Below are 57,671 nucleotides of genomic sequence, written 5' to 3' on the forward strand. Positions count from 1 at the left end.
ACGGCAAATGCTTCGCCCCTATACTGCGATTATTGGAATTTTTCAGAAAACTAAAGTGTTACTACTTTTTATGAGTCGTACAAAAATATATTTTACGAAAGGCAAAAAACAACATTGAGCAAGAAAAACATCCTATTTATTGTGAGCATTATAGTAAGCCTTGGTTGTTCATGGCTATTCATACGAAGCATAGAATGGGCGTCTTTGAAGAATGCGTTAATTGAGGCAAATTATTGGTTTATAATCCCCGCTACGATATTGGCGCTTCTCCTCTATGTGGTGCGGGCATTTCGATGGCAGGGTCTGCTGTCGCACATAAAACCAATTTCCCCATGGAGCTTGCTATCGATTACTTCCATTGGTTTCATGGCAAACAATATACTTCCTGCCAGGGTTGGAGAAGTATTGCGGCCGTTTCTCCTTTATAAAAAAGAGAACATTAAATTCTCTACCTCATTTGCAACGGTTGTTGTTGAAAGAATTTTCGACATGCTGGGACTCATTCTCTTTGCCGTTGCAACGTTGTTCCTGCTTCCCAACCCTGATACCTCCCATCATATCCCGTCTTTCGAATTAATAACCACTGATGTGGTAAAAACGGGAGGGTCGATAATTCCTTCATTAAAAAAATGGACAGAAGTCTTTGCCGCTTTTGGTAGCATGACCATTATCCTGCTTTTTCTTATCGTGGCAAAACCACTTTTTTTTAAAAACATACTCACCACATGGTGTTCATTTCTTCCCCACAAACTTAAAGATAAAATTTTCAACCTGTATGATTCATTCGTATTTGGCCTGAAAATACTGGAAAATAAATCAAAGACGATATGGATACTTATCTTATCACTGATTGTATGGCTCATGGGTGGAATAGAAATCTATATACTGGGGTTTGCCTTCGATTTGCAGCTTCCTTTTGCCGGGGCATGTCTTGTTGCTGTTTGCCTTGCCCTGGCAGTAGCACTGCCGCAAGCCCCTGGCTATATCGGCGTTTTTCACATTGCCGTTTTAAAATCGCTGCATATCTTTGGCATAGAAACAACGTTAGCTCAGAGTTATGCTATTATTTTGTGGGCAATATCTATCTTCCCTGCCACAACTATGGGTTTTTTCTTTCTCTGGAAGGAAGGAATTGCTTTTCGTGAAGTGGTAAAACTGGAAGAAGAAATTTCCGAAGGAAAGCTTGAAGAAGCAGAAGGTGTTTCAAAAACTCCTCCGCAATTATAATAGGGATAATCTGCGGAATTTTACCCGCCAAAAACGGTATAACTCATGAAATCTTAGGTTTCATATCCTGCAAGGAGGACTTTATTAAAAAATGAATGTAATTGAAAATACCTGCATGTTATGACATAATCGTAAAACTTTACGTATGACAACACGTACCGTTTTATTCTTTTTTATCAAACATCCTGCTGGCAGAAAATAGCGGGATATCCCCATTAATTTACTGAAATAGCATTTACATAGTTAAGAACGGCTTATTGTATGCAACAATTACTAACAAAAAAAAATACATTAAACATTTCGAACGTATCTGAACAGGAAGCAAGGTATCTTACATTTGAAATATGCGGGGAAGAATATGGCATAGAAGTTTTAAGGGTAAAAGAGATTATTAGGATGGTAAAAATTACGCCTGTGCCAAAAACCCCTGAATATGTAAAAGGCATAATAAATCTCCGCGGCAAGATTATTCCTGTCATTGATTTGCGGTTAAAATTAGGAATGCGGGAATCAATGGCCGGAGACGGCAGATGTATCATTATCGTTGAGACATGCAATGGTCTGAAAGGGATAATCGTTGATATGGTATCGGAGGTGCTCGTTGTGAACGCCGATGATATGGAGCCTTTTCCCCAATCGAAAAGCAACATTGACGCCGATTTTTTTCTGGGAATTGCAAAAATAAAGGAAAAACTAAAACTATTACTTAATATTGATAATATATTTTGTGAAGACGGACGGCAGACTCATGGTGAAAAAAATAACCGGATAAATGAAAACAAAAAAGACCTTAGCGGAGGAAACAGTGATAACGAGGATTTCAGAAAGGAGGTTTCCCTGATACTGGAAACAGAAAACACAGAAGGCATTTTTGCTGAAAAACCAAAAGAAGATATTTTGCCGGAAGATAGTGTCATAAAGGAAAATGCAGAGAATGAAACCGCCGCAATCTATGAAAAACAAACGGATATACTCTTAGGCGATAACGCCTGTACTCTGCAAACAATTGGAACAGACGTAACAAACAAGGCGGATGAGCCTATAGATCTCAATGCCGTTGCAGAAAACATATCCGTTGATATCAGGGAAGCAACAACATCATTATTTGAAACAATGATTATGATGGATATGAAATTCAAAGAGTATGCACTGGTTGACGAGACTAAAATAAAAAGCGATGTGGTATGCATGATAAGCTTCACCGGCAGATACCATGGCATTGTAAGTTTATTTTGTACAAAGGAGCTTGCATTACAAGTTGCTTCAAATATGCTGATGGAAGAGCAAACAACATTGTCCACTGAAGTAAAAGATGCAGTGGGTGAAGTACTCAATATGATTGCTGGAGGAGTAAAGACCAAAATTGCTGAAAAATACGGTGAGATGTACCTTTCCATACCACTGGTAATTGTGGGAGAAGATATTTCTGTTTCCGTTACAGAAACTCAGGAAAAGCGCTACAAAACAACGGTTGTGTGTTTTACGAAAGACCCATGGATTACGACACGTTTTGGCTATAATGATGAAATTATGACTGTAGGATTATTGCTTAAAAAAACAGCCCAGTAAAGAGTCTAAGCAGGCATAGCAAGAAACCAGGCAGGCAGGAAAGAAATAAAAAATACGAAAATGGAACCACAGATCACCTAGCGCGGCCTTTGGCCGCAACCAAAAAGGTGATTTTTAGTTTATTATAAAGTATAGTAGTATCCTCGTAAATAGTAATCAGACAATTTGGAGGACACTACTTATGAATAAGTTGATGGAATTATATCGAGACAGGATCGTGGGTGCAATAAGCGGTCTGGACAGGATTCGTTTTCGCGGGACATTGCGGTGGTTGGCCAGTGAGCGTGGGATGGGAACATTCATGAACCAAGCGAGAATTCTGCTTAAGGATTTTTCCGGTTGGGTCAATGGGCTTACGGCACAGGTGCGAGACAGTTGTGAATCGCGGGCGAAAGATTTGGGTATCGAGGTGCGGTATTTGATGAGCAGCGGTGTTGATAAGGAGAAGTTGGCTCGCCAGATCGCGGCGGATAAGAGGATTACGGAAGGTTCCATCTGCCTGTTGAGTGTGGTAGAGCCTTGTATTGCGCCGATGGTCAAGGGCAACAAGGCCAGCAAGAAGCTCGAGTTGGTAATGGCGCCCCGCAAGTGTGTCTTTGTGTATCATTATTTTAATGATCCAGTGTTTGGTTTTGGTCATGTTCGTATCCAGAGTTGGGCGCCGTTTAATATTTTCATTTGTCTCAATGGTCGTCATTGGCTGGAGCGGCAACTTCAGAAGCAAGGTATTGATTATGTTAAGGACGGCAACTGTTTTGTGCGTATAGAGGATATTGCGGCTGCGCAGGTTCTGCTCCATGAGCAGCTTAAGACTGACTGGGCGAAGCTGCTGAACGGGCTTGCGTTAGGCAGTTGCCCGGCATTGTCGCAGATTCTTCGTCCGTTGGAACCGGAGTATTACTGGTCTGCGGATGAGACGGAGTGGGCGACGGACATCATGTTTAAATCGGTTGAGGCATTGGAGGAGTTGTTTCCATCGTTTGTTCATCATGCGATGCGGGTTTGCGACAGTTCTTCGGTGATGAAGTATTTGGGTAGGCGTAACCTTGCAGGCGCTGCCCCTGATGAGGTTATCAGCGACTATCGAAGACGCTATGAAGGTATACGGGTCAAGCACAGTGTGAATTATAATTCAGTGAAGATGTATAACAAGAGCGGTAGTCTCTTGCGTATTGAGACAACGATCAATAATACGCGGGACTTTAAGGTCTTTCGGAGTCCCAATGATGATGAAGGCAAACCGGCGTCATGGCAGAAGATGCGTAAGGGCGTAAGCGATCTTCATCGACGGTGTGAGGTGAGCCAACAATGCAATGATCGTTATGGGGATGCTTTGGCGGCGGCTCAGGTAGAGGAGAAACTGAAAGAAGTGGTGAGCAGCGCTTGTAACAAGGTTGTCAAAGAGGGCAAGAGGTATCGAGGTTTGAATCCCTGGCAGCAGGATGATTACCAGATGCTGATGTTCCTGTCCAAAGGCGAAAACGCGATAAATGGATTCCGCAACCATGATTTGCGTAAGTGGCTTTACCGGGAATCCGAACAATCCGGCAAGGATCAGCAAAAGAAATATTCCGGACGAACGACCCGACGGATAAAGATGCTGCGGGCACACGGTCTAATCCGCAAAGTTCCGAGGGCCAACCGCTATGTTTTGACGGAGAAAGGCCAGAAGTTCTCTTGTTCACTGATGACCGCTTCAGCCCTTGATATTAAAGCACTTACGGAAATGGCGGCATGAAAAACACGCATAAAAAACAAGAAATTGATGGATAGTAGTACAGATTAAAAGATCCCGGCGGGTTCAGGTTTGCAACCAGAACCAAACGTTTTATACTTTCAATCCAGCCTTCTATTCGCAGAACAAATGGCAAATAAATTCCAGATTCCAAACAGGGATTTGGGCATTGGATTTTACCTACGTTCCCAAACAGATACTTCACTATGTTTAGTACAAGGTTTGAGAACGAGTTGTACTTCGGTAGTTTAATAGTTTACGCTGAATAGTTACAAAAAATTACTGATAAGGTATTAATGATTAATAGAGAGATATACTAAAAATGATTACCGTATGGTTTTATACGCTGGCAAGTGTTTTTGCTATCAGTATATGTTCATTGATAGGGGTTGTAACGTTATCATTTAGAGAAACGAATCTAAAGCAAGTCCTTATTTATTTTGTTAGTTTTTCCGCAGGAAGCTTACTTGGCAACGCTTTTTTACACCTGCTTCCGGAGGCCGTTGAAAAAGCAGGTTCAACCTTTCGGTTAAGCACTTCCCTGTTTGTTTTATGCGGGGTAGTTGTCTACTTTAGCGTAGAAAAATTTGTCCGCTGGCGACATTGCCACATACCAGCAACAGAAGAACATCCCCACCCTTTTTCTTTAATGGTGTTGTTTGGAGATGCCGTGCATAATTTTATCGATGGATTGATCATCGGAGCAAGTTACATGGTGAGCATTCAGCTAGGTTTTGCCACGACAATGGCAGTTGTCTTCCACGAAATCCCCCAGGAGGTTGGAGATTTCGGTTCTTTATTACATGGCGGATTCAGTAAAATAAAGGCGCTTTTTTTCAATTTTCTTTCCGCATTAACCGCCATACTCGGCGCAATTATCGTCCTGGTAATGGGATCTTATGTGGAGGGATTAACCACTTTTTTAGTGCCTTTTGCCGCGGGAGGCTTCATTTATATTGCAAGTTGCGACCTTATACCGGAATTGCACAGAGAGGTGAAAATTACGAAATCAATCCTCCAGTTAGTATTTTTCATATTAGGGGTGTTGGTGATGCTGGCATTGTCTTTTGTCGGAGAATAGCACCCTTTCCGCTAAGAAAAAGAACGGGCGCAGAAGAAAAACAATGAGAAAAACGGTTGTTTGGTGAGCATTGCATTTGGTACCGCATGATATAAGATTTAATCGGAATGATTGTTAATAATGGCGGTAGTATGCTCTGGGAAACAGTTTTATGAGAATAATTCCTATCACGAAACCCCCGATGTGTGCCCACCACGCTACGCCGCCATCCCGGGTGTTTGCAATGGCCGCCGTACCATTAAAAAATTGTATGAAAAACCAGAATCCCAATACAATATACGCCGGCAATTCAAAGATAAACAAGAGCGGTAGCAAAACCAGCACACGCGCCCGCGGATAGCTTATCATGTAAGCACCCAATACACCCGCAACCGCGCCACTTGCGCCAATACAAGGCACACCTGACTGGCGGTTAAAGGAAATATACACCACCGCTGAACCAATGCCGCAAATTAAGTAAAAAACCACGAAGCCGAAACGCCCCAATATGTCTTCGATATTATCTCCAAAAATCCACAAATACCACATATTACCTAAAAGATGAATAAGCCCGCCATGGAGGAACATGTAACTCAGGAAAGGGAAATATGTATTTGCCATATTCACCTCCGGGATATCCGCCGACTGGAAAATTTTGAGGGGAACTATGCCATAGGAGAAAAGGAAATATGTTAAATTCCTTCCTAAAGAGAGTTCAAAAAGAAAGGTCAGTACGTTTATAAGGATAATAATAACCGTGATAAGCGGGAATGTTCCGGATGGATTTCGGTCTCGGATTGGTATCATTTGTTTTTTGGCCGAAATGGTAAAAATTCATCTCTTAAAAAACTATACTCTTTTGTTGTAACTATTCAGCGTAAACAATACACGTCTCGTTCCAAACCTTGTACTGAGCATAGTGAAGTATCTGTTTGGGAACGAGTTGCGCTCTGATCTCTTGTAGTTTAATAAATTACGCTGAATAGTTACCTTTTGTTACTGAAATAACTTCTCAATAAGTTTAGATTTTAGCAATAATTTCTATAGTCCACACTCTGCAATTTGCCGACGGTAGATTGCAGTGTGCTGACTATATAGAAATTCCCCATTAAAAAAGGAAGCAAAACAGTGGAGTTGTTTACATAAATTTATTTAGAAGTTACTTACTGAAAGGTATTGGCAAGCAGTTTGTAATAGGGGAAATTCCGTCCAGGGCAATCGGTTTGTTTGCAGTGCCTGTGCATAAGAACATTATCAGTAGGGATGTGACAACGTTCCTGTATGTATTCCACTAATGCGGAAAGTGATTTCATCTGTGCTTGCGTAGGATACGTTTTATTAAAATTCCCTACCAGACATATTCCTACGCCAAATTGGTTATATTCCTTTATCCCTGCGTGTGCACCATCTATCTGCCTTTTCCATCTATCACCCATTTCAATTTCACCATCGCCGGAACCCTTTCCATTTCCTATAACAAAATGGTATCCCAACCCGTTTTGCCATCCGCGCGATTGCCGGTGATATTTATCAAATTCTTCAGCGCTTCCGGTATCGGATGCGCTGTGATGGACAACAATGTACTTCCAGTCGCGAACAAAACAACGTTCCAATTGGTTTTTAATATCGCTGCTCAGGTAGAAGTCCAATTTTTTTTCAGGTAGTTTCGCGCTTGGTTTCATAATAGTCGATGTTGGTGGAATTGTTGGTGGAGAATAACATCCGCTCATGAAATAAAGAAGGGGGAAAAACATGCAAATACTCATTTTTTGCCAAAAAAGCATTATAATTCTCCTAATAAATGTTTAACACTTGCATGCAACAATGAGTAAATCTTATAATCAGCGGGGATTATAACAAATGAAAGCCTTTTGTCAAATAACAAATATGGAGGTATTTTGTTATCTCCAGTAGCCCCATGATACGGTATATTGGGGCGTGAAAGACTACCCATGAGGGGATGTAGACCAATCACTACAATATGTAGTTGGAACTGGAGCCAACAGAGTACCCCTATTTTAAGGAATGAATGGATGCAAATAATTAACCAGGTAGATTTAAAAAGAATGTTAAACATCATAGAAAAACCCCTTTTCTTTAGCAACTTATCAATGCAGGGAAAAAATAGAATGGTATGTCTGAATTCGCATTTTATCATTTTTCAAAAGTGAGAATACCTTGTTCGGAGGGAGACATGGATTCCGCATTTTTTATCTTACTCTCCGGCAAAGTGTAGGTGGTTAAAGGAACAAGTTCATATACAATTGCAGGGCGGTCTTCTGGCGTTTTTTTTGGAGAAATATCAATTCTCATCAAGACCCCAAGAACCGCTACTATTATTGCGGATGATACCGTTCTTGTGGTTAAAGTTAATAAAGAAATGTTTGATTCATTAGGGACGAGTATCCGCGATAAAATCAAAGATAGTATTATCATGAGGCTGGCATAACGCATTCAACGTTTAAATAATATATTGCTGATTACGGAGTTTGATTCCAGAGGAATTCGAAAAGAGGTCAAAATTGCCGGAAGTAAGAACGAAGAATCTTCTCAAACCCAAGCATAAAACAGTTCATAGTGTCTACATTTATATATTTTTCTTTCCTCTTAAAGCGGCATTGTTTTAGATAAAAACAGCCAACGGAAGTAGTTTTCACACATTAAATAAAACTTGACAGTATACCTTGATTAATATAGCATTTTTGCTTATGAATTTTCACCTGACTGGCGTACCTTTTTAAAACCTACTATGGAACGGAGCACATGCAACAATGAGGGTTTCACTGGCTTTAAGCCTTTCTTTGACAAAATATTTGATTAAAAACAGGTTGTTATTTAAAAAAAGATTTCCTCTCGTATTAATGCTGGAAGTAACCCATCTCTGCAATCTTGCCTGCGAAGGATGTGGCCGTATTCTGGAATACCATGATACCATGCGTGAAATGTTAAGCGTTGGGGAGTGTATGCAGGCGATTCATGAGTGCCCGACCCCGGTGGTTACCATAACAGGGGGAGAGCCGCTTATGCATCCGGAAATAGACAAAATTATCTCCGGGATAATAAAGGAGAAACGGCACGTTTATTTATGCACTAACGGAATATTATTAGTCGATGCTTTAAAAAAACTGAAACCGCACAAATATCTCAATATTAATGTTCATATAGACGGGCTTGCGGAAACGCATGACAAAATAGCAGGCAAAGGAATATTCGACCGGGCGACAAACGCCATCAGGGAAGCAAAAAAAGCAGGCTTTAAAGTCTGTACAAATACTACTATATTTAAAGATACCAGCGAAAAAGAAATTGTGGAATTATTTTCATTTTTGCAGGGACTTGGCGTTGACGGCATGCTGGTTTCTCCTGGTTATGGATTCGAACACAATGAAAATGCAATTTTTCTTTGTCAAAAGGAAATAGAAGAACGATTTGGGTTTATTTATGGTATTTCAAAAAAATACAAAATATTAAATTCGCCCCTCTATTTGAAATTTTTAAAAGGGGAAAGGACATTGAAATGTACGCCCTGGGGTAATCCTACCCGTAATTATTCAGGATGGAAAAGCCCCTGTTATCTTATCACGAACACACATTATAAAACCTTTGATGAGTATATGAAACAAACTGATTGGGAAAAATACCAGGAAGGACGAGACCCGCGCTGTGAAAATTGCATGATGCATTGTGGTTTCGAACCAACGGTCGTGCTGGAAGGGGGAAAACGCTTGTCAGACATTTATGAAATGGCAAAATGGGGGCTTAGTTAAGAAAATGGTAATAAAAAATTTTGTTAACTGGCCGCAATCTGCAATTTGCCGAGAGCACAGTCTTCCCATTAGTAAAGGGATCAATGGGATGTTTACCTCAAGTTATTGAGAAGTTGCCAATTTATGAGTAAAGTGGCGATATCTTCCCAGCGCCATTAGTGGAAAATAGTTGCGATACATGTGGTATTTCAAATAAAAGACTTTGGGAAAACCTGTTGCCGTAAATTCTCTCTCATCCCAGCTACCGTCTTCTTTTTGAGTGGACAAAAGAAAATCTATTCCTCTCTCTGTGGAAGACGATTTTATTTCGCCGGCAGTAATCAGGGTCAGTAATGCCCAGGCTGTTTGAGAAGGAGTGCTTTTGCCTATTCCTTTTAATGCACTGTCCTCATACGATTTTATTGTTTCTCCCCAGCCGCCATCCGAGTTCTGTACACTCTTCAGCCAGGCAATTGCCTTTTTAATGTATGCCTTATTAATATCTTCACCAACCGCTATCAGCCCGGAAATCACAGACCATGTACCATAAATATAATTTGAACCCCAACGCCCAAACCATGAACCGTCTTCATCCTGCTCTTTTTTCAGAAATTCAACAGCTTTTTTGATATTTAAATATGTCTTATTAAATCCGATACGGCCAAAAAATTCTATACATCTGCCTGTTACATCGCTGGTGCTTGGGTCAAGAAGCGCATTAAAATCGGCAAAGGGTATATTATTCAAAATCGTTTTATTATTGTTGCGGTCAAACGCCCCCCATCCTCCGTCATCGCATTGCATAGCCTGCAGCCATCGTAAGGCGCGTAAAAGAGTTTTTTCTTTATGCATGTCTTCTGGAAGAGAGACCCTCTGCAATGCCATGAGCACCGCGCCGGTATCATCAGTATCGGGATAAAATTCATTCGCATATTGAAAATACCACCCGCTCGGTTCCTCAACCTTACACTTTAATTTCCAATCACCAAAATCCCTGACTTCCTTGCTCAATAACCATTTACCTGCTTTTTGCAGAACAGGGTGAGACCCTGGAATACCAGAATCATTCATTGCAATAATGGACCATGCAGTGTCCCATACCGGAGATACGCACGGTTGCAAATAAAGCATATCGCCTTCATAGATAACCAGCGCTTCCACCTCTTTCATCTGTGCGGTCAAAGCGGGGTGATCATCCGGATAATCAAGGCACTTCATGGCAAAAATCGAATTAATCATTGCCGGCCAGATAGCCCCTAATCCGCCCGATTTTTCCATATGTTCAAGCAACCATTTTTCAGCCATCTTCTTCGCAATTCTCCGGATGAATTTAATGGGATGCTGCTCATACCGGCGGAAGATACTATCCGCATCAATAAAAAAGTTGTACCAGCAAAACCCATCCTGATCCCTTTCTATACGATATACGACGTCTTCACGCGGGACAAGATACAACTCCTTCAGCAAATCATCGCCTACGGTAACATGTGGTTTCCTGGCGATGGCAATAGAAAGGGGAACGACAATACATCTTGACCAGTAGGATATTTCATAAATACTAAAATAAAATCCTGCGGGGAACAAAATCATTTCTACCGGAACGGCAGGCACCGCCTGCCAATCAACCTGGCCAAACATGGCAAGATAAATTTTGGTAAAGCAATTGGCGTTCATGATTCCACCCATGCCAAGGATGCATTCTTTCGCTTTTTTCATGAATGATTCATTTTCCGAATATCCCGCTAATTTTAATGCAAAATATGCTTTTACCGATGCGCTGATCTCACTTGCTCCGCCATAATAAATATTCCAACCCCCGTCGGTCAGTTGCTGTTTCAGGAGAAATGCGACAGCCTTACCCTGTTTTTCATAATCTACCCTATTAAGAAAATGCATCAGCATAATGTATTCGGACGTCAATGTGGTATCTGCCTCCAAAATCCCTACCCAGTGACCATCCGTTATATTTTGCTGATTGATGAGATATCTCTGCGCCCTGTCTATCGAATCATCCAAAGGGTTCTCTGTTTTCTGCGTTGTAGATGCAGTTGTTCTGAAGTAAGTATTTTCCAAACTCAATTCATGCTTAATCAACTCTGGAATAGGATGTTTTCCATTGCCGTTTCCATTTCCATTTCCATTTCCATTAAATTTGTGTACAGTTGTCTCGAACCGTTCTAATAGATTTAATAGAAAATTTCTCATTCTTTTTGAAAACCTCCAATGTACTATTTCATTACGATTAAATTTTCAAGTAAACTATACACTGTCACACAAATAAACAGGTGATAAGTTATATAGTATAAATGAAACATTCCTTTTTTTCTGTTAGTCGGGCAATTATACCGCACGTTAAAAAACATTAAGCGCGGATTAGGCAGTGGCTATAAATAACAAATTTAAATCGTAATTTCAAGTAAAACTTGCTTTAGATATGTGCTTTTTATAAGATGGTTTACCAACTTTTTTCATGCCATATTTTATTATTACTTTGCATTAAAGCCTGAAGAGATATTTTTTCCCATTTACAAAACTGAAAATGTATGACACTGCTGATATATGACAATATATACCTGGAACATGATACCGGTATTGGACACCCTGAAAATGCCAGGCGGATAGAAAATACCATTAAATATCTGGAGTCCGATAATTTTTTGGCGCACGTAACGATAGAAAAGCCCCGTGCGGCGTTACCTGAAGAAATAGGCTTTATCCATCCAAAAACGTATATCAGTACCATTCAACAAATTGCTGATTCCGGCGGCGGCTGGTTAGATGGTGATACTGCCGTGTCCGGCCATTCATACAATGTCGCATTATATTCCGCAGGAGCAGCCCTCACCGCGATAGATTTAATTATGAAAGGAGAGGCAAAAAATGCTTTTTGCCTTGTTCGCCCACCCGGACACCATGCGACCCCTGACAGGGGTATGGGATTCTGCCTTTTTAACAATGTTGCCATTGCGGCAAGATACCTGCAGAAAAATTACCAACAGAAAAGGATTCTTATAATCGACTGGGATGTTCATCATGGAAATGGCACGCAGGATGCATTTTATGTTGACCCTACGGTAATGTACTTTTCAATGCACCGCTATCCATTCTATCCCGGGACTGGGGCAGAAGATGAAACAGGCGAGGGAAATGGAAAAGGGTTCAATATCAATATACCATTGTCTATGGATACTCACCCCCAAAAGTACATTGAATTGTTTTCCGGGGTAATAGAAGGCAGCGTAAACAGATTTGCGCCGGAATTCATCATTTTATCTTCAGGTTTCGATGCATACAAAAAAGACCCCATTGGCGGTTTAAACCTTGAGACAGAGCATTTTTATACATTAACTGAAATCGTTGTGGAAGCGGCGGAAAAACATTGCGGCGGTAAGCTTTTATCCTGTTTGGAGGGAGGATATCATTTATCCGGTTTACCCTTATGTATCGAAGCCCACCTCAAAGGATTGCTGAAGATTAACTCATGATGAAAAATACTTCTTCCCACGCGAATATTGTCAGTCTTCCAAACGGGCCGTTTGTGTTAACCCATTTGCGTGTGTTACTGGGATTTAAAAGATGCATCCTCTTATATTAACGGAGACGTTCCTACCCGGAAATTTTAAAAAACCGGACTTATCCCTTTAACCCCGGATATTAACTCATATATCTACGAAGAACTCAAAAAACTCCGGATAACCCTTTTGTTCGGGCATAAGAGTTGTGCCGTACCATGTCCATGTCTGCAGTTGATGAAATATCTCTTAAAGATATGGGAAGCATACAGCAAGCAGGCGCAAATACTCATATTGGTAATTAAGGAAAATATTTGCGTTTTAAAAACTGTTACGCTATCATTGCCAACGCTATTTGTGCAAGGGGTCTGAGAGAGACCATTCTATACAGTCTGTTTTTTTACTAACACACTTACAAAGAAAGCGAGGCATACCATGGATACAACTGTCTTTAAAAAAGGCGAACCAATAGCACAAGAGGGCCATTTTACCTACTATGTGTACAGAATCCTGGAGGGAGAAGCACAGTTACTAAAAAATATAAACGGCAGGGAAGTTCCTATATTGAAACTGGGAAAAGGAGCGGTTATCGGGAAACTCTCTTGTTTAGAGGAAAAAAGAAGGCTGGCGTCTACAATAGCCATTACCGATGTAAAGGCGGAGGTCATATCAAAAGAAGAGTTCATAAAAACACTTAATGAACTCCCCACGGAGATACATTCATCTATGCGTGAACTCGCCTTTTTGCTTTCTGGTCTATCAAGTGTGGTAGGTCAGCTTATTTATTACCGTAACAGCATGGAGGGCAAGGATTTGAGCACATTGAGCCTGAAAAGTGTTTCGGGGCAACTTGATAAAGCGCCTGAAAGTATAAAGATGGTGTATAAGTCATTAATAGATGATATAATTAATAATTATGCCAAATGCGGGGAGACATTAAATGAAATACTTCGGAAGCTTGACGGCCTTAAAGAAGGTATTTAGCTTTATTACATGTGGAACTAACGTTCCCGGTTACTAAGTCAAGGCATAGATTCTTAATATCAACACCATTCCTTTCTTTTTATAAAATTCACAAAAACTTCATGGTTTCATCCTGTTTTTGGCTTTGGTTTTCCAAATCCGGAAGCCCGTTTATCGATGAAAACAGGGACAGCGACTATTTATCATTAACAAGTCTGGGTAAAATGGTTATGTGTTTATTTTATACCACGAATTGCAAGCACTGTAGCCTCCGGATATCCACATCATGTAACTCAAAGAGGGAACTATCAACAGCCGGTTTTTGAAGATGAATCAGATTTCAGGCAATATCTTCAATGGCTACAGGAATACAGTACAAAATACCCCTTAAAAATTTGGGCATATTGTCTTATGACTAATCATGTTCATTTTGTTTGTGTACCTGAGAAAGAGGATTTACTTGCACGCACATTTAATACACTGCATATGAGATACTCACAGTATTTCAATCAGAAAAGAAAATTGAAAGTACACCTCTGGCAGGGTAGATTTTACTCTTGTATCCTTGATGAAAGACATTTGCGGGCAGTTATGTGAATAAGAGGCAAATCCTATTTTGTCTCAAGATTGTTATCTGGGAAAAGAGATAGACGATTGGTCATAATATTTAAAGGAAAAAGAGGAAGAACAAGCCATAGAGAACCTAGCGCGGCCTTTGGCCGCAACCAAAAAGGTGATTTTTAGTTTATTATAAAGTATAGTAGTATCCTCGTAAATAGTAATCAGACAATTTGGAGGACACTACTTATGAATAAGTTGATGGAATTATATCGAGACAGGATCGTGGGTGCAATAAGCGGTCTGGACAGGATTCGTTTTCGCGGGACATTGCGGTGGTTGGCCAGTGAGCGTGGGATGGGAACATTCATGAACCAAGCGAGAATTCTGCTTAAGGATTTTTCCGGTTGGGTCAATGGGCTTACGGCACAGGTGCGAGACAGTTGTGAATCGCGGGCGAAAGATTTGGGTATCGAGGTGCGGTATTTGATGAGCAGCGGTGTTGATAAGGAGAAGTTGGCTCGCCAGATCGCGGCGGATAAGAGGATTACGGAAGGTTCCATCTGCCTGTTGAGTGTGGTAGAGCCTTGTATTGCGCCGATGGTCAAGGGCAACAAGGCCAGCAAGAAGCTCGAGTTGGTAATGGCGCCCCGCAAGTGTGTCTTTGTGTATCATTATTTTAATGATCCAGTGTTTGGTTTTGGTCATGTTCGTATCCAGAGTTGGGCGCCGTTTAATATTTTCATTTGTCTCAATGGTCGTCATTGGCTGGAGCGGCAACTTCAGAAGCAAGGTATTGATTATGTTAAGGACGGCAACTGTTTTGTGCGTATAGAGGATATTGCGGCTGCGCAGGTTCTGCTCCATGAGCAGCTTAAGACTGACTGGGCGAAGCTGCTGAACGGGCTTGCGTTGGGCAGTTGCCCGGCATTGTCGCAGATTCTTCGTCCGTTGGAACCGGAGTATTACTGGTCTGCGGATGAGACGGAGTGGGCGACGGACATCATGTTTAAATCGGTTGAGGCATTGGAGGAGTTGTTTCCATCGTTTGTTCATCATGCGATGCGGGTTTGCGACAGTTCTTCGGTGATGAAGTATTTGGGTAGGCGTAACCTTGCAGGCGCTGCCCCTGATGAGGTTATCAGCGACTATCGAAGACGCTATGAAGGTATACGGGTCAAGCACAGTGTGAATTATAATTCAGTGAAGATGTATAACAAGAGCGGTAGTCTCTTGCGTATTGAGACAACGATCAATAATACGCGGGACTTTAAGGTCTTTCGGAGTCCCAATGATGATGAAGGCAAACCGGCGTCATGGCAGAAGATGCGTAAGGGCGTAAGCGATCTTCATCGACGGTGTGAGGTGAGCCAACAATGCAATGATCGTTATGGGGATGCTTTGGCGGCGGCTCAGGTAGAGGAGAAACTGAAAGAAGTGGTGAGCAGCGCTTGTAACAAGGTTGTCAAAGAGGGCAAGAGGTATCGAGGTTTGAATCCCTGGCAGCAGGATGATTACCAGATGCTGATGTTCCTGTCCAAAGGCGAAAACGCGATAAATGGATTCCGCAACCATGATTTGCGTAAGTGGCTTTACCGGGAATCCGAACAATCCGGCAAGGATCAGCAAAAGAAATATTCCGGACGAACGACCCGACGGATAAAGATGCTGCGGGCACACGGTCTAATCCGCAAAGTTCCGAGGGCCAACCGCTATGTTTTGACGGAGAAAGGCCAGAAGTTCTCTTGTTCACTGATGACCGCTTCAGCCCTTGATATTAAAGCACTTACGGAAATGGCGGCATGAAAAACACGCATAAAAAACAAGAAATTGATGGATAGTAGTATAAAGAGATGTTAAATGACAGGAAGACCGTATGGTAATGATGGCTTTATGAAAAAACTTGAAACATTATTTGGAAGAAGGTTAAGGAATCTTCCGTGGGGAAGATCAGGCAAAACCAATAAATATTCGATGTTCCTGTTTCCTGTGGTAGTTAGGCGGAATAATATAAATGAAATACACACAATACTTTCTCTACACACGCCAAAGACCTGACAGGGCATATATAAAAGATGAATGGATTGGTTTCACTATCAAGAATCCTGTTCAAACTCAAATACAATCCGATGGGCGAATAAGAAAATGGGCAAAAATTAAAGGTGTAAGTTATGAAAATAAAATATTTTAATGATACGGACACGGCTCTGCTGGAATTTACAGAAAAGCAGGTAAAAGAAACACGAGAGATATCAGAGAATATATATATCGACATTGATGAAAATGGCAATCTTGTTAGCATGACAATTGAACATGCGAAAACAACAGCGCATCTGCCAGACATATCCTACCAACAAATAGAGAAAAAAGTTGTCGCATAAAAAGAAGGGAAAATAGGGACAGCGGCTATTTATCATTACCAAGTCAAGGCAAAATGGTTATATGTGTATTTTATACCACGAATTGCAAGAACGGTAGCCTCCGGTTATCCACATCATGTAACTCAAAGAGGAAACTATCAACAGCCAGTTTTTGAAGATGAATCAGATTTCATCCGATATCTTCAATGGCTACAGGAATACAGTACAAAATACCCCTTAAAAATCTGGGCATATTGTCTTATGACTAAGCATGTTTGTGTCCCTGAGAAAGAGGATTCATTTGCACGCACATTTAATACGCTTCATATGAGGTACTCACAGTATTTCAATCAAATATAAATATAGGGACACATCCCATATTTTTCCACAAGATTAAGCAAGAAATATGGGATGTGTTCCTGATTCTCCATAATCCATGTATCCATGGAAACATTTTTACGCATCTGCGGTGTTTTTTGCCATTTGCCCGCTACCATTTCCCCGGCGGCTGACAACCGCACCTTTTCATCAATCACATCACCAAATGTAGTTTCCAGTGCCATTACATTACCAAACAAGAGTTTGGGAATCGGCGGAGAGAATTTGTTTAGCGGCAATTCGTGAATTCCCTCTGCATAGCAGCAGCACAAAGACATTTTTAACCATTGCTGTTTTGCTAAAAATTAAACTGTTGCAGTGCGTCACATACAGAAAGTGGTTTCCCAAAATAATGGCCTTGCGCGTAATCTATGCCTATTTCCTTCAGTAATTGAAATGTTTCCTTCGTTTCAACAAATTCGGCGATGGTGAGTTTTTTTAATCCGCGTGCAGCCTCTACCATTCCCTTGACCAAATGCTGATCTACAGAGTTTTGTGAAAGGTGTTGAATAAAACTGCCGTCTATTTTGAGGTAATCCACTGGCAAATGTTTCAAATAATTAAATGATGAAAAACCGCTCCCAAAATCATCCAGGGCAAAACGACATCCTATTGACTTAAGCGTTGCGATAAAATGCTGCGCCTTTGCGATGTTCTCTATGATTGCCGTCTCTGTTATTTCAAAAATGAGCATTTCGGGACGAAGGATATTTTCCCCGATTTCCCTTTTTATTATGGACAATAGTTCATTGTCGGAAAATGCCTTGCCTGACAGGTTTATTTCAAGAAATATACCGTTTTCATGCAGTTTCAGTTCTTTTATAATGCGGATTGCGTTGACGACTACCCATCTGTCGATTTCGTGTATAATGCCAAATCGTTCGGCGGTGCCGAGGAATTTTAAAGGTGGGACAACCTCCTGATTTTTTTCAGTCAGGCGGAGCAATACCTCATAGGCAGTAATTTTGCGGGTTTTCACATTTATTATCGGCTGCAAATACAGTGCAAAGCTATTTTGTTCCAGCGCTATTTTGATTCTGCGCTTCCAGTCGTATTGCGTCTCGATGTGTATTTTATGTTCCAGCGAGAAGATACAGCCGCGGTCTCGCCCTTCATCTTTTGCCTGATACATTGCCATATCAGCGTTGGCGAGCAGTGTTTCCGCAGTATCGCCGTGTGCGGGAAACATTGCAATGCCGATGCTGACGGTTATATGCAGTGGATTCAGACTGTCAAGCGCAAGGCAGTTTCTTGTCAACTCCACAAGTTGTTTTGAGATGTGCTGTGCCTGTTCTTCCTCGGTATTAGGCAATATCACGGCAAACTCATCCCCTCCAAGCCTGGCGAGAATGTCTGTCTGCCGCAGCCTTTCTTTCAGAATACAGGACAATTTTATCAGCAATTCATCCCCGTGCTGATGGCCAAGGGTATCATTGACATATTTGAAATTGTCCAAATCCAGAAATAAAAGTGCTCCTTTGATATGGTTTCTTTGTGCTTCCAGAAGGCGTAGTTCGAGTTCTTCCTTAAAACGCCTGCGATTAAACAGGCAGGTAAGAGGGTCGTGATCTGCTAAAAATACAAGCTGCGATTGAGAGGTTTTTATCTCGGTAATGTCTCTGGCAATGCCTTCTATGGAAATGACGTTTTTACTGCTGTCGAATACGGGCGCTTCCTGCATCTGCAGTGTTCGTGTTGCACCGTTTTTGTGGTACATTTCAATTTCATAAGGCGGCTGCTTGATCCCCTTTACGCTCCGCGCCAGGCATTGGGCGGCATCGTTGTTTACCAGATGATCGGTCAGATATTCGCGGTAGCGGGTGTAAAACTCTTCAGGAGTATAGCCGAGGATGTTTTTGATGGAAGGGCTGATATATGTAAAAACACCGCTGGCATCACGTGTGAAGAAGAAATAATTATCCTGAAGGCCTTCTATCAGTCTCCGGTATCTTTCTTCAGATTTATGCAGTTCCGTTTCTGTTTGTATTCTTATTTTTGCCTGCTGGATGGTGAGCAGCATGCGGTCGATATCGAGGGGTTTTACCTCGTAAGAGATCACGTCTTTTTGCTTAATAGCTTCGATTGTGCTGTCGAGCGTTGCATGGCCGGTTATGTATATGTATTGCGTGGAAGGTGAAATACTCGCTAATTTTCCGACAAGTTCTGTGCCTTTAATATCGGGAAGTTCAATATCAACAAGTGCTAAATCAAAATGCTTGTTTTGGGCGGAGAGAAGAGCGTCGCTGCCAAGAGAAACTCTTTCGGCGGCGTAGCCGTTTATCTCCAGGATGTCCCTGATGTTTTCCCCAAGCTCTTTGTTGTCATCAACGAGGAGTATGTTAAATGGTTTTGTCATTATATCGCATTTTCCTTCTGACTCGCCCGGGTCAGGTTTTTTCCTGTATAATATCCAGCAGCCTGTCAATATCCAAAGGTTTATCCAGACAAACACAGGCGTTTCTCTGCAGCGCCCTATCAACAAGGTTTCTTAATTCGTTCCGGTATCCTGTTATTAAAATCACGACAACAGAAGGGCGGATATCTCTTATGGCAAGGTAGGCGTCCAGACCGTTCATGGTGGGTAGTTTCATATCCAGGAGTATGACGTCAAAAAGATTTTCCCGGGACATTTGCACGGCAGTGCTGCCGTCATTTGCCGTTTTTACCCTGTAGCCTTTTTCATGGAGAAGGTCTGACAGGCTTTCGCAAATATCGTTGTCATCGTCAACGACCATAATGAACGCTCCATTTTTCTGGGTGTGTTCAATGGTTGAAAAAAGCTTTCCGAAGTTGAGAGGTTTGTGGAAAATGGCAAAAGCACCTTCCCTTAGAGCATTTACAAGAAGTCCCTCAACGGCATAAGCAGATATCATAATTACAGGCAGCAGTGGATTAATCTGTTTGAGCGTTTTGTATGTATCAACGCCGTTCATAACGGGCATTTTTATATCCATTAAAACAAGATCAAATGGGTTTTCCTTCACTGCCTCTATTGCGTCAAATCCATCATGAACTGCGGTTGCCGAATAGCCTTTTGACTCAAAAATATCAATGCAATTCGTGCAAAAGTCTGCATTATCGTCCACGATAAGAATATGAAGTTTTTTTTCCACGGTATTTACCTGCAACATTTATTTCTCCCTTATTGAAAAACTGCTGAATGACCCATATAGGGAATAGCTACGCTGTCTCTTCATATGTCACGGGCAATTGCAGAATAAAAGCCGCACCTTTCCCCTTTTCTGATTCCACTGTAATTGTTCCTCCATGGCGTTCAATAATCATCTTGCAAATAGTCAAACCAAAGCCGATGCCTGTAGTTTTTGTGCTAAAAAGCGGTTCAAATATTCTTTCCCTGTCTTCCGGCATAATGCCAGGCCCTGTATCCTGAATGCGTATTTCTATAAATCTGTTTTTCTCAAGAGGCTTTTCCAGACATGATATTGATAATATTCCGCATTCTTCCATTGACTGGACGGCATTTACAATGATATTTCTGAAGACCATTTCTAATTGTCCTTTGTCTGCCTTGGCAACAAGGGTGTCTTCTATTTTCTTTTTGACGGCAATAGTTTGTGGCAGGTTCAGTGTTGTAAGCACGTTTTCAATAATAGCGTGTATCCCTGCTGTTTCCGTGTATGGTTCCTTCATTTTTGCCACATCGACTAGATTCTGTATTATCCCCGTAGCCTTTTTCACCTGCGACTTTATACGGTCGATATGCGTCTTTATTTTTTCATCAGCGTCTTTTAGTTTTAGCCCAAGATAATACGCGGAACTGTCGATTACTCCGAGTGGGTTCTTGATTTCGTGGGCAATACTGCCGGAAACTTTGCCCAATACGGCGAGCCGTTCTGAAGAAATAATTTCGTTTTCCATCTGTCTGTGCAAGGTAATATCGCGCCAGATACTTACAATGATGCCCTGCTCCTTCATATCCGGATTTTCTACAAGAGAGGCATTGACGCTGAAATACCTAATGCCGTCTGGGGTTGTTTTCTGAAAGCACACATCCTGGCTGAAGCCGTTCCGGCATACATTATCCGCCAGCGTCGCCCATTGCTCGCCGGCTTTACCGTCGAGCTGTTCGAGCCATACAAACAGATTTGTTTCTATTACATTTCTTAGTGTATTGCCGAACAAAGCGCAAAACACATCATTGGCTACAATAATATTTTTCGTTGCGTCAGTGACTATTATGCCATTGTGCGTGGAACGTAAAATTGCCTCAAAGAACCGGATTGTCCGTTTCGCCGCTTCAAGTTCATTTTTAATGAGACGGTCAGGCATTGTATTATGTGCTGTGGTCAACATGGCTGAGATTTCTTTAAGTTGACGGCGCTGAATTTATATTCGGGCTGTTTTGAGTGGATGTCACAGATATTGTTTGTTACAAGATTAGCTAATCTGGCATCTTTATTGTTTATAGCGCCGCCGTAATGTATTGGCATAAAAATATTTCCCTGAAGCACACGGCCGGAAATCTGAGCGAAGCCTTTTGTCGTGCCGCGTGAAGAGGAAACTTCAACCTCATCTCCGTTTTGTATGCGTAGTTGTGCGGCATCGTGCGGATGAATCTCGACGAAGTTATCCGGTGCGCGTTGGTGTAAATAGGGAATACGTTTTGTCCGGACACCGGTGTTAAAATGCCATTGCTGGCGCCCGGTGATAAGAACAAAGGGATATATTTCGTTAATGGTTTCTTTTGGAGGGAGGTATTCGCGAGGCAGCAGGGCGGCGCGCCCATCGGCTCTGGGGAAATATCTGTCCGTGAACAGGCGAGGCGTTCCCGGATGATTCACATCCGGGCATGGCAGTTGAATACCCGTATTCCCGCGTAATCTTTCATACGTCACTCCGTTCATATCGCAAATGCGGCCACTTGTTATTTGTTTAAACTCTCCGAAGACATCTTCCGGAGAAGAGTAGGGAAATTCCTTTTCAAAGCCCATCGCACGCGCAACAAGCCACAATATTTCGCAGTCCGGCTTCGCTTCTCCCGGCGGGTCGATTATTTTATCCGCCAGTTCGATGCGCCTCTCTGAAGAAATAAACGTGCCTGCCTTTTCGCACCACTGGGCGGCGGGCAATACTACGTCCGCGAGTTTGGTGGTTTCAGTGGGGTGAAAAATATCCTGAACAACAAGCATCTCCGCCTTTGATAACCCGTCTAAAATCCACTTTGTATTCGGCAGCGATGCGGCGGGATTTGCGGCAATGACCCAGAGGGCGCGTACGTCGCCCGAATGAAGGCCACTGACTATATCCATTATGGACCTGCCTGGAACCGGATGGAGTTTTTCTGTGGGAATGCCCCAGAAATCGGCTACTTCCTGCCGATGCTGTGGGTTTGCCACCATCCGCATGCCGGGCAAAAGATGTGATAATCCGCCAACCCAGCGGCAGCCGAGCGCATTGCATTCCCCGGTGATTGACAACGGCCCTGCGCCCGGTTTGCAAAAATTATTTGTCAGAAGCCATAAATTATGCAATGTGTTATTTTTAAATACCGCCTGCGTGGAGTGGTTATATCCCTGGAACCAGAAAATGAGCATTGCCTTAGACCGGCCAACCATTCGCGCCGCATCAATGATAAGCTGTTCGGGGCATCCGGTGATTTCTGATGCTCTTGAAGGGGGGTATTCCTCTGAAAGTTCCTTAAGGTCCTTGATTCCTGATGCGTATTCCGCCACCTTTTCTTCGTTGACATACCCTTCTTTCAATAAAACATGGGCTATGGAGTTATTCAGCGCTACGTCCGTTCCGGGCCTAATCTGAAGATGAATATCCGCTATGCCGGTAGTTTCCGACCTGCGCGGGTCAACGACAATAACCTTTGCGTCGTTCTTTCTTTTCGACCTTGCTACCCTTGCGAACAGGGCAGGCACAGAGATGGCCATATTATTGCCGGCAATGAAGAACAAATCTGCCTGTTCTATATCCGCATAGCATGCCGGAGGGGCGTCTGCGCCGATAGTCGACATAAAGCCCATTGCCGAACTTGCCATACACAGACGGGTGCTGGACTCGATATTGTTGGAGCCAATGCATCCTTTTATCAGTTTATTCATGAGATAATACTCTTCCGTCGTACATGTTGCTCCGCTGTGAATGGCAATTGCTCCGGGACCATGTGTTTCTATGATTTCTTGAAAGCGGGAGGCGACATGGGTGATTGCTTCTTCCCAGGAAACAGGGGAGAGCTTTCCGTCCCGCCTGATCATTGGTTTTGTCAGTCTGTCCTCTGCGCAGAAAACGGGTACAGAGTTGGCGGGAAGGGTGCATATCATTCCATCGTTGGCCGGATGGCCTGGCATACCTTTAATTTCAATGATTTTCCCGTTTTCCACTCCGGCCATCAAACCGCAGCCGAAGCCGCAATAGGGGCATGTTGTTTTGTGCCATTGAATTGGCATAGTAATACGGTCTCCCTTGTTTTTATTTATTTCAATGATTACGTTCTTGCTTTTTTTGCGAGGTAGATCATAAGGATTGAGATATCTGCCGGTGATACCCCCGAAATGCGTGAGGCTTGTCCTAAAGATAGTGGGCGTATCTGTGAAAGTTTTTGGCGTGCCTCTCTTCTTAATTCTGTAATGTGTGAATAGTCCAGCCAATCCGGAATCTTGTGGTTTTCCATCTTTTTGAATTTCTCTATTTGGCTGTATTGGCGCTCTATATATCCCTTATATTTTATTTCAATCTCCACCTGTTCCTGCACATCTCCGGGCACGTTTTTTTCTGCAAGTTCGGAGTCTATTCCGAGAAGTTGATCAAACGTTTGTTCCGGGCGGCTGAGTATTTTTGCTAACGCGTCTTGCCCCGCCGTTTTATAATTCAGGTATGCAAGGGTTTCTGCAATGAGGCGTTCTTTTTCCTGTAATGTACTCCATTGCTGATCTGAAATGAGTCCGTATTTGTGCCCATATTTCATCAGTCGTCTGTCTGCGTTGTCCTGACGCAAAAGCAGGCGGTATTCCGCGCGGGAAGTAAACAGCCGGTATGGCTCCTCGGTGCCTTTTGTAACAAGATCGTCAATGAGTACTCCGATATATGCTTCTGAACGGTCAAGAATAAACGGCTCCTTTTCATGTATTTTCAGGGCGGCATTAATCCCGGCCATTATTCCCTGCGCAGCAGCTTCTTCGTAACCGGATGTGCCGTTGATTTGTCCGGCAAGATAAAGATTCTCTACCGCTTTTGTTTCCAGAGATAGTTTCAACTGTGTAGGCGGCACGAAATCATATTCTATCGCATAGCCATATCGAACTATTTCCGCCGCTTCCAGCCCTTCAATGGAATGGACTATTCTTTCCTGCACGTCATGAGGCATACTTGTGGAAATGCCGTTACAGTATATTTCCAGTGTATCGAGTCCCTCCGGTTCCAGAAATATCTGATGCTGCAGTTTGTCTGGAAAACGCACGATTTTATCCTCCAGCGAGGGGCAATACCTTGGGCCGGTCGTACTAATTTGACCGGTATAAAGCGGGGCGCGATTAAGATTGGACATGACAATTTCATGTGTGGTCTGGTTTGTGTAGGTTATGTAACAGGGTACTTGTGCACCGGATAATGTTTTTGTTGAAAATGAAAATGGCCGCGGATTTTCGTCGCCATGTTGTGGTTTAAGGTTTTTGTAGTTTATAGTGCGGCTGTTAAGACGGGGAGAAGTACCGGTTTTAAGTCTTTGTACTTCAAGCCCAAGGTCACGAAGGGACCCGGATAATCTTTCGGAAGAGAGTTCTCCGATCCTGCCGCCGCTCGTTATGTAGTTTCCGATGTGGATTACGCCTTTTAGAAATGTGCCCGTGGTAAGGATCACCGCCTTTGATTTGTATTGTAAACCACTCTGGCCGACAACGCCGGCGACCTTATTGTCTATGACAATAAGGCCGTCTGCAATTTCCTGTTTCATAAAAAGATTATCCTGGTGCTCCAATCTTTTTTTCATGGTTATCTGATAGGCTTTTTTATCGGCCTGGGCGCGTGGTGAATGTACTGCGGGGCCTTTTTTTGTGTTGAGCATGCGAAACTGAATACCCGTTGCATCAATCACCTGCGCCATTTCTCCGCCCAATGCGTCGATTTCTCTCACGAGCTGCCCCTTGGCAATACCCCCGATTGCAGGATTGCAGGACATTTGTGCGACTGTATCGAGGTTTATTGAGAGAAGGGCGGTATTCAGTCCCATGCGCGCCGAGGCTAAAGCGGCTTCGCATCCGGCATGTCCCGCGCCAACAACAATAACATCAAACTCCGTATGCATATGTTATTTCGCGCGTTCTACAAAGCGTGTTTCCCGAATAACGGTAACAATAACCTCTCCCGGATATTCTAATTGTTTTTCTATTTCGTTTGCAATGTCGTAACACATCTTTGCCGCGGCCTTGTCGTTTACTTTATCCGGACAAACCATGATGCGGACTTCTCTTCCCGCCTGAATGGCATAAGCGCTTTCTACGCCGTTGAAAGAGGTTGCAATTCCCTCAAGTTTTTCAAGGCGCTTGATATATTTTTCCAACGTTTCTCTTCTTGCGCCGGGCCTTCCTGCAGAAATCGCATCTGCTGCGCTTACCAAAACAGTGTAAACAGATTCCACAGGCCTTTCCTCGTGATGTCCGCCAATTGCGTTAATCACTTCATTTCTTTCATCGTAACGCTTTGCAAGATCAGCGCCTACGAGAGCATGTGTCCCTTCGGATTCAGACCCGGTTGCCTTTCCAATATCGTGCAAAAGTCCACATCTTTTCGCAAGGGCAACATCTAGTTTCAATTCTCCAGCAAGGATGCCCATGAGATTCGCAACCTCTATTGAGTGTTTTAGTTGATTTTGCCCGTAACTGGTTCTGTATTTCAGCCTTCCGACAAGTCTTATTAATTCCGGATGGATGTGGTGTACGCCAAGGTCGAAGCATGTTTGTTTTCCTGTTTCCATGATGACTTGTTCTATTTCCTTTTCCGTTTCTTTTACGATTTCTTCAATGTGGGCGGGGTGGATTCTTCCATCAACGATCAATTTTTCCATAGATTGCCGGGCAATTTCCCTGCGTACACAATCAAAACCGGAGAGGACAATTACTCCGGGAGTATCATCTACTATAACGTCGATACCAGTTGCTTTTTCGAAGGCGCGGATGTTTCTGCCTTCTCTTCCGATAATACGTCCCTTCATTTCGTTGTTGGGCAGTTCAATTGAGCTGACAATATTTTCTGCGGTATGAGAAGAGGCGCACCGTTGAATTGATGTGGTAATTAATGATAATGCCGTTTGTTCAGCATTTTCCTTTGCCTCTTCTATCTTTTTCGAGATTAATTCGGCGCATTTGATATCAAGTTCTCTTTCCAGCCTGGTCAGCAATAGTTTTTCCGCTTCATCCCTTGACATATTGGAAATTTTAAGGAGCGTGTTATTCTCTTCTTCTATGATTTTTTCCAGTTCTACGTTCTTTTCATCAACTTTTTTTTCTTTAATACCCAAATTAGTGGATAGTGTATCAAGGTGTTTTTCCTTTTTTGTTAATAACTCGACTTTTCGTTCAAGGTTGTCTTCTCTTTTGCTTAACCTTCTTTCCTGTTGTCTCAGCTCGATTTTTGTTTCTTGCATCTCTTTTTCTATTGCTTCTTTGCGTTGAAACAATTCGGCTTTTGCCGAGAGTTCGGCTTCTTTTTTTATTTTTTCAGCCTCTCTCTTTGAATCTTCAATAAGTTGCTGTACCTTCTTTTCCTTTGCAGCCTGTTTTTTTCTAATTACTGCAATGCAGATAAAATAGCCTATGGCAATACAAACAGGAAAAAGGAGATAACAAGGAAACTGATAGATTTGCATTATATTTTTATGAGCAGATATATCGCGCCCATCCTCCGGGGAAAAAATGAAAACGTAATAGTGGTCGTACCAAACTATGGGAAAAACTACTTCTGAAGGTCGAAAAGCCTTTGCCGGAGAACGGCAAGACCTAAGGATATGCTACCGGGACCTAATGAGGAATGAAAAAGCGGGATACTATGTAATGTTATGTGCTATATTTTGATAAAATAATGCAACAGTGACAAACATATGAGAAAATACTTACCAAGATGCATTTCCGGCAAATTAACGTGAGGGATTAATTTTACCAGATTTTGTTATCTGTATATTTTTTCTTTTGGATCCATAAATATCATATTGGATGCTGACCGTTTTGTTAACAATAACATTAGAGAAATCCCAGTCAAAAATCGGATTAAACTTTCAGATTAATGAGAAGGTTGCTTTTCATATCCCCTGATTCCAACAATAATACATTGTATGACAAATAAAAATAACCCTTAGTGATTAAGCCTTTCAATCGTTCAACTATTTTTAAATAAGAAATAATAATGAAAATGCTACTAACTGGAAATGGATATTCTTTTGAGAAAAATTATAAAATTCCTTACGAAAATATAATTATAAGGGCAAGGTGTAACTCAATTTTGCATATTTCGCATCATTCATTAATAGTCCAAACTGCAATAATAATTTATCTTTTTTGCCAAGTCAAGCTAATTATATATCTAATATTAAAAGGTTTAAGTGTTATTGGGAAGGTTGTTAAAGATAATATTTTTGTGATTTTCTGATGCGGTCTTTGGCGCTTGACAAGCTTTTCGCTGTTCAGTATAATCGCCTTCCTTTTAGGGATTAAACTGATTTTTAAAAGCTTTTTTTGTCTCACGATTTTTAGGAGAATAACTATGAAAGTTGATGTGGAATTGCCGGAAATAGAGGGTAATGGGGATGAGGCAACAGTTTCTTTTTGGTATGTGGATGAAGATGAGGCGGTTGAAGAAGGTGAAGATCTTGTTGAAATGATTACGGATAAGACGACCTTCAACATAAATGCACCAACTACCGGAAGGTTAGTTGAAATTCATGTACAAGAAGGTGATGTGGTAAAAGTAGGTGATATCTTAGCAACACTTGAGACGGAAGAAGAGGTGGACGAAGACGAAGAGGAAAACGAGGATGAAGACGAAGAAGAATAGTTGCGGCGATAAATGGACAATGGATAATTTTCAATTTCTTTGCCTTCATTTAAGGGTTTTATGTCTTTTGCGAAAATAATTGGCCAGGAGCAGGTTTTATCTTTATTTAAAAATGCCCTTAAAAATGAACGTTTAGCGCATGCTTACATCTTTGCCGGGCAGGAAGGGATTGGCAAAATGTCGTTTGCAAGGGAGTTGGCAAAGAAGATATTTTGCCAATCGGGCAAAATCGACGGCGCGTGTGACAATTGCAATATATGTAAAAGGATTGATGCCGATAATTTTACGGATATCTTTTTTCTGTTACCAGAGAAAAACCATCGGGTAATTAAATTAGAACAATTAAAATATCTACAGGAAATTCTTTTTGTAAAACCTTTAGAATCAAAGCACAAAATTGTCATTGTCGAAGATGCGGACAAGATGAATGAGGAAGCCTCTAACTGCTTGCTGAAAACATTAGAAGAACCGCCATTATATGCCATTATATTATTAATAGTAACTTCTTTGGAATCTGTCAGTGAAACGATAAAGTCAAGATGCCAGGTAGTGAGGTTCTCCCCGCTATCACTAAAAGCAATGGAGAATATACTCACTGACCGGTTCCAATTAGATAAACAACTGGCCGCACAACTTGCTTTAATCTCCGGTGGCAGCCTTAAAAGAGCTGCAATGTTTATGGAGGCAAACGCTCTGGAAAAGAAACATTGGCTTGCAGAAAAACTTTTTGAGGTAAGTTTGAAGGATAATCTGACCTTTTCCAAAGAGCTATTAAATGAATGGAATATACAGGACATGGAAGTGTTGGAGGAAAAAAGATCGCATGTAAAAGAACTCTTTTTGCTGTTTTTGATGTATTACCGGGACATACTTATTTGTAAAGCAGGCGGGGAGCATTTTCTTCTCTATTACGATGACTGGAAGGATGCCTTGATAGCGAAAAGTAAATCTCTGTCAGAAAAGACCCTGTTTAAGATTTTAGAGAGAATAAAAACTTCTTTAAAGTATCTCGACTGTAATGCCAATATCAATTTATTGATTGAGAATATGATTACCGAGATACTTTACCTTCAATCTGACCCTAAGGCCTGGTTTGCGCAATAATTACGTTGCTGATAACAAGTTAGCTCACGGGAAAAGAATAATTACGCACCCCATTATCCACCCTGCCGATGTTATGCGACAACATACAGACAAGTCTTTTCAGAAGGGAAATAAGCGAACATTCCTTTCTTAAACAAAATGCAAAACGTTGGTACTCATTCACAATTACTGAACCGGGACAACATGGGATTGAGGTGAAAAGTGGTTAGCCTTCAAGAGATTATTCAACTAGCTCAAAACATCCGCCTGGACAATCAGCCGGGAGACTGGAAGACGGTCAGCAAAAAACATTTGATCAACATTTTGAACTATATTCACTTCCAGTCCGGCACCATCCTTATAAATTTCAAGCATTTGAAATACAACAATATCATATCCCTTCAAGCCAGGCCGAAACCATGCCTTGACGATAGTTTCGACTGCATTTGGCTTCGACCAAAAGGACTGAAGCTAAATGCCTATGAATTCCTCGATATTTTTCTTACTGAGGGAGAAAAACTTATTCGTATTAAAACTGATGTGATGGCTATACGCGAGGAAGGAATACGTTTCTCTCTCCCTGATACCTGCTATGAACTCGGACATCAGCGGGTAAAAAGGTATTCATGTGAAGGCGTTCAGGTTGATTTCATTCAAAACGGTACAGTTTTTTCCGGACGTCTTTTGGATTTTGGCGCTGTTTCATTCTGCGTAGAAGTATCAACAGTACCGCCTCAATCCTTCTATTGGGTAAATCCTGAATGCCCCGTCTATATAGTTTTTAAAGACGAACAGGATACTTTTTATTCAGGGTCATGCAGAATCACCAGACAAACCGATGGTCAGAAAACGAGGTCATTCATACTAGAATCCATTGACAAACAGATGCGCAGGTTTAAACCTAAAAAATACCGTAGTTCAAGGCACAAACTGATACCTTCGCCCAATATCATTTTCCTGCATCCCTTAACCAGTAAGATGATCAATCTGGAGGTTGAAGACCTGGCAGGTTCGGGTTTATCTGTGAAGGAGTATTACTACAATTCCATACTTCTGCCGGGTATAATCGTGCCTGAACTTTTTATAGAATTTGCAGATGGTTTTAAGCTCAAGTGCAAGGCACAGGTTGTTTACAGGAATACAGCCAGAACCAAAGACAGCACAATGTTTGTAAGGTGTGGTATTGCTTTTCTGGATATGGATATTCATGACCAGGGAAGGCTTTCAGGCATTCTGCATCATGTAGCGAACAAAAAAACCTACGCCTGCAACTGGGTGGACCTGGATGCCCTGTGGAAGTTCTTTTTTGAGACGGGTTTTGTATATCCAGGGAAATATGCCCTTATGCATAACAATAAGGAACGGTTTAAAGAGACGTATGAGAAGCTGTACATAAAAAATCCCGGTATAGCAAGGCATTTCATTTATCAGAGTAATGGGATAATTCATGGACATATATCTATACTCCGTTTTTATGAGAATACGTGGTTGCTTCACCACCATGCCGCGAGCAGGTCAAGTGACAGCATGGCGGGTCTTGTTGTGTTGGGCCAGGTTGAGCGGTATATAAACGATTTCCACCGCCTCTATTCAACACACATGAACTATGTTATTTGCTACTTCAGGCCAGACAACCGTTTTCCTCATAGGGTATTTGGTGGAGTTACGGAATCGATACATGACCCTAAAGGGTCTTCCATCGATCCTTTTGCCTATTTTCATCATCATAAAAATGCAAATCAAGTAGAAATGTCAGCTTTGTGGTCGCTTACGAAAGTGCAACCGGAAGACCTTACGGAGCTTGAAAGCTTTTATGAATATACGTCCGGAGGTCTTATGATACACGCCCTGGATTTGGAGCAAAGTATGCTTGATAGTGACGAACTCAGCAGAGAATATCAACGGCTTGGTTTTAAGAGGGAACGGAGACTCTTCTCTCTGAAGAAAGAGGGTATCCTTAAGGCTTTTATCATGTTAAACATCTCTGACACAGGGCTGAACATGTCAGACCTGACCAATTGCATTCATATTATAGTGCTGGAGTCTGAAGATGTTCCCCGCGATGCCCTTTATTCCTGCCTGTATAAGCTATCAAACTACTATGAGCAGGAAAAAATCCCGATACTCCTTTACCCTGTCAGCTATGCTGAAGAGCAGTCAATACCTTATGATAAGGTGTATAATTTGTGGATACTGAATATGCAGTATACGGATCAGTACTTTGAGTTCATGGAGGGTTTATTTAGTCGTGTTCAAAAGGATAGATTTAAGAATAGCGCAAATTTTGGGTAAATCCCTTTTTTGATAATTTATTTAAAAACTTTGATTATAACTCGGGATGAATGCAAATCGCTTCATTAAACAAGGTTGTAGGTAGCGCACATTTTTTCTTTTGATATTCCTGATAAACGTAAAAACGCAATTTTCACTCCACTTCTATTTACGCAAAGCATACTGTCTGCAATCTAAATATCTATGAAAACGCCAAAGATAGACAATAGGCCTTTATATAACAGCCGTATAATAGATACTTATATTAAGCTTATTAAAAGAAACTATAGTTATATAAATGTAGGTGAACTTTTAAACTATGCCGGAATGGAATCTTACCAGGTTACTGACGAAGGTCACTGGTTTACCCAGGAGCAGGTAGACCTCTTTTACGAAAGGCTGGTAAAACTAACGGGAAATAAAAATATTGCCCGTGAAGCAGGCAGGTATGCGGCATCACCGGAAGCTATAGGAATAATGAGACAGTATGTCCTTGGCCTTGTTGGTCCGGCAAAAGCCTATGAGATAGCAGGGAAGTACGCTCATAATTTCACTAAATCGGCAATCTATAAATCAACAAAAAGAGGAACCAATAAAGTAGAAATTACGGTTGTTCCGAATGAGGGTGTCAGCGAAAAACCATTCCAATGTGAAAACAGAATTGGTTTTTTTGAGGCTATTGCCATGGTATTTAATTATAGATTGCCAGGGGTAGAACATCCAGAATGCCTTTTTAAAGGGGGAAGGGTTTGCCGTTATATAGTTTCATGGAAAGAATCACCATCATCTTTTTGGAAAAAAATAAGAAATTACGCAATCATATTTTTTGCAGCAGCGTGCCTTAGTTCTTATTTCATGCATCCATGGATAACGCCGATAACGGTTTTTCCAATTTCCGTTTTTGCTGTTTTGTTATTAACCCTCTATGCTGGAATCATCGAAAAAAGGGAATTAAATGCAGCTATAAACAGCCTGAGAGATTCGTCCGATAAGCTTTTGGAACAGGTTGATGTGAATTATAACAACGCCCTTATGATAAACGAAATGGGCATGGCCGTTAGCAAGCAGATGGAGATTGATGGTATTCTGTCAAACGTCATACAAGTTTTTGAGAAAAGACTTGATTATGATCGTGGTTTGATTCTTTTGGCAAATCAGGATAAAACGAGACTGGTCTTTCGCACAGGTTTCGGATATACAGATGAATTGTTAAGCGTGCTGAAGAATACCTGTTTCCGTTTAAACAGACCCCCATCAAAAGGGGTGTTTGTCGTTTCCTTTCGTGAACAAAAACCCTTTTTGATAAATGATATTACTGAAATAGAGACTACCCTTTCCCCGCACAGTTTGGATTTGGCTAAAAAAATGGGGACCAAGTCCTTTATCTGTTGCCCCATAGTTTACGAGAAAAATTCGTTAGGGGTCCTCGTTGTAGATAATATAAAGACAAAAAAACCATTCCGCCAGAGTGATATAAGTTTGTTAATGGGTATTGCTTCAGAAATCGGGATAAGCATTCATAATGCCACTCTTATCGAGGCGAAGGAACGACAATTCAAGTCCATACTCCTGGTTCTGGCCGCCAGTATCGATGCCCGCGATTCCCTGACGGCCGGACATTCTGAAAAGGTTACAGAATATGCCCTGGGCATCTGCAATGAATTAAATATGCCAAAGGATTATTGCGAAATGATCAGAGTGGCCGCGCTACTGCATGATTATGGCAAGATAGGCATCAAAGACTCTGTCTTAAAGAAAGAGGGGAAACTGGACATCGAAGAGCGTAATGAGATAGAAACGCATACGACAAAAACCAGGAAAATATTAGAACAGATAAACTTTGAGGGCATTTATACGGAGGTTCCCTACATTGCAGAGTGCCATCATGAAAAGATCGATGGAAGCGGCTATCCAAAAGGTATTAAGGGAGAAGATATTCCCCTGGGAGCCAAAATAATCGCGGTGGCTGACTTTTTTGAAGCTATCACATCAAAACGTCATTACCGGGACCCGATGCCCATTGATATAGCGTTTCAGCTTTTAAAAGAGGAAGGTAAAATACATTTTGACAAAAATGTTATAGAGGCATTTATTAGTTATTATAACAGGGGAAATAACGACTAAAGTGAGGTGGCCGTACAGGCGTAGAAAACTATGAAAAAAAATAACACAAACAAAGAATCCAGAAACTCAGAAACCGTGCGTGATAAAGGCGTCACCTCGACTGATTTGTTATGTGTTGAGTTTCTACTTTAATACTTTTTTCATACAATACTTCTGGATCAATATCCAAATGATTTGCCCATTCTATCGTATCAAACTTGACAGTTACAGTGTTAAACATGGAAATATCTTTTAATTCTGCAAATTTACCTATGTTAAAATACGGTGAGACGTCAAAAATTCTTTCTTCCTCATTTTCAAATTTAATCAAAAGCTTACACCCATCTAATGGCTTTACGCTTATTACCGACAAATACATAGATTTCCTCCTTATTTTAAAGGTTCGATTGGGAAAGGAAGTTCGCCTTTTGATGCTAATTCCCAATCAGCTAAAAGTTCTTCCTTATGAATTTCAGCCCATGCCAAAACAAGTTTCGTTTGTTTTGGTGGCAACTTACCTTCTGATACCTCACATGCACAAATATCAATAATGGCCTTGTAGTCTTGATAATATGCGTGGACGTGCGGAGGGTTATGTTCTCTCGGAGAACAATACATCCTGATAATGATTCCGTAAAACATAGAGATAGTTGGCATCACGTCTCCATTAGTTTAGTTGTACCTACAAATTATTAATGATCTTGTTTGATTTTCCGCTATTACAGTCTGAACAAGCAGTAACTAAATTTCCAAATTTCCAAAAAACGCAGATTAACAATTCGTGTGCAATTGCATTGTTAGCTGACTTTTGGGTGCAGAATTAGACCCTTTGCTCCATTGATTACTTTGGCGATGAACCTCGTCGCACTACAAAGACAATTTCCAGTTGTCATTAGAATTTGTTTCGTATTCCGTGCTTGTTTGGTTCTGGCTATGCCATCTTAGGTTTTAAAAGAGAAACGCCCAAAGACTCTCCTCCCTTAATCCACTCCCAAGGTGGCTCTTCTCAAATTCCCCTGCTGGGAAGGCCAGGGGTAGGTTAACGGCATAATGAAAAACCTTGTAACACTTTAGTCTTTCAAAAAACATGATTGGCTATTTAACTAAGCCATAGGTTTACGTCCACGGCAACAAATTACCGGCGTGTAGGTAAATCTTCTGGGATTAGTAAAAAATTCATTAAATTCATCCAAAAACTCTCTATATCCCCCCTCATATTCTTTAAAATGGAAATTTATCTTTCCTGAGACAACTTCAAATTTTTTCATCCAGTTGAAGGCATCGGCATCCTTTAATTCCCCAAATATCAGGTGATGTGAGGCAACATCTATGTTTATATCCTGATAACCAAGATCATACAGGAAAGAATAAAGCTTTCTCCCCATGTAAGGGTCAAAATCTGCTTTTTCTTCTAAATATTTCATTATAGCGAAGAGGGTCGTTTCCAGCCTTGGAGAAAGACCAAAATGGTTTAAGCAATTATGGTCAAGATCAATCAGACATAAAATACCCCCGGGTTTTACAATTTCGGATATATTCTTAACGATATTGAAACTATTCAAACGATAGTATTCCAGAAGAAAGCGGACCCATACAAAGTCAAACACCCCCAGGTCGTTGAGGGGTTCCGGTATATCTTTACATATAAATTCTATTCTTTTGACACCGTAACGTTCTTTAGCAAATTCAATTCTTTTTTCCGCGCCATCCACACCTATTGCCACACCATCAGGTTGAACCAATTTATGAAGTATAGAGGTTGTTTTTCCTGAACCACAGCCAATATCAGCTACACGCATTCCTGTCTCTATACCTGCCCAGAGGGCCTGTTTCTCAACAACGCTTGTATCTGTTTTTATGTCCAAACGCAAAGCCTCTTCATCATTTTCCATTAAGTATTCTTTGCCCTGCATGTATTTAAACTCCTGTGTTATTAGAATTCAGAATCAGATTTAAAAACGGATGGATATTTTTGGTGATAGTGTGAATTTAGCCAGCTCTTTTTACCTGCCTTATTAGACTTGTAAATGGCGTAGAAATTTCTCATGCTCTTTAATTTAAGAAATGATTTCATAAGGCGAAACTGGAATGTAGGAAAAGAATATATTCGATTCTTGATATAATTGTTGCCTATATATACGGTATCTATCTCCACACCTTGTGGCGGATGTACCAGATAAGAGAAGCGGTATTTATCCCAATCTTGTGGGAAGTTTTGATAAAGTAATCTGCCCTCTCCTCGCAGTTGATCCATCAACTGGGTGCCGGGGAGGGGAGTAAGCAATGTGATCTGAACAATATCAATTCCCGATTGGACTAAAAAATCAGCTAATTTTTTATAATATAGAGAAGATTCATTATCATTGCCAATTATAAATGCCCCTAATACCCCTATTCCGTACTTGTGAAAACGATCAACTACTTTTTTATAATTTTCCACGCCAATCTTCAGATTAATCCCTTTTTTCATGTCCTTTAGCATTCCCTGGCTGATGGTCTCAAAACCGATAAACACATACAAGCATCCGGATTGGGCTGCCAGTTCAATTACTCTCTCATCATCTGCTGCATTAATAGAGGTCTGCATCCACCACCTCTTATGTAATTTCCGCTGGATCATGCCCTTAAACAATTCCATAGCCCGGGCTTTACTCTCCGTGGTATAACCAATCAGATTATCGTCCACAAAGGTTATATATTTTCCCTTTATCTCCTCAAGTTCATTCAGTATCTCCTGGGGCTTACGTTGGCGATATGCTTTACCAAGATGCTTAGATACCGAGCAGAAGTAACAATTAAACGGGCATCCGCGTGAAGTCTGCACAGAATGCCAGAAATAGTCAGGGTGCAGGAGATCATGACGGGGAGTGGTTTTAAACGTGGTTAAGTCCATTTGAACGCCTACATATTTTGAGGACAGACGATTATTTTCAAAATCGTTAATCACCCTTTCCCATATACCTTCCGCCTCACCAATTAATACCGCATCAGCATACTGTAGCGCCTCGTCCGGAAGCATCGAGACGTGTATTCCCCCCATAACCACCTTTGTTTTTCGTTCACGATACATACGTGCAATTTCGTAAGCACGGCTAATCGTAGTAGTAAAGGCAGTGATAGCCACCAGGTCCGCTTCTTCAAACACAAACTTATCAAAATTTTCATCTACAATTTTAACATTCCAATTTGAGGGAGTCACTGCGGCTACATAGGCCAGACCTAATGGAGGAAAGGTGGAAAATTTACTCAGGAGATAACCACTTCTGCGACCTACTGGATTTATTAATAAAAGTTTTTTCATGCGTTATTTGTACTCTAAATACCACTTAATTTGAATAATAATTTTATATAGACGCATTTAACAGGTTATTGCAGAGTATTAATACTCTGCAATAACCTTTAACAAAAGGGCAGTTTTCGTGTTAATTTTTTTTTGATTGATAATGATATTTAGATTTGATTATATAGGCACGTTATCACACTTGAACCTTTGCATTTCATTTCTTATCTCAAACAGGAGGATGTTTACTATGAGTCGAAAAGGATTATTGAAAGGAATAGCTGTTCCTCTCTGTGTATTGTTTGTCATTTGTATCATTCCAAACGCGTATGGTTCCGGCTTCGCGATCTTTACCCAAGGGGCTACCGCACTCGGACAGGCAAATGCCGTAATTGCCAACTCTGATAGCCCGTCGGCTATCTTTTTTAATCCTGCATTGATTAATAAACTCGACGGGACACAGATAGAAGCTGGGACGACCGTGCTTTTGCCTTCTAATGAATTTAGAAGTGATTTATCCGGAAAGACTTTTAAAACAGAAGAAGACGTGTTTTTCCCCTCCACGGTTTTTATCACCCATAAGTTCAATGATAAGGTTAGTGCCGGACTGGGCGTCTTTAACTCTTTTGGATTGGGAATTGACTGGGGTGATGATTGGGAAGGAAGGTATATAGCTACCAATTCAGAATTACAAACCTTTAATATAAACCCCGTGGTTTCATATCAGATAATGCCAAATATCGCATTCGCGGCAGGAGTTAACTACGTTCTGCTCGATACTACTTTAGAGAAACAGATAAATCTGTCTCCCTACGGGCTATCCGACGCCGGACAACAATTTGACGGAGATGGTGATGGCATTGGATATAATCTTGGCTTTATCTACGACATTAACGAAGATATTTCCATCGGTACATCGTACCGCAGCAAAATCGAGGTTGATATTGATGGCGACGCCGATTTTGACCTTCCCAACGGTACCCCTTCACTAATCAGCACACTATTTCAAAATACCGGAGGCAATGCAGACCTGACACTTCCGCAACAGGCTCATGTGGGAATTACCTATAGAGGCATAGACTGTCTTACGCTGGAAACTGGTTTGAGATGGGAAGGTTGGTCTTCCTTTGACGAATTAAAGATAAATCTTGATCAGCCGGTTGCCGGCAGTAAAACATCCGTTACCGAAAAAGATTGGAAAGATACCTATTCAGTAAATCTTGGCGCCAAATATCAGATAAATAAAACATTTGCATTGCTTGCAGGTTACCTGTACAGCGGAAACCCTGTACCCGACAAAACTTTTGACCCCATTGTCCCCGATGCCAATACACATCTTATTACCCTCGGAACCAATATTAAATTCAAACAATTCAGAATCGACATAGCATATGGTTATCAGCGGCTCGAAGGCAGGAGTAAAAACAATTCCATTGATGACAATCCCTCTGACTCCCTGGTAAATAGTGCCACCAGCGCGAGTGGAAAGTATGATAGTGATCTCCACTTGATTGGTATCAGCCTGGTGTATAATTTTTGATTGTAGATTATGGAAGGCATTTATTTATATAGCACCCACATTCCTAATCCGGCATAGCCAGAAACTAAACAAACACGAAAACAATCTGCAGTCCTCAATTCTCAATCTGCAATTTGACGACGACAGATTGCTGACTACAGAAGGGACAATTAAACATTTTGCCAAAAAGCACGCACTGACGAATGGAAGTGTGCAAAGAAATTACCAATAAGGTACTAATGCCATGCCCGGCAGAACCAGAAGATCAGAAGAATGCAGAGAACACTACCAACTACCCCAAAAACGAAAAATCCCCCGTTGTTGTCCTATTGCCGGAGAGAAAATGGGATACCCCCTGCCTGCAAATGCAAGAACCTCAAAACCATTCCAAAACAAAGAAGTACCGGAAAGAGTCGAAATGAAATGAAATCGTTTCACTATTTAAGCTGGTTTTTTATAATTTGTTGCAAAAAGACAAAAAATTAGTAGTATTTTGTAAGCTTCGTATTTAATCTTTTGAAAGAAACATAGTAAAATGATTACTATACCCAAATCCATATCAAACTACTGCGAGCAAGCAATAATAGGTCTATTGCTTGCTGCAGTTGTCATTATTCCCCTGTTTTTTGATATACGCCTCTACAGCGTTTTTGACCTTAGCAAGGTCGCGGTTTTATATTTTTTTTCAATAGCTACGCTCGTAATCTGGACAATCTTACTAACGGTCAAACATGATTTTTCATTTTCGCATGTCTCGATAAACACGCCTATTCTTGCCTATATAGCAATCTTTATCATTGCAACAACGGTATCGATAAATCCGGTTATGAGCCTTTTCGGTACCTACAAGCGTTTTGAAGGGCTGGCGGCCACACTCTGCTATATATTTCTTTTTTACGTCACAATACATTTCATCACTACGCGTACAAGGCTTTATATGCTTTTGATATCTATGGCCGTTTGCGCGTTAATTTCTTCAATTTATGGGATTTTTCAGCGATGCGGTGTGGATTATTTTACATGGAGCAGCAGTGGCCCCCGGGTATTTTCAACATTTGGAAATCCTGTATTCTTTGCAGCGCAGCTTGTTATGGTACTGCCCGTGGTCGTTTCTTTATTTTTCATAGGCTTTAAAGAGAAAGAGGGCAAAGATGGTATTTTCATTAACAATCGATATGCCATCTGGAGTTTTTATGTAGTATCGGTGATCATATACATCGCCTTTTGGCTTACCAATACCAGGGCATGTTTTGTAGCGCTTCTTGGCGGGATCGTACCGTTTCTCTTTTTCATTTTTATAAAACGATCTACCGAAAGGTATCCATTCTTAATACTTGTTGTTTCATTCTTTATTATAGGGATATTCTTTAATGTGAAGCCTGAAACGTCATTTATTAAACATTTTGCTGCTGATGTGCAAAATGAAAAGGATTCGTCAGATTTTTTTATTGATAAAGAGGCGGAAGAAAAAAGTATATCCCGGAAGCCAAGGCCATGGATTGCCGGAAAATTTTCTGTTACAGGATCCTCCTTTTCCAGGATTTTTCAATATCTGGCGGCTGTTGAAATCATAAAGGACTATCCGGCCCTTGGCATTGGTCCAGATACCATAGGGATTGTTTTTCAAAAAAATCTGGCAAAGGTATTTTCTGTTTTAGAAGAGGATAATGGATTTCAGTTTCCCCGTCAGGATAGAATCCATAATGATATCCTTGATACTGCCGTCACCCGGGGCATCCTGGGTTTGGGAACGTATGTGTGGCTGTTGACTGCCTTTGGGGTATATGTTGGCAGGAATTACAGGAGATTAAACAATCGGGATAAGATCCTTATATTAGGGCTTTCATCCGGAATAGTTTGCTATCTCATTCAGAATCAATTTAGCTTTGGAAACACCCCCATTGTGACGCTTTTCTGGGTGATGATGGGGCTTTGTATTTCGATAATAAAAATAAATACCGCCGAAGGAAATGGCGCGGGCGAAGAAGCGCAGTTAAAGCAAAAAAAAATCCTTCAAAAGAAAGAGAATGTCCCTTCCCCTGGCAAAATCTGTTTTAAGTGGATTTGTTGTGTATCGATACTTGCCATGTTGGGTTTTATCACCTTATTTGTTTTGCGTATATACAAGGCGGATATGAATTTTGAATATGGCAGAAGGATATTGAATTATTCTGAGAGAGAAAATTCAGCACTGATGGTTGATAAAGGACTGTTCTTTATCAACAGGGCAGTCCTTCTCAACCCTTATGAAACCACGTATCGTGACGAATTATGCAAAGTATATTTACAAAAAGCATCAAATACAAATGATGAGAAATGGATACAAAAGGCATTTGTCCATGCGGGTAATTCTTTAAAGGTTATTCCGGAACATTTTGTAGGTTTTTTTCATTTTGGCATGATTTATCAGATGTTAGCGGAAAAATTTAATCGGCCTACGATTGATCAGGCGATTGATTTTTATAGCAAAGCGATAGAAATGGACCCGTTTCAGGCGCAATTTCACGGCAATCTTGGGTTTTTATATCTCAATAAGGGGAATACGGATCGCGCACTGGAGGAATTCTATCAGGCGTATTTGATTCGGCCAGCAACCGTCACCTATTTAGAGCGATTGACCAATATTTATTTACAAAAAGGGGAGATGGAGAAGGCACTCTATTTTGCGGAAAAGGCGGTTGAAATAAATCCTGCAGAACCTGTGTATTATAATAACTTAGGTGCGATTTTTCTTAAAAAAGGCATGCCGGATAAAGCGATTGAAAGTTTCAAAAAGGCGCTGGAACTTAGTCAGAACGGACAAGTTTACCTGGAGAATTTAACAAATGCCTGTTTGTCTGCGGGAAAATATGAAGAACTTTTGGATTGTTACAAAAAACTCATTGAACGGAATCCTTCCGTTGCAGACTACTATAATAATGTTGGCGTTATTTATAAAAAAAAACAACAATATGATGAGGCCGTCCGATATTCTCAGAAGGCCGTGTCATTGGCGCCTGAGAATCCCATTTATACACACAATTTAGCGGGGGAATATGTTGATTTACAGCAGCATGACCGGGCAGAAACCCTTTTACGCGAGTTTAATATGGCCTACCCGGAGCATGGTTATGTAAATATTTATTTGCTACTTGCAGATATTTACCTGAAAAATTTCGACTGGGAAAATGCAGTGCACGAGTGCCAGAGAGTAATACAAATAGATAAAAAATCAATCGATGCACACAGGATACTTGGCGTTGTTTATTATAATAGGGAACAATATGATCTGGCGAAGGAGGCATTGGAAAACACGCTAACGCTTGCACCTGATGATAAGGTCGCCAGGGAATTACTCGAAAAGATTGAAGAAAAAACCAGGGAGTAAAAGATGTCGTTGGTGAGGTTTGTATGCGTTGTTATTTTTCTCGTGTAACTATTCAGCGTAATTTATTAAATTACCCGGAGATCAGAGCGCAACTCGTTCCCAAACCTTGTACTGAACATAGTGAAGTATCTGTTTGGGAACGAGCCGTGTATCGTTTTACGCTGAATAGTTGCTTTCTCGTTGCTTTTTTGTACTATTTTTGCTATCTATAAATCCATGTTTAAATCATATGACCTTATAAAAAAACTGGAACCAAAAATTGGCGAAGATGAAGCCCGGGATCTTATCGAGTTCATTGAGGCTTACAGGGGAGACGGTGCAACCAAAGCAGACATTGAGTTGCTAAAAATTGACGGTGAAAAAACGAGAAACGCGCTTGGTGTTAAAATTGATCGAACAAAAAGTGAACTTGAAGGCAAAATCGACCAAACAAAGAGTGAACTTGAAGGCAAAATCGATCGAACAAAAAGTGAACTTGAAGACAAAATCGATCGAACAAAAAGTGAACTTGAAGACAAAATCGATCGAACAAAAAGTGAACTTGAAGACAAAATCGACCAAACAAATAGTGAACTTGAAGGCAAAATCGACCAAACAAAAAGTGACTTTGAAGGCAAAATCGATCGAACAAAAAATGAACTTGAAGGCAAAATCGACCGAACAAAAAGTGAACTTGGAGACAAAATCGACCGAACAAAAAGTGACCTTGAAGGCAAAATCGATCGAACAAAAAGTGAACTTGAAGGCAAAATTGAAAATTCCAAGCTTGAACTATCAGGCAAAATCTATATTGCTAAAATCGACCTGCTTAAGTGGCTTTTTGGTTTCTGGATTACGCTCTTAGGCACAATTGTCTTCCTGTGGTTTTCTAAATAATCATCCCTAAACGGACATTTTAAAAACATATTCATTTCCCTACCTGCCAGTCATTATTTTTTTCAAAACGAATTTATTTAAAAGAATCCATATCCCATAGCCATACACGGGCATGGTGGAGAAAATGTGCATGGACGTTTTTTTTAATCCCTCATCGGTTGCCATTATCGGTGCTACGGAAAAAACCGGCAGTGTGCCTGGAATTATACTGAAAAATCTTCTAGATATGGGTTTTGCCGGAAGAATTTATCCCGTAAACCCAAAATATAGGGAAGTTTTTGGCTTACAATGTTTTCCTGCACTGTCTGATATTTCTGAGGAAATTGCGCTTACCGTTATTGCAATACCGGCTTCGTTTGTATTGGAAATCGTGAAGCAGCAGGCGCAGAAGGGAGTCCATTATGCCGTAATAATCAGTGCGGGATTTCGCGAAATGGGCGCAGAGGGTATTCAAATGGAAGAGGATATCCGGAAAGTTGCGCTTGAAAATAATATTCGCATTATAGGCCCCAACTGCCTGGGGGTTTTAGATAATTATGCGAACTTTACCACATCTTTCTTGTCATGGGAAAGGATTACTAAACCAAAAAGAGGCGCCCTCTCAATTCTTTCGCAAAGCGGGGCATTTGCCATCACTGTATTGGATTTAGCGGCCCAGGAGGGAATAGGTATCGCTAAAATGGTGAATTACGGAAACCGGATGGATGTGGGAGAGTCCGATCTTTTGCCGTTTTTAAAGGAAGACCATCATACAAAAGTTGTAGCCATTTATATGGAATCGGTTGATCACGGAAGACGGTTTATTGAAGCCGCAAAAGCCTGTTCCAGGGAAAAACCTATTGTAGCGTTGAAAGTAGGAAAGGGCGCTGCAGGGGTAGCGGCTGCTAAATCGCATACCGGAGCAATTGCAGGAAACTATGAAATATATAAAGCGGCATTTCTGAAGGCAGGCATTATTGAGGCAAATGGCCTTGAAGAATTTATTGACGGGATAAAGGCCCTTTCCATGCAATCCCCTCCCATGGGTAACAAAATATTAATCGTAACAAATGGAGGGGGCTTTGGCGTTATTGTGGCGGATTATTGCGCCCAAAACGGTTTGGAAGTGACGCCTCCTTCGCCTGAATTAAAGGAGAAATTAAAGGAGAAATTCGCTAAGTTTTACGTTGTGAATAATCCGGTAGACTTAACGGGAAGCGCGTGCGATGATGATTATCGCGTTGTTTTGCAAACTTGTATGGTCGAAAGCGATGAATATGACGCGGTTATTATTATACCGCTTATGTCGCCGAAAGGGATGTCTGAGAAAATTGTATCCGTTATTGATGAGACAATGAAGGCATCGGGGAAACCCGCTGTTGTGTGTACCGTTGGCGGAGTTTTCGCCACGAAGATAAAACGGTTATTGGAAGAACGGCATTATCCCGTATACCCCTCTCCGGAAAGAAGCGCAAAGGCCATGGGCATGTTGTTGGAGAGAAAGATGTTGCAGGCGCATTAAAGGAAAGGCAGATAAATTAAAAATTTTCATTCACAATTAAACTGATTTTTGGTAAAAATAATAGGGCGTTGGTGCCGGGGAAAAGCCTTGGTAGTATATCGCTCAGTTTTGGGCTTATCTGAGCAGCTTCGACACCGACGCTCTTTTTTTTCTTTATACAAACTGTAAGGGCGAAGCATTTGCCATAAATTGTCATAAATGCGTTCGTACCTAAACTGGCAAATGCTTCGCCCCTACCCTGGTAGAATTGCTACCGTGTCTTAAGCCGATAAATAATAAACATATAGTTCTTGAACAGAGAACATGGCGGCCATTACCTTTATAGAAAATATCATTCTTTATGGCACCCCTTGAAATAGAAAAATCCGACCTCCAGTCAATTGAAAAGATAGTAAACGGCCGTACAAGGATTAAAAAGGAAATTGCAAAGGTCATTATCGGTCAGGAAGACGTTATTGACGAACTTCTCGTTGCCCTTTTTTGCAAAGGGCATTGTCTTTTTGTGGGAGTTCCAGGCCTTGCGAAGACATTACTGGTAAGTACGTTAGCAGATGTTTTGAATTTGAAGTTTAATCGTATACAGTTTACGCCAGACCTCATGCCTGCGGATATCACAGGCACAGATATTTTAGAGACGGATCACGATACGGGAAAAAGGTTTTTCAAATTTATTAAAGGCCCTATCTTCTCCAATATTTTGCTTGCGGACGAAATTAATCGCACACCTCCAAAGACGCAAGCTGCCCTCCTTCAGGCGATGCAGGAAAACAAAGTGACTGCAAGCGGCGCTACCTATAAACTTGATCCCCCTTTCATGGTATTTGCTACCCAGAATCCCATTGAACAGGAAGGCACCTATCCTCTGCCTGAAGCACAACTTGACCGGTTTATGTTTCAGATTAATGTAGAGTATCCTTCCAGGGAGGAGGAAATAGAAATTGTGAGAACCACCACATCTGCTTTTAAACCCTGTGTTTCTAAGGTATTCAGTCCCGAAGAAATAATACATCTTCAGGAATTGGTTACCAGGGTGCCCGTTGCTGATCATGTGCTTGACTATGCCGTAAGATTGGTTCGCGCTTCCAGGCCAAACGATTCGGAGGCGCCTGATTTTATTAAAAAATGGATTAGCTGGGGGGCAGGCCCCCGTGCGTCGCAATATCTTATCCTTGGCGGTAAGGCCAGGGCAATACTGGATGGCAGGTATGCAGCGACATGCAGCGACGTTCGCAAGCTTGCAAAGTCCATATTACAACACCGCATTATCACGAATTTTCATGCAGAAGCCGAAGGGAAAACAACCCTTCACATTATCGACCAGTTGGTTGACGCCATAAAAGAATGAATGAAACACGGCGCAATATAGCCTCAACCGCTCTACCAAAGTGAGGAATCTTAAGATTCCTCACATCGCGCAGTCCACAAACCACAGTCCTCAATCGGCAATTTGCCGGCTGAAGACTGTGGATTGCCGACTGCATACTATAGACTACTTCTAAAAAATGCCTGAAAATCCTTTCGATCCAATAACACTCTCAAAGATTGCGAATATGGAATTGCGCGCAAGGCTGGTAGCGGATGCGGTAATGTCCGGCATTCATAAAAGTCCTTACACCGGTTCCAGCATCGAATTCCTTGAGCATAAAGAGTATTCTCCCGGCAATGAGATAAAACATATTGACTGGAAGGTACAGGCAAAGACTGATAAATATTATGTAAAACAATTCGAGGAAGAAACAAATCTTAAAAGCTACCTCTTTGTCGATGCCAGCGGTTCTATGGGATATAAGTCAAAAGGGGTAAGCAAACTTGAGTATGCAATTACCCTTGCGGCCTCTCTCTCGTATCTGCTGCTAAGGCAGTCCGATCTTGTGGGATTGGTTTGTTTCCGCGAAGGCATGAAGCAGTATGTGCCTCCGCGGTCGAGACTTTCCCATTTTTATGCGATAATCAAAACACTTGAAGGATTAGAGGCTGGTGGTGCATCCAATATCGGCGCCGTTCTTAAAGAATTTGCTGAAAAGATCCGCCATCGTTCATTAATTATCATCATATCTGATTTTTTTGATAATAGGGAAGAAATTATACGGCAATTAAAATATTTCCATTTTAAAAAGAACGAAGTATTATTATTTCACATTCTGGACCCTTATGAACTCACTTTCCCGTTTGAAACGATTACTTATTTCGAATCGATGGAAGATGATAGAAAGATACTGGCAGACCCAAAGACGATAAAAGACCGGTATCTGGCAGAAATAAACCGCTTTATTGATCAATTCAAAAAAACATGCCTGGAAAATCAGATAGATTACTGGCTGATAGATTCTTCCACACCTCTTGACCAAACGTTAATTCAGTTTTTGGCGCGAAGGGAAAATGTCCTCCGTTCAATCATCAAGATATGACGCACCACGGTATCAGTAATTTCTTTGCATTATTTGGTAAAATATTTAATGGTGAAATCTGATAATTGTAAAATCTGAAACACGAAATGCGAAACAAATTCGAATAACAAAGCATAAAATTCAAAACAAATCCAAAACATCCCTGTCTGCGTGCGGTCACGCACAGGCAGGCAACAATATGAAGCATGAAATGTACGATACGAAAGGTGTACTTGTTTAGAATTTACATCATTTTGTCATTAGAATTTGTTTCGTATCTCGGACTTCGAATTTCGTATTTTTCATTTCATGTTTGTTTGGTTTCTGGCTATGCCAGCTTAGGTATCTGTTTATTATCACTTTTTTGGGGGATATAATGCATGGCACATCATTTTAAGAATGCGGAAGAATGTTGGAGGTCTATCCTGTCAGATGTAAAAGGAAATGCCAATTTACTGAGTGAAATCAAGAGGTTTGCGGAAGAAAACACCGCTCCGGCAAAGATCGTTTTTGGGACATCCGGCTGGAGAGGAGAAATGGGCACAGACTACACCTTTCATACGGTGCGCATAGTAACCACCGCAATAATTGAAATGTTTAAAAACGCAAGCGCTGAATTACTGAGCGCTTTAGGGGCGGAGAATTTCGGGGATATAAAAAAACGCGGCATAATTGTGGGACACGATAACAGGTTCCTTGGGCCTGAATTTGCAAATGCTGTTATGGGTTTATTGTCTAAGGAAGGCATCAAGGTGTATTACACAGGTGAAGCGACCACACCTGAATTATCAGCCTCTATTGAAATGGTAAATGCCGCCGGCTCGATAAATTTAACCCCTTCGCACAACCCTTCCAATTATGCCGGATTTAAGTTTAATCCGGCCGATGGCGGCCCTGCCGGCACTGAGATCACAAGTGTCATTGAAAGGAATGCAAACCAATTAATGGCAAACAACAAAACCATACCGGCAATTTTGCCCGGAGATGTAGAGAAGATAGATACCATAAAACTTTATAAAGATTTTCTTCTGCGCCGGGGTACATTGGATATTGAGAAAATCAGGCGATTTATTCAAAACGAAGATTGTTTTATTTGCATAGATCATGTTCACGGCGCATCAAGAAAAAGACCTGCTTCAATTCTCGGAGAAAGCAATAAAATATCTTATCTGAGAACTGAAGACGACTATTTGTTTGGCGGCATTTCTCCGGAGCCTTCTGCCAGAAACATACAACCGGCAATGGATATGCTGAAGGGAAGAGGAAACAGATTTAAGCTGGGCGTGGTTATTGACCCGGATGGAGACAGAATACGATTTACTGACGGAAACAGAGATATCACCATAAACCATTTTGGCGCGACGGCGCTCCACTTTTTACATACGTATAAAAATATTTTCGGCGTATTGGTAAAGTCGGTAGCAACCAGTAATTTTGGAAATGCCATTGCTCAAAAACTGAGTATTCCGGTAAAAGAAACGGCCGTAGGGTTTAAGAATTTTAGGCCCTATATGTTACAAAAAGCCAGTGAAAGGGCAATTGTCGCCTACGAAGAGAGCGACGGAATAACCGGATACAACAATACCCTTGAAAAAGACGCCTTGTTTGGCCTTTTGATCGCCATTGAAATGATGGCTGTTACAGGAAAAAACATCAGTGAATATCTTTGCATGCTGGAAGAAGAATTCGGCGCATACTATCCTGAAAGGGCAGGAATTGAGGTCGCGCGTTCTCTGGCAGGGGAACCGCTCGCAAAAAAACTTTCTAAACTACTGGAAAGATTTAAAACAGGTGAAGAATTTTTGATAGGTGAAAAGAAGAAAAAAATAGCTTCTGTTATCACCACAGACGGCATTAAAATAGTACTGGACGATAATTCCTGGTTTTTGATTCGGCCGTCCGGCACGGAACCAAAAGTAAGATTTTATACAGAAACAAGATCTCAGTGTGAAGCGGCGGCAATGATTGACGCCGTAAAATCCATTACAAAAGAGGCGCTTGAATAGGATGCAATATCATTTTGAACAGGGGAGCAGATATGTCGATTAAGGAAAATCTGGAGAATGTAAAACAAAACATCGCCAATGCAGCAATTAAAACAGGGAAGAAGCCGGAAGATATCACCCTGGTTATGGCAACAAAAACGGTGGATGTTGACCGGATACGTGAAGCAATCAAGGCCGGCGGAAATATCATCGGCGAAAACAAAATACAGGAGGCGCTCAAAAAATACCAGGAACTGAAAGATGAAAAGGTGGAATGGCATTTTATTGGGCATTTGCAGACAAATAAAGTAAAAGACGCCCTGAAATTTGCACATATGATACATTCCGTAGACAGACTTCCACTGGCAGAAAAACTCGATCACCGGCTTATGCAGGAAGTGAGGTCGCTTGATATCCTTGTGCAGGTCAATACTTCTCATGAAGAGAGCAAGTATGGCATCGAACCAGAAAAGGCAATATCCCTGATAAAACAAATCGCAAAATATGACACGTTAAATATTCGTGGACTTATGACTATCGGGTTATTTACAAAGGACGAGGTAAAGATCCGGAAGTGCTTCAAAGTGTTGAAAGCACTTTGTGATACTATTGTAACGGAAGGGATCGATAGGGTGCAAATGGACTACCTATCCATGGGGATGACAAATGATTACCAGATAGCTATTGAGGAAGGCGCAAACATGGTAAGAATTGGCACGGCAATTTTCGGGGCAAGAAATACTCCCGATGCATATTACTGGCCATCAGAAAAAAAAGACCAGTGAGATTGTGCAACATAAGAACTATTGAAAAAGTATACTCCATATTATTGCTGGATTCGTCGCGAAAGGGCCGCTCCTTAATCCACCCAGTACTGGTTCAGGATAGAAATGTATTGTTAACAATGGAAATAAAGGTGATGCTGTGAAATCAAAAGTAGTTGTTTATAAGACAGAAGAAGGTGGTTACCGGGCAGAAGTTCCGGCTATCCCTGGTTGTCTTACACAGGGTGATACATTGGAAGAATAATTGCAAAATATCTATGTTTTGCAAAAATAAGAAATGGTTTTGATGTTTTGACACAACACATTAAAAGACCACACACAGAACAGGATAAAGAAATTTATAGAATTGCTGTAGAAAAATGGAAAAGCAAGATGGGGAGGCTCGATTACAACGATCTCCCGGAAAGGCTTAAAACCCATAAAAACAGAAACGCTTTCTTAGACAGATTTAAGGTCGTAGCTGATAATGTGAATTATTCACAGACAGTGGTAGCGCATATTGCAAAAGACGGACATTATTACATTCATCCTGATATAGAACAAAATCGTTCAATCTCGGTTCGGGAAGCTGCCAGACTGCAATCATTTCCTGACGATTATTATTTCGAGGGAGTAAAGGAGGGGAGAAACAGAACTGCTGCTTTTAAACAAATTGGGAATGCCTTGCCGCCACTGATGGGTAAGGCGGCATAAACATCAAACAATAATTTTAAAAATGGACTTACAATATATTAAAAATACAATTGTGGAATTGAAAGAAAGAGATAAAATCTACTCTCATGAATTGGAATTAAATACTTTGGAAGAAGCAAACAAAATTGTTAAAGTTGGCGCTTTAACTGTTGGAACTGATTCAAAAGGAAAAATTATTGCCCAAAATGTTTTATATCCTACTCAGTTTTCACAAAAGGCAGTTGAAAATATTTTGACAATGAATTGGAGAAACGGAAATGGAGAACGAGTTGAACCTCTTGTGTATGGAAGAAATGACTGGTATCGGGAAAGGTTGAAAACGATAAATGGTATTTTGAAACTTATGGATGAAAGTAAGACTGAAAACTATGATTCGGTAGAAACCAAAGAATAGCTATATGCTTAATTTCTATTACAAGGATTCTATCGAAACTTTTCAAAATAAAAGCATAGAAGAGATAATTGGTTTGATTGCTTTATCTAATCAATTTGATTCTACTATTAATCAAAACAAGTCGTGGGAACAACAAATACCTATTCTGAAGAAAGCTTTAGATGGATATTACGGGACAATTTTTTTTGAGTTCTCAATCCCAAGAATGGGAAAGCGTGTAGACTGTTTAGTTATTATTGATAATATTGTTTTCGTTATTGAATTTAAAGTTGGGGAGAAAGAATTTTTAAGTTACAACATTGACCAAGTTTGGGATTATGCTCTTGATTTGAAAAACTTCCACAAGCCAAGCCATTCCGCGGTTTTAGCACCGATTTTAGTAGCAACAGAAGCAAAATATTTATTAAACGAGATTTCTTTAACCCCGCACAATGATGATTTGATTTTTCCTATAAAGTCGAATAAGGATAACTTACATGATGCAATTAAGAATACATTATTGTTTTTTCGTGGTAAAACAATAATAAATGGAGATGAGTATGCGAAAGGAAGTTATTCTCCTACCCCAACGATTATAGAAGCAGCCGTTTCACTTTACAACAATCATTCAGTTGAAGAAATTACCAGAAATGACGCAGAAGCTATAAATCTGAGTAAAACAAGTTCGGCTATATCTGAAATAATTGACTATGCTAAATCCGAAAACAAGAAAGTAATTTGTTTTGTAACGGGCGTCCCTGGCGCTGGAAAAACTTTAGTAGGATTAAAAGTGGCAACCTTACATTTAGATAATGAAAAAAACAATACAAGTGTTTATTTATCTGGTAATGCTCCTTTAGTAGCAATTCTTCAAGAAGCTTTGATAAGAGACAAAGTTAATCGGGAAAGAGAACTTGGAAATAGAATAACTAAATCAGAGGCGAAAAAAGGAGTAAAAACATTCATACAAATAATTCATCATTACAGAGATGCTTATCTTGTAGACCCAAATCCACCTTATGATCATGTTGCGATTTTTGATGAAGCACAAAGGGCATGGAATAAAGATCAGACCGTTAAATTCATGAGGCAAAAAAAGAATCAGAGTAATTTTAATTATTCAGAGCCAGAGTTTCTCATTTCTTGCCTTGATAGACATAAAGATTGGGCTGTTATCGTTTGTTTAGTTGGAGGTGGGCAGGAAATAAATACTGGAGAGGCAGGAATATCAGAATGGTTAAATGCCATTTACAGTAAATTTACTGACTGGGAAGTTTGTATTTCACCAAACCTAACTGATAGTGAATATGCGGCAATCGAATCTATTAGTAAACTTCAAGAAAGAGGGGTTACAAAATATAATAAAGATTTACATCTCTCTGTTTCAATGCGGTCTTTCAGGGCAGATAAAGTTTCTTTTTTTGTAAAATCACTTTTGGACTTAAACGTAGATGAAGTAAAAGAAACGCTATCATCTATCTCAGAAAATTATCCAATTATGTTAACAAGAGATTTAGCAAAAGCAAAGAAATGGTTGAAACAAAAATCAAGAGGAACCGAACGATACGGAATAGTAGTATCCTCCCAAGCCCAAAGATTAAAGCCCCTTGCAATTGATGTTAAATCCCCAATGAATCCTGTAAACTGGTTTTTAGAGGGTAAAGATGATGTTCGTTCTTCCTATTATTTGGAAGATGTTGCAACGGAATTTCATGTTCAGGGCTTGGAGTTGGATTGGGCTTGTGTTACTTGGGACGGTGATTTAAGATATTCTGAAAGCGGATGGGGAACTTTTTCTTTTGTTGGTAATAAATGGCAAAACATTCACAAGGAAGAAAGAAAAAGATATTTGATTAATGCTTACAGAGTATTGTTAACCAGAGCTCGACAAGGAATGGTAATCGTTCTCCCGGAAGGAAATGTTGAAGACCATACCAGAAAGCCAGAATACTACGACAAAACTTTCAACTATCTAAAAAGTATCGGTATCAAAACTCTTTAGCAGTAATTTCTATTTTCTTGAATGAAGCGGACAAGGCTATACTTAGAAAGTTTCTTCACGCCAATTCTGACTTTCTAAACATTCTTAATTCTTGGGTTGGCCCAGAAAAACAAATCAGGGATTTGCAGTCAGGAACATGGAGCGTTGAGATAAAAACAACTCATCAAAACAATCATCAGAAAGTTCACATAAGCAGCGAAAGACAACTTGACACACGTGATATGGGAAATCATTTTCTCTATCATCTTTCATTGGAAGCAAGACAACAATCGGGCGAAATATTAAATCAAATTGTTGATTCTGTTTCAGAATATTTAAGTTCTGACATCTTTACGAACACACCGGATATTTAATTCGGCAGGATGTATTCTGCAAAGTAGAAAATGACTTTCCGGGAATTGAGGAGAGAGATATTTGCAGTAAAATAGGGACAGCGACCATTTCTGGAGATTTGGAAAAGTAAGCAGATAACATTTCTGTCCCTATTTTGCCAGGAAGACCGCAGGCCGGAAGACTTGTTGTTTCAGGTATTTATCGATCGGGACATTGAACAGACCCTGCCGGCGGTGAAAGAAACGATTGAGGGTAAAACCGTGTTTTTTGTGGACGATAATGTGCTGACGACCTGTTTTGATAACGGCATTACCGAAGAGCTGGTGAAACGCCTGGCAAAACGCAAACCCCTGCGTGCGGTATTCCGCGATAGCTCATACGGCAGCGACAGTGTAAAGATCAATCTGGAGCGGATATTTAAGATCCTATCTCCATGTACTGATGTCCGATCGATTTAGGGAAAGAACCACAGATGAATACAGATAAACACGGATTTGGATTCGAAAAACTGGTTGTGCTATTTGCGCAGACACAGAGTGAACTACAGAAACAGGCGGCCCGTTCGGTTGATATTGCTTTAGTAATTCGCAACTGGCTCTTTGGCTGGTATATCGTGGAGTTTGAAAATGGCGGTGCAGAGCGGGCGGAACTGTATGGCAAGAAACTTCTTCAATGCCTTTCTGCGGAGCTCAAACAGGCTGGGCTGAAAGGTGTTTCACTAACTAATTTGAAGCAGTTCAGGCTGTTTTACGAAACCTACAAAGAGATTGGTCGGGCACCGCCTGACCAATCTTCTATCGATACAAACAACTGGGGAAAAATTACACAGACTGTGTTTGCGCAATCTCTGAATGTCGATACCCAAAAGATTCGGCAGGCAGCGCCTGACCAATCTCAAGAAACAAGGGCATGCCTGCAGGAAATCACGGCAAAACTGTCAGCTCGCTTTGTGCTTGGCTGGACGCATTATGTCACGCTTCTCACGGTTAAAAATAGTGAAGAAAGGCGGTTTTATGAAATTGAAGCCGCAGAAAAAACGGCTGGGGATATCGTGAACTGGAACGTCAGATTAACTCGGCTCTTTATGATCGGCTTGCTTTGAGTCGTGACAAAGAGGAGGTGAGAAGATTATCCACACATGGACAACTCCTCGAAAAACCGGCGGATGTGATCAAAAATCCTTACATTTTAGAGTTTACGGGATTGGAAGAATGCAAAGCATTCAGTGAGCATGATCTGGAAACAGCTCTTATCGACAAAATAGAGTATTTTCTCCTGGAATTGGGTAAGGGGTTCCTGTTCGAGTCCTGCCAGAAACGCTTCTCCTTCGAGAATCGTCATTTTTATGTAGATCTGGTTTTTTACAACCGACTTCTGCGCTGTTACACTATAATTGACCTCGAAATTGGTGACTTAAAACATCAGGATTTGGGTCAAATGCAAATGTATGTGAATTATTTCGACCGTTATGTAAAACTCGATGAGGAAAATCCAACGGTCGGTATTCTGCTCTGTCTCAGCAAAAGTGATGAACTGGTTTAATTGACACTTCCGAAAGATTCCAATATCTACGCATCGGAATATCAACTTTATCTGCCTTCCAAAGAAGAACTGAAAAACCAACTGGAAGATGCACAACGGGAATGGGAAGCGCACCATGATAAGGAAATACCTGTTCAGAACTTGTGTAGCTATTCAGCGTAATCTATTAAACTACCGAAGCACCACTCGTTCTCAAACCTTGTACTGAACATAGTGAAGTATCTGATTGGGTACGTAATGGCAATGGAAACTACATTCGTGGGCTCAGGTTTGTAACCGTTCGGCTGAGCTCACGACGAAGCCTGACCCAAACGTTTTATCCTTTTAATCCAGCCTTCTATTGGCAGAACAAATGACAAATAAATTTCAGATTCCAAACAGTCATCATGTTTCATTTGCGACACCCGGAAACGATGAAAATGGTTTTATAACCATATAGTGTTGTAATATATGTACTTAAGCTTTTTTTGTAGTCTTACTTTCGAGTCGGAAACATCTGGCATTTCTGTTTATGTACCGGTTCAAATGTGTAGGGCCATCCAAAAGGTATCAGCTTGTTATTGCAAGGGGCTCGGCTTGTCATTGCAGGGATCTCAGCTTGTCATTGCGAGGGTCTTTTCCGAAGCAATCAGTATACTACGAGATATTTCGTGGCGTAAGAAACGCCATATCGCGGGAGAGGCAAATTAAGGGTGGCTCAAGGGCTAAAAAAAATAGAATTAATTAATGGAATGAATGCAGGATGGAAGGATCGCTATGACGGTTTATGAGATTGCTTCGGAAAAGACCCTCGCAATGACAAGCCGATGCCCTTGTAAATGACAAGCATGTGGTTTTGGTATGATGGATAGAGAATCGGGTTTCTAATCCGCTTCCACTTGTAATGACAAAATAAGTCATCAGTCATCATGTTGCATTTGCAACACCCAGAAACGATGAAAATGGTTTTATAACCATATAATGTTGTAATATATGTACTTAAGCTATTTTTTGTATTCTTACTTCCGAGACTGAAATTAATATACATTTGAAGATGTTAAACAGAAAATATCATATTTTGTTATTTGCGATAATCGTTGCCACCCCTCTTATCGTCTATCTCAATTCCCTGGCAAATACGTTTGTTTATGACGATTACCTCACGATAACTAATAATCACTTTATTCGTGAATGGCGTTATATTACCGCACTTTTTAGCAAGAAATATGCCGCTGTATCTAATGAACTGACGTACCGCCCCATTGTTACCCTTTCGTATTTTATCGACTATGCCCTCTGGGGGCTAAGGCCTGCCGGATACCACTTCGTCAATAACATTATCCACACAGTCAATGTGGTTTTATTGTATTTTCTGGCGTATCGGCTTTTTGGGAATCGTATAGTCTCTTTGATCTCGTGCCTGATGTTTTCCATACATCCGGTATTTTCTGAGGCAGTAAATGCTATAAGCTATCGGGAGGATCTTTTATCTGCGACCTTTTTGTTGATTGCGTTTATTTTTTTTCTCAAATCTTCAGATAAAACGGCAAGCGTCAGGAATCTTTCTGCCTTTTATGCGGTATCCCTGATTGCCTATTTCTTTGCGTTATTATCAAAGGAAATGGCAATTACCTTTCCCCTCCTTGCATTTGCCTACGATTTTATTTTTAAAAGAAATGAGATTGCCAGCCGCCAGTGTGCCGGTATGCTTTCGCGCAGTGTTTATTTTTTCAGGGGCCGTTTTGTTACCCACTATATCGGATACATTATTATTAACGGCATATATTTGTTTTTGCGATTCAAGGTATTTAAAAATCCGGGAGAAGTGATATTTTATCCTGAAAAAAGCATCTTTATAAACGCCCTTATGATGACGAAGGTAGTTGGGTATTACCTTAAACTTTTCTTCATTCCCATGCCCTTAAATGCAGATTATGTTGTTCCTGTTGCATATTCTGTATTCGATGGGGCGTTTATTATTTCTCTTGTGGTAATCTGCGGCACCATGGTACTGGTAAAAAAAAATTGTTTTTCCGGGAAGTGGGTTTTTGCTTTCACCTGGTTTTTTGTATCGATGTTGCCCGTGCTTAACATAGCCCCTCTGCTGAATATAATGGCGGAAAGATATCTTTATATCCCGGGCATAGGATTTACCCTGTTTGCGGGACTGGCATTTAACAAAGGCTTTCAATGTTTTTACAGAAGAAGGCATTATTTTTTGTCATTTGTGGTGATAATTTGTTTTTTGCTGATGTGGGGGACAATACAGAGAAACGGGATCTGGCTTAATGAATTTACCTTCAGCACGGAAACGATACGCCGTTCGCCAAAGAGTTACAGGATTTACAATGGCCTTGGATATTTTTATTACAATAATGGCTTAATCGATAAGGCAATTCAGGCGTTTGAAGGCTCTATACAGGCAATGCCGACACATCCAAAGGCGCACAGCAATCTCGGCGCAGCGTATTCTCTGAAGGGAATGCAGGACAAGGCGATTGAGGAACTGCAATTTGCCGTTCGGCTGAGAGATCAATACCCGGAAGCGCATAACAATCTGGGACTCCTTTATAAAAGAAAAGGCATGCCCGACATGGCGATTAATGAATATGTGGCGGCGCTTAAAACAAACCCCTATTATGCGGATGCGCATAATAATCTCGGAAGCGTTTATATTGACACGGGAAGGTATGAAGAAGCCCTTTCTGAATTAGAAAAGGCATTAAAAATCAGAAGCAACTTCGCGCTGGCGCACTATAATATGGCGGTAATCTACTTCAAAAAGGGCCAGGTGGAAGATGCGTATAATAAACTTTTGGAAGCTTACAAGCTGGACCCCGGCAATGCCGATGTTCATCTCAGTCTTGGAGTTGTTTATAAAGACCATTTTCACGATACTGCCAAAGCTCTTTTTCACATAAAAGAGTCATTACGTATAAATCCACAGCACAAACAGGCGGAGGAAATGAGGAAGGTTATCAGGGAATTAACCCCGTAAGAAAGTCGGCAATCTACAGTCGGCAATCGGCAAATTGCAGATTGGGGATTGCAGACTGAGGACTGTTTTCGTGCTTAGGCTGGTTAAAAGGGAGTGAAACCGCAGATTGTCATATCATACACACTAAAACCACAATGGGATACCCCATTTTTTTTGTTGCAAAGAACGGAAGGTCTTTGCTATACTTTGCCTTTATATTGTTTGTTTTAGCGATAAGTTAATAGGTATTTACACATAGGGCAATGTGGGTATTTTTAAAGGATTTGGTGTTTCGATGATAAGTAAAGAAGCAAAACAGAAAATTATTAATGATCTTAAAATTCATGAAAATGATACAGGTTCTTCAGAAGTGCAGATAGCTTTGCTCACGGGACGAATCAATCATTTAACGGGCCATCTGAAGGTGCATAAGAAAGATAACGCATCGAGAAGAGGATTGTTGCAGATGGTCGGCAATCGTTCAGCGTTACTTAATT

49 protein-coding genes and 1 pseudogene (1 of these 50 running past the window's edge) are annotated in these 57,671 nt (G+C 41.0%); 36 read left to right on the forward strand and 14 right to left on the reverse strand.

The genetic code is table 11. The features are described from left to right. The first annotated feature begins 141 nt into the window (after nucleotides 1-141). From KSMBR1_RS10865 to KSMBR1_RS10880, 4 genes are all read left to right on the forward strand, one after another. Nucleotides 142-1,227: a lysylphosphatidylglycerol synthase transmembrane domain-containing protein gene (locus KSMBR1_RS10865; RefSeq protein ID WP_157820530.1), complete on the forward strand. Its 1,086-nt coding sequence runs from the start codon at nucleotides 142-144 to the stop codon at nucleotides 1,225-1,227. Nucleotides 1,228-1,488: 261 nt separating this feature from the next. Beyond that, nucleotides 1,489-2,796, forward strand: a complete 1,308-nt coding sequence (locus KSMBR1_RS20980) for a chemotaxis protein CheW (protein WP_157820531.1) — start codon at nucleotides 1,489-1,491, stop codon at nucleotides 2,794-2,796. 181 nt (nucleotides 2,797-2,977) lie between these two features. After that, nucleotides 2,978-4,534, forward strand: coding sequence for a hypothetical protein (locus KSMBR1_RS10875; protein WP_099323647.1), 1,557 nt, complete (start codon nucleotides 2,978-2,980; stop codon nucleotides 4,532-4,534). A gap of 319 nt (nucleotides 4,535-4,853) precedes the next feature. Continuing rightward, nucleotides 4,854-5,612, forward strand: coding sequence for a ZIP family metal transporter (locus KSMBR1_RS10880; RefSeq protein WP_099325354.1), 759 nt, complete (start codon nucleotides 4,854-4,856; stop codon nucleotides 5,610-5,612). A gap of 114 nt (nucleotides 5,613-5,726) precedes the next feature. Here KSMBR1_RS10880 and KSMBR1_RS10885 read toward each other — a convergent pair whose 3' ends face one another. After that, nucleotides 5,727-6,398 carry a rhomboid family intramembrane serine protease gene (locus KSMBR1_RS10885; protein ID WP_099325355.1) on the reverse strand — a complete coding sequence of 224 codons (672 nt, stop codon included), beginning with the start codon at nucleotides 6,396-6,398 and terminating at the stop codon, nucleotides 5,727-5,729. Nucleotides 6,399-6,754: 356 nt separating this feature from the next. Continuing rightward, nucleotides 6,755-7,375: a peptidoglycan recognition protein family protein gene (locus KSMBR1_RS10890; protein ID WP_099325356.1), complete on the reverse strand. Its 621-nt coding sequence runs from the start codon at nucleotides 7,373-7,375 to the stop codon at nucleotides 6,755-6,757. 452 nt (nucleotides 7,376-7,827) lie between these two features. Between KSMBR1_RS10890 and KSMBR1_RS20985 the strand changes: the two genes are divergently transcribed. Next, a complete protein-coding gene (locus KSMBR1_RS20985) occupies nucleotides 7,828-8,040 on the forward strand; it encodes a cyclic nucleotide-binding domain-containing protein (protein ID WP_157820532.1) in 213 nt (70 codons plus the stop codon). Nucleotides 8,041-8,362: 322 nt separating this feature from the next. Continuing rightward, complete coding sequence (hpnH, locus tag KSMBR1_RS10905) at nucleotides 8,363-9,358, forward strand: adenosyl-hopene transferase HpnH (protein ID WP_099325359.1); 996 nt, start codon at nucleotides 8,363-8,365, stop codon at nucleotides 9,356-9,358. A gap of 102 nt (nucleotides 9,359-9,460) precedes the next feature. On the opposite strand, the gene shc is transcribed toward hpnH, so the two are convergent. Beyond that, on the reverse strand, nucleotides 9,461-11,542 hold the full coding sequence (gene shc / locus KSMBR1_RS10910) for a squalene--hopene cyclase (protein WP_099325360.1): 2,082 nt from the start codon (nucleotides 11,540-11,542) through the stop codon (nucleotides 9,461-9,463). Nucleotides 11,543-11,880: 338 nt separating this feature from the next. Here shc and KSMBR1_RS10915 point away from each other — a divergent pair, with 338 nt between their 5' ends. The 6 genes from KSMBR1_RS10915 to KSMBR1_RS10935 all read left to right on the forward strand — a co-directional run bounded on the left by KSMBR1_RS10915 (nucleotide 11,881) and on the right by KSMBR1_RS10935 (nucleotide 16,751). Beyond that, nucleotides 11,881-12,822, forward strand: a complete 942-nt coding sequence (locus KSMBR1_RS10915) for a histone deacetylase family protein (RefSeq protein ID WP_099325361.1) — start codon at nucleotides 11,881-11,883, stop codon at nucleotides 12,820-12,822. Nucleotides 12,823-13,284: 462 nt separating this feature from the next. After that, nucleotides 13,285-13,833 (forward strand): cyclic nucleotide-binding domain-containing protein, encoded by a 549-nt coding sequence (locus KSMBR1_RS10920; RefSeq protein ID WP_099325362.1) that lies wholly within the window; start codon nucleotides 13,285-13,287, stop codon nucleotides 13,831-13,833. 231 nt (nucleotides 13,834-14,064) lie between these two features. Beyond that, nucleotides 14,065-14,409 carry a transposase gene (locus tag KSMBR1_RS23440; RefSeq protein ID WP_419470087.1) on the forward strand — a complete coding sequence of 115 codons (345 nt, stop codon included), beginning with the start codon at nucleotides 14,065-14,067 and terminating at the stop codon, nucleotides 14,407-14,409. Nucleotides 14,410-14,619: 210 nt separating this feature from the next. Continuing rightward, nucleotides 14,620-16,176 carry a hypothetical protein gene (locus KSMBR1_RS10930; RefSeq protein ID WP_099323647.1) on the forward strand — a complete coding sequence of 519 codons (1,557 nt, stop codon included), beginning with the start codon at nucleotides 14,620-14,622 and terminating at the stop codon, nucleotides 16,174-16,176. Between the two features lie 54 nt (nucleotides 16,177-16,230). Continuing rightward, on the forward strand, nucleotides 16,231-16,428 hold the full coding sequence (locus KSMBR1_RS21585; protein ID WP_172953483.1) for a hypothetical protein: 198 nt from the start codon (nucleotides 16,231-16,233) through the stop codon (nucleotides 16,426-16,428). Between the two features lie 113 nt (nucleotides 16,429-16,541). Next, a complete protein-coding gene (locus KSMBR1_RS10935) occupies nucleotides 16,542-16,751 on the forward strand; it encodes a DUF2283 domain-containing protein (protein ID WP_099325364.1) in 210 nt (69 codons plus the stop codon). Nucleotides 16,752-17,080: 329 nt separating this feature from the next. Here the strand turns inward: KSMBR1_RS10935 and KSMBR1_RS10945 are convergent, their stop codons facing one another. Genes KSMBR1_RS10945 through rny form a run of 7 tightly spaced genes read right to left on the reverse strand, consistent with a single transcriptional unit; the run spans nucleotide 17,081 to nucleotide 26,937 of the window. Further along, nucleotides 17,081-17,386: a hypothetical protein gene (locus KSMBR1_RS10945; RefSeq protein ID WP_099325366.1), complete on the reverse strand. Its 306-nt coding sequence runs from the start codon at nucleotides 17,384-17,386 to the stop codon at nucleotides 17,081-17,083. Nucleotides 17,387-17,406: 20 nt separating this feature from the next. Continuing rightward, complete coding sequence (locus KSMBR1_RS10950; RefSeq protein ID WP_099325367.1) at nucleotides 17,407-19,464, reverse strand: EAL domain-containing protein; 2,058 nt, start codon at nucleotides 19,462-19,464, stop codon at nucleotides 17,407-17,409. 31 nt (nucleotides 19,465-19,495) lie between these two features. Then, nucleotides 19,496-20,239 carry a response regulator gene (locus KSMBR1_RS10955; protein WP_099325368.1) on the reverse strand — a complete coding sequence of 248 codons (744 nt, stop codon included), beginning with the start codon at nucleotides 20,237-20,239 and terminating at the stop codon, nucleotides 19,496-19,498. A gap of 49 nt (nucleotides 20,240-20,288) precedes the next feature. Beyond that, on the reverse strand, nucleotides 20,289-21,422 hold the full coding sequence (locus tag KSMBR1_RS10960) for a two-component system sensor histidine kinase NtrB (protein ID WP_099325369.1): 1,134 nt from the start codon (nucleotides 21,420-21,422) through the stop codon (nucleotides 20,289-20,291). After that, nucleotides 21,416-23,524, reverse strand: coding sequence for a molybdopterin oxidoreductase family protein (locus KSMBR1_RS10965; RefSeq protein WP_099325370.1), 2,109 nt, complete (start codon nucleotides 23,522-23,524; stop codon nucleotides 21,416-21,418). The genes KSMBR1_RS10960 and KSMBR1_RS10965 overlap by 7 nt, the downstream gene beginning before the upstream one ends. A 38-nt stretch (nucleotides 23,525-23,562) precedes the next feature. After that, entirely contained in the window at nucleotides 23,563-25,377 is a 1,815-nt protein-coding gene (gene mnmG / locus KSMBR1_RS10970; RefSeq protein ID WP_099325371.1) for a tRNA uridine-5-carboxymethylaminomethyl(34) synthesis enzyme MnmG, read from the reverse strand. A gap of 3 nt (nucleotides 25,378-25,380) precedes the next feature. Then, entirely contained in the window at nucleotides 25,381-26,937 is a 1,557-nt protein-coding gene (rny, locus tag KSMBR1_RS10975) for a ribonuclease Y (RefSeq protein WP_099325372.1), read from the reverse strand. Nucleotides 26,938-27,827: 890 nt separating this feature from the next. Between rny and KSMBR1_RS10985 the strand changes: the two genes are divergently transcribed. The 4 genes from KSMBR1_RS10985 to KSMBR1_RS11000 all read left to right on the forward strand — a co-directional run bounded on the left by KSMBR1_RS10985 (nucleotide 27,828) and on the right by KSMBR1_RS11000 (nucleotide 33,596). After that, nucleotides 27,828-28,118, forward strand: a complete 291-nt coding sequence (locus tag KSMBR1_RS10985) for a lipoyl domain-containing protein (RefSeq protein WP_099325374.1) — start codon at nucleotides 27,828-27,830, stop codon at nucleotides 28,116-28,118. 60 nt (nucleotides 28,119-28,178) lie between these two features. Next, on the forward strand, nucleotides 28,179-29,222 hold the full coding sequence (gene holB, locus KSMBR1_RS10990; protein WP_099325375.1) for a DNA polymerase III subunit delta': 1,044 nt from the start codon (nucleotides 28,179-28,181) through the stop codon (nucleotides 29,220-29,222). A 201-nt stretch (nucleotides 29,223-29,423) separates the two neighbouring features. Then, entirely contained in the window at nucleotides 29,424-31,493 is a 2,070-nt protein-coding gene (locus tag KSMBR1_RS10995; RefSeq protein WP_099325376.1) for a PilZ domain-containing protein, read from the forward strand. Nucleotides 31,494-31,676: 183 nt separating this feature from the next. Then, entirely contained in the window at nucleotides 31,677-33,596 is a 1,920-nt protein-coding gene (locus KSMBR1_RS11000; protein WP_197705166.1) for an HD family phosphohydrolase, read from the forward strand. A gap of 91 nt (nucleotides 33,597-33,687) precedes the next feature. On the opposite strand, the gene KSMBR1_RS11005 is transcribed toward KSMBR1_RS11000, so the two are convergent. The 4 genes from KSMBR1_RS11005 to KSMBR1_RS11020 form a co-directional block, all read right to left on the reverse strand. Then, complete coding sequence (locus KSMBR1_RS11005) at nucleotides 33,688-33,954, reverse strand: DUF2442 domain-containing protein (protein ID WP_099325377.1); 267 nt, start codon at nucleotides 33,952-33,954, stop codon at nucleotides 33,688-33,690. A gap of 11 nt (nucleotides 33,955-33,965) precedes the next feature. Next, nucleotides 33,966-34,232, reverse strand: a complete 267-nt coding sequence (locus tag KSMBR1_RS11010; RefSeq protein WP_099325378.1) for a DUF4160 domain-containing protein — start codon at nucleotides 34,230-34,232, stop codon at nucleotides 33,966-33,968. A gap of 446 nt (nucleotides 34,233-34,678) precedes the next feature. Beyond that, nucleotides 34,679-35,488 (reverse strand): methyltransferase domain-containing protein, encoded by an 810-nt coding sequence (locus KSMBR1_RS11015; RefSeq protein ID WP_099325379.1) that lies wholly within the window; start codon nucleotides 35,486-35,488, stop codon nucleotides 34,679-34,681. Nucleotides 35,489-35,508: 20 nt separating this feature from the next. Further along, nucleotides 35,509-36,876 carry a B12-binding domain-containing radical SAM protein gene (locus tag KSMBR1_RS11020; RefSeq protein ID WP_099325380.1) on the reverse strand — a complete coding sequence of 456 codons (1,368 nt, stop codon included), beginning with the start codon at nucleotides 36,874-36,876 and terminating at the stop codon, nucleotides 35,509-35,511. A 229-nt stretch (nucleotides 36,877-37,105) separates the two neighbouring features. On the opposite strand from KSMBR1_RS11020, the gene KSMBR1_RS11025 reads away from it, so the two are divergent. The 20 genes and pseudogenes from KSMBR1_RS11025 to rpsO all read left to right on the forward strand — a co-directional run. Next, complete coding sequence (locus tag KSMBR1_RS11025) at nucleotides 37,106-38,395, forward strand: OmpP1/FadL family transporter (RefSeq protein ID WP_099325381.1); 1,290 nt, start codon at nucleotides 37,106-37,108, stop codon at nucleotides 38,393-38,395. Between the two features lie 182 nt (nucleotides 38,396-38,577). Continuing rightward, nucleotides 38,578-38,796: a hypothetical protein gene (locus KSMBR1_RS11030; RefSeq protein ID WP_099325382.1), complete on the forward strand. Its 219-nt coding sequence runs from the start codon at nucleotides 38,578-38,580 to the stop codon at nucleotides 38,794-38,796. A gap of 113 nt (nucleotides 38,797-38,909) precedes the next feature. Then, a complete protein-coding gene (locus tag KSMBR1_RS11035; protein ID WP_099325383.1) occupies nucleotides 38,910-41,741 on the forward strand; it encodes a tetratricopeptide repeat protein in 2,832 nt (943 codons plus the stop codon). A gap of 216 nt (nucleotides 41,742-41,957) precedes the next feature. Next, complete coding sequence (locus KSMBR1_RS11040; RefSeq protein WP_157820534.1) at nucleotides 41,958-42,617, forward strand: hypothetical protein; 660 nt, start codon at nucleotides 41,958-41,960, stop codon at nucleotides 42,615-42,617. Between the two features lie 130 nt (nucleotides 42,618-42,747). Beyond that, entirely contained in the window at nucleotides 42,748-44,118 is a 1,371-nt protein-coding gene (locus tag KSMBR1_RS11045) for an acetate--CoA ligase family protein (protein ID WP_164995664.1), read from the forward strand. Nucleotides 44,119-44,458: 340 nt separating this feature from the next. Next, entirely contained in the window at nucleotides 44,459-45,463 is a 1,005-nt protein-coding gene (locus KSMBR1_RS11055; RefSeq protein WP_099325387.1) for an AAA family ATPase, read from the forward strand. 157 nt (nucleotides 45,464-45,620) lie between these two features. Beyond that, a complete protein-coding gene (locus tag KSMBR1_RS11060) occupies nucleotides 45,621-46,526 on the forward strand; it encodes a DUF58 domain-containing protein (protein WP_099325388.1) in 906 nt (301 codons plus the stop codon). Between the two features lie 359 nt (nucleotides 46,527-46,885). Further along, complete coding sequence (locus KSMBR1_RS11065; protein ID WP_099325389.1) at nucleotides 46,886-48,511, forward strand: phosphohexomutase domain-containing protein; 1,626 nt, start codon at nucleotides 46,886-46,888, stop codon at nucleotides 48,509-48,511. A gap of 32 nt (nucleotides 48,512-48,543) precedes the next feature. Further along, nucleotides 48,544-49,275 carry a YggS family pyridoxal phosphate-dependent enzyme gene (locus tag KSMBR1_RS11070; protein ID WP_099325390.1) on the forward strand — a complete coding sequence of 244 codons (732 nt, stop codon included), beginning with the start codon at nucleotides 48,544-48,546 and terminating at the stop codon, nucleotides 49,273-49,275. A gap of 139 nt (nucleotides 49,276-49,414) precedes the next feature. Then, a pseudogene (locus tag KSMBR1_RS11075) lies at nucleotides 49,415-49,516 on the forward strand (type II toxin-antitoxin system HicB family antitoxin); the annotation flags it as partial. A gap of 50 nt (nucleotides 49,517-49,566) precedes the next feature. Beyond that, complete coding sequence (locus KSMBR1_RS11080; RefSeq protein WP_211436314.1) at nucleotides 49,567-49,968, forward strand: DNA cytosine methyltransferase; 402 nt, start codon at nucleotides 49,567-49,569, stop codon at nucleotides 49,966-49,968. Between the two features lie 22 nt (nucleotides 49,969-49,990). Beyond that, nucleotides 49,991-50,362 carry a hypothetical protein gene (locus tag KSMBR1_RS11085; RefSeq protein WP_099325392.1) on the forward strand — a complete coding sequence of 124 codons (372 nt, stop codon included), beginning with the start codon at nucleotides 49,991-49,993 and terminating at the stop codon, nucleotides 50,360-50,362. 4 nt (nucleotides 50,363-50,366) lie between these two features. Beyond that, nucleotides 50,367-52,343: a DUF2075 domain-containing protein gene (locus tag KSMBR1_RS11090; RefSeq protein WP_099325393.1), complete on the forward strand. Its 1,977-nt coding sequence runs from the start codon at nucleotides 50,367-50,369 to the stop codon at nucleotides 52,341-52,343. A 17-nt stretch (nucleotides 52,344-52,360) separates the two neighbouring features. Beyond that, nucleotides 52,361-52,696 carry a PD-(D/E)XK motif protein gene (locus tag KSMBR1_RS11095; protein ID WP_157820536.1) on the forward strand — a complete coding sequence of 112 codons (336 nt, stop codon included), beginning with the start codon at nucleotides 52,361-52,363 and terminating at the stop codon, nucleotides 52,694-52,696. 165 nt (nucleotides 52,697-52,861) lie between these two features. Then, nucleotides 52,862-53,134, forward strand: coding sequence for a hypothetical protein (locus KSMBR1_RS11100; RefSeq protein ID WP_099325395.1), 273 nt, complete (start codon nucleotides 52,862-52,864; stop codon nucleotides 53,132-53,134). A gap of 14 nt (nucleotides 53,135-53,148) precedes the next feature. Then, nucleotides 53,149-53,778, forward strand: coding sequence for a DUF1016 N-terminal domain-containing protein (locus tag KSMBR1_RS21990; RefSeq protein WP_197705169.1), 630 nt, complete (start codon nucleotides 53,149-53,151; stop codon nucleotides 53,776-53,778). After that, complete coding sequence (locus KSMBR1_RS21995) at nucleotides 53,775-54,218, forward strand: PDDEXK nuclease domain-containing protein (RefSeq protein WP_197705170.1); 444 nt, start codon at nucleotides 53,775-53,777, stop codon at nucleotides 54,216-54,218. The genes KSMBR1_RS21990 and KSMBR1_RS21995 overlap by 4 nt, the downstream gene beginning before the upstream one ends. Beyond that, nucleotides 54,219-54,380 carry a hypothetical protein gene (locus KSMBR1_RS22000; RefSeq protein ID WP_197705171.1) on the forward strand — a complete coding sequence of 54 codons (162 nt, stop codon included), beginning with the start codon at nucleotides 54,219-54,221 and terminating at the stop codon, nucleotides 54,378-54,380. It abuts the gene before it with no gap. Nucleotides 54,381-55,275: 895 nt separating this feature from the next. Further along, nucleotides 55,276-57,195 carry a tetratricopeptide repeat protein gene (locus KSMBR1_RS11110; protein ID WP_169704201.1) on the forward strand — a complete coding sequence of 640 codons (1,920 nt, stop codon included), beginning with the start codon at nucleotides 55,276-55,278 and terminating at the stop codon, nucleotides 57,193-57,195. A 277-nt stretch (nucleotides 57,196-57,472) separates the two neighbouring features. Continuing rightward, a protein-coding gene (rpsO, locus tag KSMBR1_RS11115) for a 30S ribosomal protein S15 (RefSeq protein ID WP_419470088.1) crosses the window boundary here: on the forward strand, nucleotides 57,473-57,671 show its 5' portion. The gene runs 65 nt beyond the window's last position; only the first 199 of its 264 coding nucleotides appear in the window; the start codon lies at nucleotides 57,473-57,475; its stop codon lies beyond the right edge, outside the window.

This window comes from Candidatus Kuenenia stuttgartiensis (genome assembly GCF_900232105.1).
GTDB lineage: Bacteria > Planctomycetota > Brocadiia > Brocadiales > Brocadiaceae > Kuenenia > Kuenenia stuttgartiensis_A.

Bases quoted from the DNA above. Each gene is read 5' to 3' on its own strand.
- KSMBR1_RS20980 (WP_157820531.1), top strand. From the start codon at position 1,489: ATGCAACAATTACTAACAAAAAAAAATACATTAAACATTTCGAACGTA.
- KSMBR1_RS10875 (WP_099323647.1), top strand. From the start codon at position 2,978: ATGAATAAGTTGATGGAATTATATCGAGACAGGATCGTGGGTGCAATA.
- KSMBR1_RS10880 (WP_099325354.1), top strand. From the start codon at position 4,854: ATGATTACCGTATGGTTTTATACGCTGGCAAGTGTTTTTGCTATCAGT.
- KSMBR1_RS10885 (WP_099325355.1), bottom strand. From the start codon at position 6,398: ATGATACCAATCCGAGACCGAAATCCATCCGGAACATTCCCGCTTATC.
- KSMBR1_RS10890 (WP_099325356.1), bottom strand. From the start codon at position 7,375: ATGCTTTTTTGGCAAAAAATGAGTATTTGCATGTTTTTCCCCCTTCTT.
- hpnH (WP_099325359.1), top strand. From the start codon at position 8,363: ATGAGGGTTTCACTGGCTTTAAGCCTTTCTTTGACAAAATATTTGATT.
- shc (WP_099325360.1), bottom strand. From the start codon at position 11,542: ATGAGAAATTTTCTATTAAATCTATTAGAACGGTTCGAGACAACTGTA.
- KSMBR1_RS10915 (WP_099325361.1), top strand. From the start codon at position 11,881: ATGACACTGCTGATATATGACAATATATACCTGGAACATGATACCGGT.
- KSMBR1_RS10920 (WP_099325362.1), top strand. From the start codon at position 13,285: ATGGATACAACTGTCTTTAAAAAAGGCGAACCAATAGCACAAGAGGGC.
- KSMBR1_RS10930 (WP_099323647.1), top strand. From the start codon at position 14,620: ATGAATAAGTTGATGGAATTATATCGAGACAGGATCGTGGGTGCAATA.
- KSMBR1_RS21585 (WP_172953483.1), top strand. From the start codon at position 16,231: ATGACAGGAAGACCGTATGGTAATGATGGCTTTATGAAAAAACTTGAA.
- KSMBR1_RS10935 (WP_099325364.1), top strand. From the start codon at position 16,542: ATGAAAATAAAATATTTTAATGATACGGACACGGCTCTGCTGGAATTT.
- KSMBR1_RS10945 (WP_099325366.1), bottom strand. From the start codon at position 17,386: ATGTCTTTGTGCTGCTGCTATGCAGAGGGAATTCACGAATTGCCGCTA.
- KSMBR1_RS10950 (WP_099325367.1), bottom strand. From the start codon at position 19,464: ATGACAAAACCATTTAACATACTCCTCGTTGATGACAACAAAGAGCTT.
- KSMBR1_RS10955 (WP_099325368.1), bottom strand. From the start codon at position 20,239: ATGTTGCAGGTAAATACCGTGGAAAAAAAACTTCATATTCTTATCGTG.
- KSMBR1_RS10960 (WP_099325369.1), bottom strand. From the start codon at position 21,422: ATGTTGACCACAGCACATAATACAATGCCTGACCGTCTCATTAAAAAT.
- KSMBR1_RS10965 (WP_099325370.1), bottom strand. From the start codon at position 23,524: ATGCCAATTCAATGGCACAAAACAACATGCCCCTATTGCGGCTTCGGC.
- mnmG (WP_099325371.1), bottom strand. From the start codon at position 25,377: ATGCATACGGAGTTTGATGTTATTGTTGTTGGCGCGGGACATGCCGGA.
- rny (WP_099325372.1), bottom strand. From the start codon at position 26,937: ATGCAAATCTATCAGTTTCCTTGTTATCTCCTTTTTCCTGTTTGTATT.
- KSMBR1_RS10985 (WP_099325374.1), top strand. From the start codon at position 27,828: ATGAAAGTTGATGTGGAATTGCCGGAAATAGAGGGTAATGGGGATGAG.
- holB (WP_099325375.1), top strand. From the start codon at position 28,179: ATGTCTTTTGCGAAAATAATTGGCCAGGAGCAGGTTTTATCTTTATTT.
- KSMBR1_RS11000 (WP_197705166.1), top strand. From the start codon at position 31,677: ATGAAAACGCCAAAGATAGACAATAGGCCTTTATATAACAGCCGTATA.
- KSMBR1_RS11005 (WP_099325377.1), bottom strand. From the start codon at position 33,954: ATGTATTTGTCGGTAATAAGCGTAAAGCCATTAGATGGGTGTAAGCTT.
- KSMBR1_RS11010 (WP_099325378.1), bottom strand. From the start codon at position 34,232: ATGCCAACTATCTCTATGTTTTACGGAATCATTATCAGGATGTATTGT.
- KSMBR1_RS11015 (WP_099325379.1), bottom strand. From the start codon at position 35,488: ATGCAGGGCAAAGAATACTTAATGGAAAATGATGAAGAGGCTTTGCGT.
- KSMBR1_RS11020 (WP_099325380.1), bottom strand. From the start codon at position 36,876: ATGAAAAAACTTTTATTAATAAATCCAGTAGGTCGCAGAAGTGGTTAT.
- KSMBR1_RS11025 (WP_099325381.1), top strand. From the start codon at position 37,106: ATGAGTCGAAAAGGATTATTGAAAGGAATAGCTGTTCCTCTCTGTGTA.
- KSMBR1_RS11030 (WP_099325382.1), top strand. From the start codon at position 38,578: ATGGAAGTGTGCAAAGAAATTACCAATAAGGTACTAATGCCATGCCCG.
- KSMBR1_RS11035 (WP_099325383.1), top strand. From the start codon at position 38,910: ATGATTACTATACCCAAATCCATATCAAACTACTGCGAGCAAGCAATA.
- KSMBR1_RS11040 (WP_157820534.1), top strand. From the start codon at position 41,958: ATGTTTAAATCATATGACCTTATAAAAAAACTGGAACCAAAAATTGGC.
- KSMBR1_RS11045 (WP_164995664.1), top strand. From the start codon at position 42,748: ATGGACGTTTTTTTTAATCCCTCATCGGTTGCCATTATCGGTGCTACG.
- KSMBR1_RS11055 (WP_099325387.1), top strand. From the start codon at position 44,459: ATGGCACCCCTTGAAATAGAAAAATCCGACCTCCAGTCAATTGAAAAG.
- KSMBR1_RS11060 (WP_099325388.1), top strand. From the start codon at position 45,621: ATGCCTGAAAATCCTTTCGATCCAATAACACTCTCAAAGATTGCGAAT.
- KSMBR1_RS11065 (WP_099325389.1), top strand. From the start codon at position 46,886: ATGGCACATCATTTTAAGAATGCGGAAGAATGTTGGAGGTCTATCCTG.
- KSMBR1_RS11070 (WP_099325390.1), top strand. From the start codon at position 48,544: ATGTCGATTAAGGAAAATCTGGAGAATGTAAAACAAAACATCGCCAAT.
- KSMBR1_RS11085 (WP_099325392.1), top strand. From the start codon at position 49,991: ATGGACTTACAATATATTAAAAATACAATTGTGGAATTGAAAGAAAGA.
- KSMBR1_RS11090 (WP_099325393.1), top strand. From the start codon at position 50,367: ATGCTTAATTTCTATTACAAGGATTCTATCGAAACTTTTCAAAATAAA.
- KSMBR1_RS21990 (WP_197705169.1), top strand. From the start codon at position 53,149: ATGAATACAGATAAACACGGATTTGGATTCGAAAAACTGGTTGTGCTA.